The following is a 57450-nucleotide window of genomic DNA, read 5'->3' on the forward strand; positions in this document are numbered from 1 at the left end:
CGACGGTGTCTTCGCGGTCAAGGGGGTCCCCGGTTCGAGCGTTCAGCTCGGTGATGTCGCCATGACGGCGTACAAGCCTCATAAGCTGGCCGAGGGCAGCGAGGTCGGGCTGGAGTTCGTCAGCTACCACGAGCCCACGAACCTCTCCTACCCCAGCGGCGCCCACGGGTGCCTCGTGGAGATCGACCGCGCGACCGGAGAGGTCTCGATCCTCCGCTACGTCGCGGTCGACGACTGCGGGGTGGTGATCAACCCTCTGCTCGCGCGTGGACAGGTGCACGGCGGCGTGGTTCAGGGCATCGCACAGGCACTTCTCGAGGAGGTCACGTTCGGTGAGGGGGCGCAGCCGGTCACCTCGACCCTGGTCGACTACTCGGTCCCGTCCGCCGCCGACATGCCCGACCTCGAGACCTTCCATCTGGAAGTCCCGACCACCGGCAACTCTCTGGGAGCCAAGGGACTCGGCGAGGCCGGCGCCACCGCCGCGCCGCAGGCGGTCGTGAACGCCGTGGTCGATGCCGTCAGCCATCTCGGGATCCGCACGCTCGACATGCCCCTGACGCCGTTGAAGGTGTGGCGCGCGATCAACCCCGACCTGCAGGAGGAAGCATGAAACACGACGTCGAGCTGACGGTCAACGGGACGTCGGTCACCGCGACCGTCGAGGCACGGCAGCTGCTCGTGCACTTCCTGCGCGAAGACCTCGGGCTCACCGGGACCCACGTCGGCTGCGACTCGTCCAACTGCGGCGCCTGCACGGTGCTCGTAGACGGCGAGGCAGTGAAGTCGTGCACCATCCTCACCGTCGCGGCTGCAGACGCCTCGATCCTGACCATCGAGGGACTCGGCGGCGGCGGGGACTCCCTCACCCCCGTACAACAGGGCTTCCGCGAGTGCCACGGACTTCAGTGCGGCTACTGCACCCCGGGGATGGTGATGGCCGCGACCGGGCTCCTGCTCGACGACCCCGACCCTGCGCCCGACGAGATCCGCACCGGCCTGCAGGGCAACCTCTGTAGGTGCACCGGCTACCAGATGATCGTGGAGTCCGTGCGCTGGGCGGCCGAGAACGGCGGACCAGGCGCAGTCGCAACCGCTGAGCGAGAGGGCGCGTCCTCATGATCCCGAGCCCGTTCTCCTACCGCCGCGCATCGTCGGTCGACCACGCGCTCGATCTCCTCGTCGAGCACGGTGACGAGGCGAAGCTGCTCTGCGGTGGCCACTCCCTGCTGCCGCTGATGAAGCTCCGGCTAGCCAATCCGACGACGCTCGTCGACATCCGTACGCTGTCGGAGCTGCGCGGCATCCGGGCCGATGGGGACCGACTCCTCATCGGTGCCGCCACCCGGCACCGGGAGCTCGAGAACGACCCTGACGTCGCACGGATGGCGCCCCTGCTGGCGAAGGCTGCGGCGACGATCGGCGATCCTCAGGTCCGTGCCCGCGGGACGATCGGCGGGTCGGTCGTCCACGCCGACCCCGCTGCCGACCTCGCGGCGGCCCTGCTCGCGCTCGATGCCACGGTCACGCTGCGGGGTCCTCGTGGGACTCGCGAGGTCGCGATCTCGGACTTCTTCGTCGACTTCTGGCAGACCGCCATCGAACCCGACGAGGTCCTGACGATGATCACCGTGCCGAGCAGCGTCGACCTTCCGGTCAGCTTCGTAAAGTTCCATCAGCGTGCGCAGGACTGGGCGATCGTCGGCGTCGCGGCCGTCGGTGGCACTTCGCCGAGGGTGGCCCTGGTCAACATGGCCGCGACCCCGGTGCGGGCGCGCGCCGTCGAGGAAGCCCTCACGAACGGCGCAGGCATCGCCGACGCCGCTGCGCTGGCCGACGTGGGCACCGCACCCTCGAAGGACCTTCGGGCCGACGCGACGTACCGCCGTCACCTCGCACGGGTGATGACGGCTCGCGCCCTCGCGGAGGTGGTTTGAGCGCCACCCCTCAGGCAAGCGAGAGCGCGACCAGGTCGTCCTCGCTGAGCGCCAAGGACTGGGTGAGCGGGCACGCCGCCAGGAAGCGCACCTGCTCGGACGCGCGGACTTTGCGCTCGGGGATCGGTGTCGTGATGTCGATCCGCTTCCCTCGACTGATGACCTCGGCGAAGCGCGTCTTGTCCGCGAGCAGGCGAACGTCGCGCAGAGGGTCGCCGTCGAAGACGACGACATCGGCCAGCCACCCCTCTTGGAGAGTGCCGACCTCACCCTCGAGGCGCATCGCGAGCGCACCGTTGCCCGTCGCGGCCACGATCGCCTCCATCGGCGTCAGGCCGGCGTACTCGACGAGCATCTCGAGCTCGCGAGCGTGCCACTCCCCCACTGGAGTGACGGCGAATCCGGTCTCGGAGCCCGCCAGGACCTTCACGCCGGCCCGGTGCGCCTTGTGGACCATCTCACCCGTGGCGTCGATCTCGGCCCGGAAGAGGTCAAGCAGCTCAGGGGCGGTCCCGATCTTGGTGCCGTAGTCGGCGAGGTTGCCCAGCAGCGTGAACGTCGGGCAGATCGCCGAGCCGTTGTCGATCACGGCCTGCAACGCGTCGTCGTCCATATACGAGCAGTGGTAGATCAGGTCCATCCCGGCCTCGGCCGACTCCTTGGTGCTGAGCGAGTTGCGCGCGTGGCCGACGACCCGCGTGTTGAGGTCGTGCGCGGTGTCGCAGACGGTCTTGAGCTCGTCGAAGGTCCAGACCTTCATCTCGGGGCCCTTGTGGGAGGGGATCACCCCGGTCACGTGCACTTTGATCCAGTCGACTCCGTGCTTGATCTGGCGCCGGATCTCGCTCACCATCACGCTGCGGTCCTGCACCACCGTGGCGTACCCGGTCCGTCCCTCGTCCTTGATGAGGCGTCCGGCGGTGCCCCCGACCGACGTCATCAAGGCGTTCCCGCCGGAGGCGACCCGCGGCCCCTCGACGATGCCTGCCTCGATGGCGTCTCGGAGCTCGACCCCGATGTTCCACAGGCAGTCGGCATCGAGGACCCCTGTCACCCCGGCCCGCAGCACCTTGCGCGCGTTGTAGGCCGTGAGCATCGAGCTGTACGCCTCGGTGCGGTGGTAGAAGAGCTCGTCGTTGCCGGTCGGCTCCCCGAACGTCAGGTGGGTGTGCGCGTCGATCAGTCCCGGCATCACGGTCTTGCCGGTGGCGTCGATCCGCTCGACGTCGCTCCGCTCGCGGCACGCGTCGAAAGCGTGCTGCCCCATCGCGGTGATGCGGTCCCCCGAGACGAGGATCGCCACGTTCGGGACGGGCTCGGCTCCCGTCCCGTCGACGAGCGTCCCTCCCTCGATCAGCAGGTCAGTCATGCCACTCTCCCTCTCGGCTAGGCGTTCGTGACGCCGAGGACGAGGCCGCCGTCAGCAGTCAGGATGCTCCCGGTGGTCCACTCCGCGCGGACGAGGTACTCGACGGCCTCGGCCATCTCCTCGACCGTCCCGATCCGTCCGAGCGCGTGCGCCGGGGCGAGCCCGTTGAGCCGCGCAAGCGCGGAGGCGTCGTCGGACAGCCCGGCCCGCTGGTTGAGCTCGGTGAAGACCGCACCGGGCCGCAGGCAGTTCACACGGATCCCCTGCGGCCCCAGCTCCGCAGCGAGAACGCCCGTGAGCGTCTCGAGCGCCCCCTTGGTCGCGGCGTACGGCGATGCCCCGGGGAACGCGCGCTGCGTGTGCGCCGAGCCGAAGAACACGACCGACCCGTGGCTCGCCCGCAGGTGGCTCAGGCAGTCGCGGACCAGCTGCATGGGGCCGACGACGTTGGTGTGGAACAACGCGAGGGTCTCGTGCTCGTCGAGGTCGTCGAGCGGGCCGCGATACATGTTGCCCGCCGCGTTCACCAGCGCGTCGATCCCGCCGCCATGGCTCACCGCGACCTCGACGAGGCGGGCCCGGTCTGCTGTCGATGTCACGTCCGCCTGGACGGCCACGCACCGAGGACCCAGCGACGCGGCAACCTCCTCGACCTTCGCCTTGCGGCGCCCGGCGATCGTGACCCGCGCGCCGTGCTCGACGAGGTGCCGCGCGACTCCGGCACCGATCCCGGAGCCGCCTCCGGTGACGATCACCGAGGCTCCCTTGACCGGTCTCATCGCGGACCTCCGTCCACCGACCGTGGCCGCGCCAGGCCGGCAAGGACCGCCTTGGTGAGGCCACCGTCCACGACGAGGTTCTGACCCGTGATGTACGACGCCTTCTCCGAGGCCAGGAACATCACGGTGTCGGCGACGTCCTCGGCCGTCCCGAGGCGGCCGGTCGGCACGTGCGACGTCCGCTGCCGGCGCGCGTCGGGATCGGCGTAGATCGGCTCGGACATGCCCGCATCGATGAGACCGGGTGCGACCGTGTTGACCCGGATCCCACGACTCGCCCACTCCATGGCCATCTGCTCGGTGAGCCGGATGACCGCTCCCTTGCTCGCCGTGTAGGAGCCGGCGTTCGGAGCGGCAGCGACCCCGTTGATCGAGGCGAGGTTGATGATGCTGCCGCCGATGTCGCTCATCCGTCTCGCGGCGGCGCGCCCCACCAGGAACGTGCCGGTGAGGTTGAGCTGCAGCGCGGCGTTCCAGTCCTCGAGTGCGAGGTCGAGCAGCGGCCCGAAGCGGACCATACCCGCGTTGTTGACCACCAGCGCGGGCGGTTCGGGGAGAGCCGCCATCGCGTCGTTCACCGCGACCTCGTCGGTGACGTCGACGACGCACGGCGTCACCCCGTCCACGCGATCGGCCAGTCGGCGAACGGCATCGGCGTCGACGTCCCACGCAGAGACGAGATAGCCCGCCTTAACGGCGTGCTCGGAGATGACGGCGCCGATCCCTTTGGCTGCGCCGGTCACTACAGCCCAGTTCATCGCGTGCGTCTCCTGTCGCTGGGGTGTCGCGTGGGCCGGCTCATCGGCCGAAGACCACGGGGTACGCGCTGAAGTGGTCACGCGCCGAGTGCGGATCCTTGGTCGCAGGGCGGTCCGGGTCGGGACGGGCGCCGTGGTCGAGCAGTGCGCGCACCATCAGCGGCACGGTCCCGAGGACGTGGTCCGACGGGGCGTCGTCGCGCCACACCGTGCCGCCGTCGAGCTCCATGCCGATGCACGCGTGCATCCCGCCGCCGAAGGTGTGCCCCCAGGGCTGCACACCGACGGGGATCGGTCGGTCGGGGTCGAACGAGGCGGAGTCCGAACCGAAGACCTCGACGTCGCGGTTGGCCGCCCGCAGGTCCAGCTGGACCGAGGCACCCGCCGGGATCTGGCGACCGTCTCGCAGCGTGACCTCGGCGAGCGCGCGCCTCGAGGCGACCGGGCTGGCCGGGTGCAGCCTGAAGGTCTCGTGAACGCAGCGCTGGAGGAACACGTCGCTGCTCAGCCTGTCGGCATGCTCTGGGTTGCGCTCGAGCCAGCCGAAGATCTCGTCAGCCGAGTGTGCGAACGCGTCGGCGGTGCTGTGCGACCCGGCCTGCAGGTAGAACGCAACCTCGCGGCGTACGACGTCCGGCGTCAGCTCGAGCGCGTCGAGGTTGCGCAGGAGCGCTGTGAGCACGTCGGACGGCAGGTCCGCATCGGTGATCTCGCCAGCGGCATGGCGGGCGATGAGCTGGCGACGTCGCGCGATCGACGGCTGCAGGAACATCTCGTCGAAACGGTCCAGAGCGTCTGCGACCTCGGCCTCGACCTCACGGTGGTCTCGCGTCGAGTGCACGAGCACGGCGCCCTCGCTGAACCTCACCGCGAAGTCCTGCAGGGCGTCGGTCTCAGCCGGGGTGCCGAGGGGCCGGTCGATGCCCGCGACCTGGGCGGTCAGGTTGATGGTGGTGCGGTAACCGAGCTCGATGAGGTCAGCCCCGCCCGCGGCCACGTACGGAGCGATCGCACCGGCGATGATCGCGGGGACGAGCTCGGCTTCCCACCAGCGGAACGTTCCCCGACGGAAAAGTCGGTTCTCGAGTCTGCGCCGGGCCTGGTGGTCGGCGCCGTGCAGATCGAGCAGGCAGTCGGCCATGACCACCCCGCCCACGTCGTACAGGGCCTGGCGCAGGTCGCGTTGCCGAAGCGCGTCCCAGACCTCCTGGTAGCCCGTCAGATCGCAGGAGGTCACCGACCCGGGGCACCCGCCGATGTTCACTGAACCTCCCGTATCGTACGTGGTGGTAGCCCTAACGACTATAGGAACGGCGGCGCCGCCTGTCCAGCCTCTAGGGTGGACGTCGTGACGATACGCGCGACTACCGGAGGCCGAGATGAGTCCCGTTCCCCGTGGTGAGAACGACACCCTCCGCGTCATCGATGTCCACGCCCACGCGGTCCTCGCCGAGACGCTCGGAGCGGCCGGCGATGCAGGTCCCGAGCTCAGCGCCGACCCGGATCAACCGTGGTACCGCGTCGGTGGATACGTCTTGCACGGCGTCCGCTATCGCGACAGCCCGTTCATGGACCCGGACCTGCGGATCGCGCGGATGGACGAGGTCGGCATCGACCTGCAGATGCTGTCGCCCAACCCGCTGACCTACTTCGGCGACCTCGCCGTCCACGACGCGGTGACCTACTGCCGCAAGCACAACGACGCTCTCGCCACGGTCGTCGGCGACCACCGCGACCGCCTGTGCGGTGCGGCGCAGCTCCCTCTGCAAGACGTCGACGCCGCAGTGGCCGAGCTCCGGCGAGCGGTCAGCGACCTCGGACTGGTGTCAGCCGCCATCGACACCGATCCCCTCCGCGCCCTCGACGACCCCGCGATGGACCCGTTCTACGAGACCCTCGTCGAGCTCGATGTGCCACTGTTCCTGCACCCCAGCCCCCTCGGCCCCGAGGGCCCTCCGGCTGACCGTCGACTGCGCCGTTTCGACCTCGACCTCCTCGTGGGTTTCGCGTACGACGAGACGCTGGCGGTGTCCACCCTGATCCTGGGCGGTGTGCTCGATCGACATCCCGGCCTCGACGTCTGTGTCTCCCATGGCGGCGGCGCGACCGCGCTGCTGGCCGGCCGGCTGGCAAGCGCGGCGCGGCGGCGCCCCTGGGCCGCACCCGACCTCGCGGACGGCGGCTTCGAGCGCCAGCTGCGCAGGCTGTGGTTCGACACTCACGTCCACAGCGACCGTGCGCTCGCATGCCTCATCGATGCGGTCGGGACGGACCACCTCGTGTTCGGCACCAACTTCGCCGGATGGGACGGCGCCGAGGCCCCCGAGCCCGGCAAGCTCGCCGACGCCCTGTCCCGCAACGCCACGAGGCTCCTGCGCCTGTGACCACCTTGGGTCAGACGAGGACCTCGCGGTCGCCCTCGAGGAGACGGATCGCACCGGACGGGCAGTGGCGAGCGATCTCGACCAGCTTCTCGTCGGACACCTCACCCGGCTCGGCGCGGACCTCGGCGATCTCGTCCTCATCGAAAGCGAAGACCTGCGGCGTGTCCGCGACGCACTTGCCAGAACTCATGCAGAGGTCCTGGTCGACCTCGACCCTGTACGCCATCGTGCCCTCCGTCGTCTCTCGCCACATCATTAGTCGTTAGTTCTATAACGTCAAGAGGATGCTGGCCAGATCTCAGGAAGGACGCCGTCAGGCTCCTCGGCCGTGCTGCGAATGGCGGTAGGTCTGTCGCAGGACCTCGGCTGCGGCACCGTGGTCGGCGCGCAGGCGTTTGATCGCGTCGTCGTTCACCCAGAACTCCTCGAAGGCCGCGGGGTCGAGGAGACGGTCGACGACCAGATGCATTGCGATGTCATGCCTGACGAACTCGACGGCGACGAGAACCACGGCCGGGTCGTCGGTGTAGACACCCCACGCGCCGCGCTCTGTCAGGCCCCCGATCACGGCCTGGTTGCGATCGGCCGCCACCACCAGAAGCCGGCACCCCAGGTTCTCCAGGACGACGTCCGGCTCCGAGTAGCGGTGCTCGGTCGTGCTGCCGACCGGGTCCGAGTCGCGGCCGAAGCTGACCACCGAGACCTCGACACCGCGCCCGGCCGCCTCCTTCATCAGGTCCTTCAGGGTCTCGATCTCGGACGGCCAGCCGGAGACGAAGAGATCGTGACGAGCAGCGGCAACCACGTCCTGGGCACGGAGCACCAGTCCGGGCTGGCTGTCCAGACCGTGCAGCAACCGAACCTCGGGCGGGGCCGTGATCTCGGGGAGCTGCGCGCTGAGGACCTCGATCGAGCTCTCGAAGTCCCGGCGCAGCCTGTCGAGCAGCGAGGTGGGCGGCAACGAGAGGTAGCCGACGTTGTCGTCGCCCGTGCGCACCTCGTACGCGGCGCCGCGCGTGCAGAGCTTGTTGAGCGTCTCGTACACGGTGCTGCGCGGGACACCAGATCGCTTGGCCACCTCGTACCCGTTGAGCGGGGCGCCAGCCGCCACCAGCGCGATGTACGCCTTGGCCTCGTAGCCGGACATGCCTAGCCGCTGCAGCTCGGCGATGACGGTTTCCTGGGTCATCTAGGAGGAGCCTTTCGCCTTGACTGGAATGACGGTCCCGATTGTCGCACGCACGATCACGACCACGACCCGTCGCGAGCGCGAATGTCAGGTCGGGTGCTGCACGGCGGTCCGCTCGGCGAGGATCGGCCGGATCTTCTCCGTGACGACGCGCACGTGATGCTCGTTGGTCGCGTACGCCTCGTACGCCGCTGCGTCCGGGAAGTCCACCGTCACCGCGACGTCAGCGTTCCCCGGCGTCGACCCGGCATCACGACCGACCGTCAACCTGCCCAGGTCGGCGATCTGCTCACCCAGACGCACGAGGGCCGCGAGCGCGTCGTCCTGCTGCGCCGCCGTGGCGCCGTCGGCCCACCGGAAGAGGACGACGTGCCGAAAGCCCACGTCAGGCCCCCACCGGGAAGGTCGCCGGATAGACGCCCCAGTACGGGCGCGCGGTGTTCGCGTCCCGCTGCGGCGGGTTGTCCGGGTCGCTGGCGACACCTGCGTCGAACATCCGCTGGACCGCGGACGTCACGAGGCCGTACAGCTGCCCGTCGGACGCGTCCGGGTCGTTGCCCAGGACGCCGGCGGCAAGGTCTTGCCCGATGCACACGTGCATCCCGGCGGCGAACGAGAGCCCGAACGGCCCGACGCCCGGCGGGAGCACTCGGTGCGGGTTGAACACGGCAGCGTCCGGGCCGAACACCGAGACGTCTCGGTTGACCTGCATGAGGTCGATGACGACCGTGCCGCCCGCTGGCACCTCGTCGCCGGACTTGAACGACACGGGCGCGAGCGCACGACGCTTGCCGATAGGACTCGAGGGGTTGAGACGGATGGTCTCGTGGATGCACCGCTGGACGAAGGCCCTCGACGTCAGCAGCGCGCGATCCTCGGGATGTTCCTCGAGCCATCCGAGGATGTGGTCGATCGAACGTACGAAGGCCGTGGCACTGGTGTGGGCGCCGGCCAGCAGGAAGAACGCGACCTCCCGCCGGATGATCTCGTCGCTCAGCGCGAGCTCCTCGCGATCCTTCAGCAGGACCGACAGGACGTCGCGAGGCAGGTCGGACTCCGACGCCTGGCCCGCGGCGATCTGGTCGAGGATCGCGGCCCGCCTGCGCACCGACGGCTGGAGGAACTCCTCGTCCCACTGCACGAGGCCTTCGAACACGCATGCGCGCTGAGCGTCCTTGTCTCCCGTGGCATGGGCAAGGGTGGCTCCCTTCACGAAGAGCATCATGTGGTCGTAGAGCCGCTGCGTCTCCTCGGTCGTGCCCTCGGGCCGGTCGACGCCGGCCGTGAGCGCCGCGAGGTTCAGCATCAGCTCGTGACCGAGGTGGACCAGGTCCACCGCCCCCGCCTCGACGTACGGGGCGATCGTCTTCTCGATCACTTCAGGGAAGAGCTCACCCTCGTAGTAGTCGAACGTCTCACGACGAAACATCCGGTTCTCGGCGCGACGTCGGGTGCGGTGTTCGAGCCCGTGGAGGTTCACGAGGACATCGGCCATGACGACCTCGCCCTCGTCGTAGAGCGACTGCCGCAGATCCTTGCAACGGTAGGCTTCTTTGGCCATCTCGAAGGTGTCCACGACGAACGTCGTCTCCACGACACTCTCCTGCTCCGCCATCTGCCCGCTCCCTCCGCGAACCGCTCACGGCACGCGCCGAGGCCGTTCGGCTAGCATGCAGTCGTTAGTCTTCTGACGTCAAGTATCGGGAGCGGCCGATGAGCGTTCCGATGACGCGCAGCGCCGTCGTCTACTCGGGCGGTGTCACCCATGACTTCGTGACGACCAGCGGCGCTCTGACGGCGATCCTCGCGGCCGACGGCTGGAGCGTGACTGTCACCGAGAGTGCGTCCGAGCTCGTCGCCCGCCTCCCGGGAGCGTCGCTGGCCGTGTTCAACACCCTGCGCTGGACGATGCGACGACCCGAGCGGTACGCGGCTCAGGCCGCCGCGCACGGGTTCTGCACCCCGCTCGAGCTGAAAGACGCGCTATCCACGCACCTGGCCGCCGGGCGCGGCTTGCTCGCCATGCACACCGCCACCCTCTGCTTCGACGACTGGGACGAGTGGCCGCGAATGCTGGGGGCTTGCTGGGACTGGGACCGGTCGTACCACCCGCCGGTGGGCTCCATGACGGTCGAGGTCTCACGCTCCTCCCACGAGCTGGTCGCCGACCTCGACGACTTCTCCACAGACGACGAGGCGTACGCCGCGCTGGCGGTCGCCACCGACGTGGTCCCGCTGGCCAGCACGGTCGTCGGCGGCAGGCGCCAGCCGCTGGCCTGGATCCGCGAGATCGGCGGCGGACGCGTCGCGCACGACGCCCTCGGCCACCACGGGAGGTCGTACGAGGCGGCGACGCACCGTGAGCTCGTACGACGGCTCGCACGTTGGGCCACCCGCGCTCAGCACACCGGCACGCCCTCGCCGTAACCTGCCGGGGTGACCCAGCGCCGTACCGACTCCGCCGAAGGTCTCGCGTTCGGCGCTGGCGCCTATCTCCTGTGGGGCCTGTTTCCGCTCTACTGGCCGCTGCTGGAGCCCTCACCGCCCGTCGAGATCCTTGCCCACCGGGTGCTGTGGTCGCTGGTCACGGTGGCGGTCCTGCTGCTGGCCGCGCGGCGGTGGCGCCACGCGATGGTCGTCGTCCGCGACCGGCGGCGGCTGACTTACGTCGCGGTCGGCGGGTTCGTCGTCGCCCTCAACTGGGGGACGTACATCTACGCCGTCAACTCCGGCCAGGTCGTGGAGTCCTCGCTCGGCTACTTCATCAACCCGCTGATCACCATCGCGTTCGGCGTGCTCTTCCTCCGTGAGCGGCTGCGGCCTGTGCAGTGGGTCGCGCTGGGGATCGCCGCCGTCGCGGTCGCCGAGCTGACCTGGGAGTACGGCCGCGTCCCGTACATCGCGCTCGTCCTCGCCCTCACCTTCGGCGTCTACGGGCTGATGAAGAAGAAGGCCGGGATCGGGTCTGTCGAGGGGCTCGCGCTGGAGACCGCGACCGTCGCACCGATCGCGCTCGGCTACGTCGTGTTCCTGGCCGTGACCGGCGCCTCGACGTTCGGCACCGACGGCGTCGGCCACGCCCTGCTCCTCGCGTCGTCCGGGGTCGTGACCGCCGCCCCGTTGCTGCTCTTCGGCGCGGCAGCGACTCGCCTGTCGCTCACGTCGCTCGGCCTCCTGCAGTACCTCGCGCCGATCCTGCAGTTCGCCTTCGGTGTCCTGCTCTTCCACGAGGAGATGACCACCGGCCGCTGGATCGGGTTCGCGCTCGTCTGGCTGGCGCTGGTGATCATCACCGTCGAAGCCGCGCGTCACCGGCGCCGTACCCTCAGGGCCGCCGCCGCCAACGTCGTCTGACGGACGTCAGCTCACGGAGGCGTCCGCGCGAGGTCCGGCGACGACCTGGGCGCGGACGACCGATCCCTCGACGGTGCTGAGTGCCTGCACCTCTCGCGAGAGCCGCCGCACGATGTAGAGGCCCCGGCCACGCTCACGGCCATCGGGGGGCCGCGTCTTCCCGTGCTCGTTGAGAAGGGGATCGCCCCTGCCGTCGTCGGTGGCCTCGATGGTCAGGGTCCGGTCGGCGACCTCCACCGACAGGACCGCTCGGGTGCGCGCGGCGTCGAGGGCATTGGCCAGGAGCTCGTCGGCGACCAGGAGGGCATCCTCGCTGACGATCTCGTGCGCGGCCATCCACTCACGCATCTCCCGGCGTACGCGGCTGAGCAGATATGTCGCCTGCGGGCTGAGCTCCCAGCGCGCGAACGACGCCAGGGCGGGCTTGGAAGCGCGGCGCACCACCAGCGCGAGCGCGTCGTCGTGGCGCTCGGCGCCTTCGAGCGAGCGCTGGACGAGCGTGTCGGAGAGCTCCTGGGCCGGCAGGCCGGCGATCTCGCTGGCGATCTTCTCGAGCTGCTCCATCCCGGCGATGATGTCGCGCCGTGCCTCGACCAGACCGTCGGTGTAGAGGATGAGCGACTCCCCCTCCTCCAGGCGGGTAACCGCGATGCCGCTGCTCCCGACACCCGGCCACCCGATCGCGCCACCGCTGCCGGCCACCTGGCGTACGGAGCCGTCTGGTGCCACGATCACGGCCGGCGGGTGACCACCCGAAGCCACCCGGAGGTCACCGGTGCTCGGATTGAACCGTGCGACCACGACCGTCGCGACGAGCTCGGAGTCCTGCGCCCCGAGCAGCATGTCGGCACGCGCGACGACGTCTTCGAGCGGCGTCCCCTCGACGGCGACGTGCCTCAGGGTGTGAATCACGCTCAGCGCGTCGCGGGTCGCCGTGACGCCGTGGCCGAGTACGTCGACGACCGCCACGTGCAGCTCGCCCGTCGGCAGCTCGTGCCAGTCGAAGAGGTCGCCGCCGGTGGGTGCGGTCGGGTCGGACGCCACGTAGGCCACCGCGATGTCGACGCCCTCCATCCCGGGCGGCTCCGGAGCCACCGCCTGCTGGAGGTGGTCCACGACGAGGCGTTGAGCGGCCTGCATCTCGACGAGCTTCTTGAACTGCTCGCTCAGCTCGTGGAACTCCGTCGCCGGCGTGATGTCACGCGCGACGACGACCAGGCTACGGGTCCCGTCGCTGTTCTCGGCGCGCGTGAACGAGCACGCCAGCTGACGCTGCTCCCCGTTGGTCGCCGTGATGACCATCTCCCGCGGGAAGTCCGCGACCTCCCGCCAGTTGACGAGGTCGACGGGACGTCCCGATGCTGTGCGGGCGTGCAGGCGCGGGAGGGCATCGCGCCGCCCTCGGACCTCGGTGGCTGCCAGGCCGGTGATCTGCTCGCACGCAGGGTTCCACGTCGTGATCGCGCCCGCGGCGTCGATGGTGAAGATGCCGTCCGAGGTGCTCTGCAGGATCTCGGCGAGCGCACGCTCGTTCTGGACGACCTTCGAGACCGCCCAGCCCCGGCTGAGCGTGTGCACGGTCTGGCGCGCCAGCGTCTCGAGCACCGACACCTGGTAGCGCTCGGCGTACGGCGTGGGCCCCTGCAGGTCGTACAGGACGATGACGCCCACGATGCGCGTCCCCAGCTGCATCGGCGCCGAGACACACGACTGCCGACCGTCCTCACGCAGCAGACGCGCGAGCGCGGAGTTGTCGCTCGCTGCCACCCGAGTCAGCGCGCCGCGCTTGACGAGCCGCCGCTCGAGGGGGTTGACCGGCGCCTCGTCCTCGTACGAGCCGTCGGCAGACCACCGGAAGGCCGACGGACGGTTGTCCTCGCTCACCATGACCAGGGCGACCATGCGCGCCCCGAAGCGCTCGCGGATCTCTTCGAGGAACGGCCGGACGGCGGTCATCGGGTCGACCGGCTCGGAGAGGATCCGGCTCGCCTCGCTGAGGGTCTCGACACGGCCGCGATCGGCGTACGCGTCGGTGTAGAGGCGCGCGGTGAAGAAGACGAGCAGCAACGGGACCGGCACCAGCAGCACGCCGAGCGGACTCCCCGCCAGCGCGAAGACGAACAGCAGGCCGAACAGGGTGTTGATCACCCAGCTGGCAGCAGCCACCACGGTGAGGAAGAGCGGCTTGTGGACCGCGTACGGCCATGACACAGGATCGGTGAGGGCCGCCTCGGCGAGCACCCACCCGAGGTTGACCAGGGTGATGACCGCCAGGCTGACCACGGTCGCCACGACCACGGGGACGGTGAGCCGCGCATCGACACCGAGCAGATCGGCCACGATCGCGCCCACCGTCGCACCGAACGTCCACCGCGCCATGAGGGTGAGGCCACGAAGCCGGGGCTGCGACCGCGAGAACAGCCCCGGAAGATGGCCGAGAGCGACAGCGGCGGCGACCATCCCCACGTCGTACCCGTAGATCAGCGGTGCGATCGTCGACGTGACCAGCGTGAAGCGCGCCGGGCTGGTGGGGCCGCTGACCTCGACCTGGTAGGCCTCAGCGGCCGCAACCACCAGCACCAGGACCGGCAGGCAGGCCAGCGGGAGCATCGACGACGGACCCAGGTCGAGAGAGGCGGCGTACGCGGCCATCCCGGCGGCCGCGGCCAGCGTGAGGACGGAGAAGAGCGCCAGACCTGCGTTCGACCTGTGCCTGCTCACCTGCGACCTCCACGCCGTGTGATGCCAGTATGCGGCCCACCTCAGCCCACGCGCGTCACCACGCGGTCACAGAGCCCGGCGAGGGCTTCGCGGGCGGCGTTGGCCGGGAGCCGGTCGAGCAGCGCACGCGCAGCCTCCGCGTCGCGGTGGACCAACGCCCGGGCCGCGTCGAGCGCCGGGTTGGCGCGAAGCAGGGACAGCGCCTCGTCGACGGCGGCGTCCTCGGCGATCGGTCCGGAGAGCAGCTCCAGGAGCCGGGCATCCTCGGTGCGCGCGGCCTGCTGGACGAGCAGCGTGGGCAGGGTCGGAACACCCTCGCGCAGGTCCGTGCCCGGGGTTTTGCCCGAGTCGGCGGTGGCGCTAGCGATGTCAATGACGTCGTCGGCGAGCTGGAAGACCGAGCCGATCCGCTCACCGAACTCCGTCAGCACCTCGATCGTTTCGGCATCGGCCCCGCTGGTCATGGCGCCGAAGCGGGCGGCGGAGGCGATGAGGGAGCCTGTCTTGTCGGCGACCACACCGAGGTAGTGCGTGAGCGGGTCCTGGCCGTCGCGCGGGCCGATCGTCTCGTGGATCTGTCCGTGGACGAGCCGCTGGAACGTCTCGGCCTGGATGCGGACGGCGTCGGTGCCGAGCCCGGCCACAACCCGTGAAGCGACCGCGAAGAGGTAGTCACCGGTGAGGATCGCGATCGAGTTGTCCCAGCGGGCGTTGGCCGAGGCCGCGCCACGCCGCAGGGCCGCCTCGTCCATGACGTCGTCGTGGTAGAGCGTCGCGAGGTGCGTGAGCTCGATGACGACAGCGGCAGGCGGGACGTCGACGGAGCCCGGCTGCTCACCGAACTCGGCCGCCAGCAGGACGACGAGCGGGCGGAACCGCTTGCCTCCGGCATCCAGCAGATGGCTCGCCGCCTCGCCGACGAACCCGTCGTCGTCGTGCACGGCAGCACTGAGCTGCTTCTCGACCTCGTCCATCCGGTCGCTGACACGGGCAACGAGTGTGGGGTCGGACTCGGCGATGCCCCAGGCGTTTGACGCCACGGCTGCTGCTCCCTCGGTCGTGCGGCAGGTCAACGGACGAACGCCCCGACCTGCTGCACGAGCTCGAGCACCGGACCGGGAAGAACACCCAGGACGATTGTGACAGCCGCCGCGACGACGATGACCGACGAGGTCAGCGGGCTGGGCACGGCGACCGTCGGGCCATCGCCCTGCGGCGCCGCGAAGAAGAGCAGGACGACCACACGGACGTAGAAGAACAACGCGATCGCGGACGCCACCACGCCGACCACGACGAGCGGCCACGCGCCGCCCTCCCAGGCCGCCGCGAACACCGACCACTTGCTGATGAAGCCGCCGGTCAACGGGATCCCTGCGAAGGACAGGAGGAAGAGGGTGAAGGCGATCGCCACCAGCGGCGACTCCTTGCCGAGCCCTGCCCAGCGGCCGAGGTGGGTGGTCTCGCCGCCCGCGTCGCGCACCAGCATGACCACCGCGAAAGCACCGATCACTGCCACGCCGTACGCGAGGAGGTAGAAGAGGATCGCCGACACGCTCGTCAGGCCGGTGCCGGTCACGAGGCCGGCCAGTCCGACGAGGACGAAGCCGGCGTGCGCGATCGAGGAGTATGCGAGCATCCGCTTGACGTCGGTCTGGGCGATCGACACGATCGCGCCGAACAGCATCGTGATGATCGCGACGGCCCAGACCACAGGCGTCCAGTCCCAGCGTGCGCCGTCGAAGGCCACGTAGAAGATCCGGAGCATCGCGACGAACGCGGCAGCCTTCGTACCGGCTGCCATGAAGGCCGTGACCGGGGTCGGCGCGCCCTGGTAGACGTCGGGCGTCCACGCGTGGAACGGCACCGCCGCGACCTTGAACAGCAGGCCGACGAGGATCAGCGCCATGCCCGCCAGGAGGAGGTTCTCGCCGCCGATCCGGTTGCTGACCGCCGTCGAGATCTCGCCGAGGTCGAACGAGCCGGCGTAGCCGTAGGCGAACGCGACCCCGTACAGGAAGAACGCCGACGAGAAGGCACCGAGCAGGAAGTACTTCATGGCGGCTTCCTGGCTGAGCAGCCGGCGACGACGCGCCAGGCCACACATCAGGTAGAGCGGGAGGCTCAGCACCTCGAGCGCCACGAACATCGCGAGGAGGTCGTTGGCCGAGGCGAAGAACATCATGCCGCCGAGCGCGAACACCGCGAGGGGGAACACCTCGCTGTGCTCGATGCGCAGTTTGGTGGCCCGACGCTCGTCGGCACTCCCCGGCGCGGTCGACGCCTGGCTCGTGAACGCGCTCAGGCCCCCGTCGAGGCGCCGCTCGGCGAACAGCAGCATGCCGAGCACGCCGAACAGCAGCAGGGTGCCCCACGTGAACACGGCCGGGCCGTCGATGCTGAGCGCCCCCATTACGGACGGGCCGCCGCGCGCCGGGACGTCACCCTCGACCTCGGTGAGGTCGGTGGCGACCCACACGGTCGCCCCGAAGGCGGCGACCAGCCCGGCGACGGCCACGACGGCCTGGGTGACGAACCGGTACGCCCGGGGGACGAACGCCTCGACGAGCACGCCGGCGACCGCCACGCCGAGAACGATCAGCAACGGCGACAGCGTCGCGTAGTCGATGTCGGGCGCGTCGATCGGCGACGGCGCCATCGGCGCGAGGTGGGACACGGCGCTCACTTCGAGCTCCCCTCAGCGGTCGGGAAGGACGGTGTCTCAGGCTCGGGGTCGCCGACCTGGACGTGGTCGAGCGTCTCCGACACGGCCGGGTTGACTACGTCGAGGATCACCTGCGGGAAGAGGCCGAACCCGATGAGCAGGACGATGACGGGCGCGATCGCGATGATCTCGCGCGGCACCATGTCCGTGATCCCGCGGTTGTCCTCGCGCAGCGGGCCGGTCATTGTCCGCTGGTACATCAGGAGGATGTAGAGCGCCGCCAGGACGATGCCCAGCGTGGCGAACACCGCGGCCGTCGTCGACACCGTGAACGTGCCCGCGAGCACCAGGAACTCGCCGACGAACGTCGACAGGCCCGGGAGCGAGAGCGAGGCCAGGCCCGCGATGAGGAACAGGCCCGCCATGATCGGGGCGATCTTCTGGACGCCGCCGAAGTCGGAGATCCGCGCCGAGCCCCGACGTTGGATCAAGAACCCCGCGATGAGGAACAGCGCCGCCGTCGACAACCCGTGGTTGAACATGTAGAACGTCGAGCCGGACGCCGACTGCGACGTCAGCGCGAAGATGCCGAGCACGATGAACCCGAAGTGCGACACCGAGGTGAACGCGATCAGCCGCATCATGTCGTCCTGACCGATCGCGAGCAGCGCTCCGTACAGGATGCTGATGACGGCCAGGGTGATGACGACGGGGCTCGCCCACTGCGACGCCTCGGGGAACAACCCGAGGCAGAAGCGGATCATGCCGAACGTGCCGAGCTTGTCGAGGACGCTGACCAGCAGCACGGACGTACCGGGGGTGGCCGCCGACGCGGCGTCGGGGAGCCAGGTGTGCAGCGGGACCATCGGGGCCTTCACCGCGAACGCGAGGAAGAAGCCCATGAACAGCCACCGCCCCTCGACCGTGCCGACCGAGAGGTCCTTCATGTCGGCGAGCAGGAACGACGGGTCGCCCTGGCCGTTGGAGATCACCCACATGCCGATCACCGCGGCGAGCATGAGCAGGCCGCCGGCGAGGGAGAACATGAGGAACTTCAGGGCCGCGTACGAGCGCCGGGCGCCGCCGTAGCCGCCGATGAGGAAGTAGGCGGGGACGAGCGCCGCCTCGAAGAGGACATAGAAGAGGAACACGTCCGTCGCCATGAAGACGCCGAGGACGAGGCCCTCGAGCGCGAGCATCAGTGCGAAGAACGTACGGACGCTCCAGCGGGCGCCGTCGGCGTCGTTCCAGCCGGCCAGGATGACGATCGGGACCAGGATCGTCGTCATCAGCACGAGCGTGATCCCGATGCCGTCGAGACCGAGGGAGTAGAAGACGCCGAGCGGTTCGATCCAGGCGTGCTGCTCGCCGAGCTGGTAGCCGGAGGCGCCGAGGTCGTACTGCGCCAGCACCGCCAACGAGAGAGCCAGCGTCACGAGGGAGACGCCGAGCGCCGTCCACTTCGCCAGCTCGGGACGGCTGCGCGGCAGGAAGGCGACGACTGCGCCGCCGACGAGGGGGACGACCAAGAGGACCGTCAGCCAGGGGAAGGACATGTCACTCACGCGAGGTTCACCGCCAGGAGGGCCAGGACGAGGACGAGGGCTCCGCCGAAGATCTCGGCGGCGTACGTCCGGACGAATCCGGTCTGCAGCCGGCGCAGGCCACGTGCACCGTCACCGACAAGCTCGGCGGTGCCGTTGACGGCGCCGTCGATCCCGCTGCCGTCGACGTAGACCAGCGACCGGGTGAGGTATTGGCCTGGTCGCATGAACAGCGCCTCGTTGACGGCGTCGCCGTAGAGGTCGGCGCGGCCGGCGCGAGTGAAGACCGAGACGTTCTGTGGAGCGGTGTCGGGCACCGGGCGCGTCGCGAACAGCACGTACGCGAGCGCGACACCTGCGGCGACCACGAGGACGATGATCGCCGTGATCACGATCGCCGGGACCGGGAGGTCGTGGTGCTCCTCCCCCGTCACCGGGGCCAGCCAGTCGCTGATCCAGCTCGAGAACGTGAGCGCACCTCCGGCGACCGACAGCGCCGCGAGCACGATCAGCGGGATCGTCATGATCTTGGGCGACTCGTGCGGGTGGACGTCGTCGCGCCAGCGCTTCTCGCCGAAGAACGTCAAGATCATCACGCGTGTCATGTAGAACGCGGTGACGCCTGCGCCGATCAGCGCGGCCAGACCGGCCCAGAAGTTCGTCGCGAAGGCCGACTCGATGATCTTGTCCTTGGAGAAGAAGCCCGAGAACCCTGGGAAGCCGATGATCGCGAGGTAGCCCATCGCGAACGTCGCGAACGTCAGCGGCATCAGCTTGCGCAGCGCGCCGTAGTGGCGCATGTCCACGTCGTCGTTCATGCCGTGCATCACCGAGCCGGCGCCGAGGAACATGTTGGCCTTGAAGAAGCCGTGCGTGATCAGGTGGAAGATCGCGAACGCGTAGCCGGCCGGACCGAGCCCGGCCGCGAGCATCATGTAGCCGATCTGGCTCATCGTCGAACCGGCGAGCGCCTTCTTGATGTCGTCCTTGGCGCAGCCGATCCAGGCGCCGACCAGCAGCGTGACCGTACCGACGATCATCACCGCCGTACGGGCGACCTCGGACAGGTCGTAGATCGCCGCCGAACGGACCACCAGGTAGACGCCGGCAGTGACCATCGTCGCCGCGTGGATGAGGGCCGAGACCGGGGTCGGGCCCTCCATCGCGTCGAGCAGCCAGCTCTGGAGGGGGACCTGGGCGGACTTGCCGCAGGCACCCAGCAGGAGCAGCAGGCCCAGCGCGGTCGCGACGCCCTGGGTGGCGTTCTGGACGTTCAGGCCGACGTCGTGGATGTTCGTCGTCCCGAACTGCGCGAACATCAGCATGATGCCGAGGGCGAGGCCGAGGTCGCCGACGCGGTTGACGACGAAGGCCTTCTTGGCCGCCACCGCCGCGGAGCGCTTCTCCTGCCAGAACCCGATGAGCAGGTAGGAGGCCAGGCCGACGCCCTCCCAGCCGAGGAACAGCACGAGGTAGTCGCCGGCCAGGACCAGGACGAGCATCGCGGCGATGAAGAGGTTGAGGAACCCGAAGAAGCGGCGCTTGCGTGGGTCGTCCGCCATGTAGCCGATCGAGTACACGTGGATCAGGGACCCGACGCCGGTGATCAGCAGGACGAACAGTGCGGCGAGCTGATCGTAGTAGACGCTCATCGTCACGTCGAACCCGCCGACCTGGATCCAGGTCCACAGGTCCTGCGTGATCGCCCGCTCGGCGGCGTCGCGTCCGAGGAGCGCGACGAAGGCGACCACACCGACGACGAAGGAGGCGATCGAGGCCGCGGTGCCGAGGAGGTGACCGAAGCGGTCGAGCGGACCGCGATCACCCGCGCCGTCGCCGATCAGGAGGATCGCGGCGCTGACCGCGGGGATCGCGATCACCAACCACACCCACGAGAACACGCCGTCGGCGGCGACCGGCACGACCTCGGCGTGCTCGCTCGCGGCCAGCACGACGCTGGAGAGACTCGTCATTCCCGCCCCCTCAGAGCTTCAGCAGACTGGCGTCGTCGACCGAGGCCGAGCGACGGGTACGGAAGATCGACACGATGATCGCGAGGCCCACGACCACCTCGGCCGCGGCGACCACCATCACGAAGAAGGCCGCGATCTGGCCGTCGAGGTTGCCGTGAGCCCGCGCGAACGTGACGAACGCGAGGTTGCAGGCGTTGAGCATCAGCTCGACGCACATGAACACGACGATCGCGTTGCGCCGCACGAGGACGCCGACGGCGCCGATCGTGAACAGCAGGGCGGACAACCCGATGAAGGGCTCGACGCTCACAGGTCCTCCTCGCCTTCGGCCGGTCGAGCCGACTCGATCACACCGCGCTCGCGCGGCGACCCGTCGGCCTCGAGCTTGCGCAAGGTCAGCGCCACGTCTCCGTCGAACGCCCCCTCGCGAACGACGCCGCGCTCGCGCAGCGTCTTGGACGTCGACTGCTCGACGGGCGAGCCGTCCGGCAGCAGCGCCGGCACGTCGACCGCGTTGTGCCGTGCGAAGACGCCCGGAGTCGGGAGGTTGCCGGGGTGCTCGCCGTGCTCGGCGTAGCGCTGCATGCGCTCGAGCGCCAGGTCGCGCTGCGAGCGCTTCGGCTCGAGGCGCTCGCGGTGCGCGAGCACCATCGCCCCGAGCACAGCGGTGATGAGCAGCGCGCTGGTCGCCTCGAAGGCGAACACGTAACGGTTGAAGAGGAGCCGTGCGAGCCCGTGAACGTTCCCGTCCGCGTTGGCCTCGCCGAGACCGATCACCGGACCGACGGTCGTCTGCGCGACCACGGTCACGAGGAGGAAGCCGAAGAGCACACCCACGACGACGGCGACGAGGCGCTGTCCGCGGATCGTCTCCACCAGCGAGTCGGTCTTGTCGACGCCGACGAGCATCAGCACGAAGAGGAACAGCATCATGATCGCGCCGGTGTAGACGATGATCTGCACGGCGAACAGGAAGGGCGCGTCCTGCATCGCGTACATCATCGCCAGGCAGATCATCACGACCGCGAGCAGCAGCGCCGAGTGCACCGCTTTGCGGGCGAGCACGACACCGAGCGCCGCCAGCACCATGATCGGCGCCAGCAACCAGAACGCGGTCACTGCTCGTCTCCCGCCGCGACACTCCCGTGAGCGACCGCCCGCGCCGCGGCGTCACCGCGGTAGTAGTCGCGTTCGGTGTCACCGAGCCGCATCTCGTGGGGCGGCGCCTCCATGCCCGGCAGCAGCGGTGCGAGCAGGTCGGACTTCTCGTAGATCAGGGACTCGCGGCTGGTGTCGGCGAGCTCGTACTCGTTGGTCATCGTCAGCGCGCGGGTCGGGCACGCCTCGATGCACAGTCCGCAGAGGATGCAGCGCAGGTAGTTGATCTGGTAGACGCGGCCGTAGCGCTCACCCGGGGAGAAGCGCTCGTCCTCGGTGTTGGACGCGCCCTCGACGAGGATCGCGTCCGCAGGGCACGCCCACGCGCACAGCTCGCACCCGATGCACTTCTCGAGTCCGTCCGGCCACCGGTTGAGCTGGTGCCGACCATGGAAACGCGGCGCGGTAGGCCGCTTCTCGAACGGGTACTGCACGGTGACCGGCTTCTTGAACATCGTCCGGAACGTCACGCCGAAGCCGGCGATCGGGTCCCAGAGCTGCTCCTTCAGCGTCGCCATCGCGATCAGTCCTCCTTCTCGCCGCGCGTGCCAGCCGGCACGGCGGTCGTGACGGGCGGCTCACCCGGCATGGGGGGTACGGGGTATCCGCCGGCGAACGCGTCGCGCGACGGCTCCGGCTCCTCGGGCGAGCGCCGCTCGGGCAGGAACTGGACGACCAGCAGGGCCGCGACGACCACACCGGCGATGACGAGGATCATCGTCGGATCGAGGTCGCCGTCGGTGATCAGGCGGCGCATCACGCAGACCACGACGATCCATGCGAGCGAGACCGGGATCAGGACCTTCCAGCCGAACTTCATGAACTGGTCGTAGCGCATCCGCGGCAGCGAGCCCCGCAGCCAGATGAACACGAAGATGAACAGCAGCGTCTTGCCGAGGAACCACAGCACCGGCCAGTAGCCCTCGTTGGCGCCGTCGATCTGCGAGATGCCCCAGGGAGCCCTCCAGCCGCCGAGGAACATCGTCGTCGCGAGCGCCGAGACGGTCGCCATGTTGATGTACTCGGCGAGGAAGAACAGCGCGAACTTCAACGACGAGTATTCGGTGTGGAAGCCGCCGACGAGCTCGCCCTCGGCCTCCGGGAGGTCGAACGGCGCGCGGTTGGTCTCACCGACCATGGCGATCATGTAGATGAGGAACGACGGCAGCAGCGGGAGCGCGAACCACCCGTCTGCCGCCTGCGCGGCCACGATCTCCGACGTGGACATCGAGCCGGCGTAGATGAAGACGGTGACCAGGGACAGACCCATCGCGACCTCGTACGAGATCATCTGGGCCGAGGAGCGGATGCCGCCGAGCAGCGCATAGGTCGAGCCGGAGGACCAGCCGCCGAGCACGATGCCGTACACGCCGATCGAGGTGACGGCGAGGATGTAGAGCACCGCCACCGGCATGTCGGTGAGCTGGAGCGGTGTCTGGGTGTCGGTGAACGGGATCGTCACCTCGGGACCGAGCGGGATCACCGCCCAGGCGAGGAACGCCGGCACGGTCGCGATCACCGGGGCGATGAAGTAGACGACCTTGTGCGCGTTCTTCGGGAAGATCTCTTCCTTGAGCGCGAGCTTGACGCCGTCCGCGAGGCTCTGGAGGAGCCCGAACGGACCCCACACGTTGGGGCCGACGCGGTGCTGCATGCGCGCCACGACCCGCCGCTCGAACCAGATGTTGAACAGCGTGAAGACGACCAGCAGCACGAAGATGCAGAGGGCCTTGATCAGGACGACCCACCAGGCTTCGTTGCCGAAGAACTCGCTCACAGCTCGGACTCCTTGCTCTCGAACGCCGGGGCCGTCGACGGGTCGGCCGACTCGAGGGGTTCGAGCACCTCGGCGGGCTCGGCCGCCGTCCGGTCGTCCGGTCGGGCGTGCGGGGACCGTTCGAGCGTCACGACGTCTCCGTACGCGGCGCCGAGGATGCGTGGCAGCGACAAGCCGTTGGAGTTGGTCGGGGTCCAGACGACCCCGTCGGCGATGTCGGCCACCGCCACGGGGACCGCGACGGCACCCCGCTCCGTGCCGAGGACGACCTCGTCGCCGTCGTGCACGCCGATCGCGCGGGCCGTCGCGGCCGACACCAGCGCCACCGAGGGACGGGCCGTCGCCTGGTAGTGGCGGTCGCCGTCCTGGCCGCGGCCGTCGTCGATCAGCCGGCGCCAGGTGTCGAGGACGACCTCGCTCGGATCGGTGCGGGCGGCGCGTCCGGGGACGACCTCCGGCCGTGGCGCGCGGGCGCCGTCCCAGGCACCCAGCTCGTCGAGCTCGGCACCGGCGGCTCCCGTCGTACGGAATCCGAGGTCGCGGCCGGCGGCTTCGGCGATCCCGGCGAGGACACGGGTGTCCGACAGCGTGTTCGGCAGCGAGAAGACCTCGTCGAACGGCCGGCGACGACCCTCCCACGAGATGAACGATCCCGCCTTCTCGGAGGTCGAGGCGACCGGCAGCACCACGTCGGCGCGCTCGGTGACCGCGCTGGCGCGTACTTCGAGGCTGACCACGAAGCCCGCGGCGTCGAGCGCTTCGATCGCGCCCTGCGGGTCGGCGAGGTCGTCGACCTCAACACCGGCGACGAGGAGCGCACCGAGCTGCCCCGAGCGTGCGGCGGCCAAGATCTCGTCGGTGCTGCGACCTGGGGACGAGGGCACGGACGCGACACCCCAGGCGGCGGCCAGGTCGGCGCGTGCCTCGGCGTCGGCGACCGGGCGACCGCCCGGCAGGAGGTGAGGCAGACAGCCGGCGTCGACCGCACCGCGGTCACCGGCGCGGCGCGGGACCCACGCCAGGCGGGCGCCGGCGCGGCGGGCGGCGACGAGCGCGGTGGAGAACGCGCCCTCGACGCTCGCGAGCCGCTCGCCGAGGAGCACGATCGTGCCGGTCTCGAGACCGGCCTCGCCGAGCGCCTTGGCCTCGTCGCCCGGCACCGTACGGACCAGGCGTCCGCCCGTCTTCTCGAGCGCCCGCGTCGCGTGGCTGGCCAGCGCGACGACCTCGGTGCCGTTCTTGCGCCACGCCTTGCGCAGCCGCAGGAAGATCGTGGCTGCCTCGTCCTCGGGCTCCAGACCGACGAGCACGACCTTGCGGGCCGCCTCCAGGTCGGAGTAGGTGACCCCGAGCCCGGTGCCGGCCACCGCATGGGCCAGGAACGCCGCCTCCTCCTCGGAGTGCGGGCGGGCACGGAAGTCGATGTCGTTGGTGCCGAGCACCGTGCGTGCGAGCTTGGAGTATGCGTACGCGTCCTCGAGCGGGAGCCTCCCGCCGGTGAGGACGCCGACCCCGCCCGCAGCCCTCAGCAGCCCACGGGCGGCGGCGGCGAACGCGGCCGGCCACGACGCGGGCTCCAACGCACCCGTCTCGGGATCGCGGACGAGCGGCCGGGTCAGGCGGTCGGGCTGGCGGTCGTACGCGAACGCGAAGCGGTCCTTGTCGCTGATCCACTCCTCGTTGACCTCGGGGGCGTCGCCGGCGAGACGGCGCAGCACCTTCCCGCGCCGGTGGTCCACCCGGATCGCGGCACCGCAGGCGTCGTGCTCGGCCACCGACGGCGTCGACACGAGGTCGAACGGCCGCGAGCGGAACCGGTAGGCGGTGCTCGTCAGCGCACCGACCGGACAGATCTGGATCGTGTTGCCGGAGAAGTACGACGAGAAGGGCTCGTTCTCGTAGATCGCGACCTGCTGGAGCGCGCCGCGCTCGGCCATCGCGATGAACGGGTCACCGGCGATCTGCTCGGAGAAGCGCGTGCAGCGGGCGCAGAGGATGCAGCGCTCGCGGTCGAGAAGGATCTGCTGCGAGATGCTCAGCGGCTTGGGATAGGTGCGCTTGGTCTCTTCGAAGCGCGTCTCGCCCTGCCCGTGGCTGAGCGCCTGGTTCTGGAGGGGGCACTCGCCGCCCTTGTCGCACATCGGGCAGTCGAGCGGGTGGTTGATCAGGAGGAACTCCATGATCCCGGTCTGCGCCTTGTCGGCCACCGGCGACGTCACCTGCGTCTTGACGACCATGCCCGGCGACACCGGGAGCGTGCACGACGCCTGCGGCTTGGGGAAGCCGCGCCCGTTGCCGGCGTCGGGGACGTCGACCAGGCACTGGCGGCACGCGCCGACCGGAGCCAGCAGCGGGTGGTCGCAGAAGCGCGGGATCTCGACGCCGATCAGCTCGGCCGCACGGATCACGAGCGTGCCCTCGGGGACGCTCACCTCGACGTCGTCGATCGTCAGCGAGACGAGGTTCTGGTCAACGAGCTCTGCTCCGGAGTCGTTGTCCTGGGTGACGGTCATGCCGAGACTCCCTTCCAGGCGGTGGACGCCACGTACGGGAACAGGTCCCATGCCGGCGTGTGCATCCCGGCCTCGAACTCGTCGCGGAAGTGCTCGATGGCCGAGGTGATCGGGCTGGTCGCTCCGTCTCCCAGCGCACAGAACGCCCGCCCGAGGATGTTGTCGCACTGGTCGAGGAGGAGCTCGATGTCACCCTCCGTGCCCTTGCCGGCCTCGAGCCGCTCGAGGGTCTGCACCAGCCACCACGTGCCTTCGCGGCAGGGCGTGCACTTGCCGCAGGACTCGTGCTTGTAGAACTCGGTCCACCGCAGCACGCAGCGGACCACCGAGGTCGTCTGATCGAACAGCTGCAGCGCCTTCGTGCCCAGCATCGACCCGGCTCCGGCGACTCCCTCGTAGTCGAGGGGCACGTCGAGGTGGGCGGCGGTGAGCAGCGGGGTCGAGGAGCCTCCCGGCGTCCAGAACTTCAGCTCGGATCCCTCACGCATGCCGCCCGACATGTCGAGGAGCTCGCGCAGGGTGATACCGAGCGGCGCCTCGTACTGGCCGGGGTTCTTCACGTGGCCCGAGAGCGAGTAGATCGTCATGCCCTTGGACTTCTCGGTGCCCATGGACCCGAACCAGTCGGCACCACGCTCGACGATGCACGGCACCGATGCGATCGATTCGACGTTGTTGATCACGGTCGGCGCGGCGTACAGGCCTGCGACGGCGGGGAACGGCGGGCGCAGCCGCGGTTGGCCGCGACGCCCCTCGAGGGAGTCGAGGAGCGCGGTCTCCTCACCGCAGATGTAGGCCCCGGCGCCGGCGTGGACCACCACGTCGATGTCGATCCCCGAGCCGAAGACGTCCTTGCCGAGCACCCCGGCCGCGTACGCCTCCGCGACCGCGGCCTGCAGCCTGCGGATGACGTGCAGGACCTCGCCGCGCACGTAGATGAACGCGTTCTTGGCGCGGATCGCATGGCACGTGATCGCCACCCCCTCGATCAGGGTGTGCGGCGTGGCCATCATCAGCGGGATGTCCTTGCACGTGCCCGGCTCGGACTCGTCGGCGTTGACCACGAGGTAGTGCGGCTTGACGGTGCCGTCGGGCTCGGGCCCCTGCGGGATAAAGCCCCACTTCATGCCGGTGGGGAAGCCCGCCCCGCCGCGGCCGCGCAGGCCGGAGTCCTTGACGAGGGCGATCACCTCGTCGGGATCCATGCGCAGGGCCGCGCGCAGCCCGGCGTAGTCGCCGTACGAGTCGAGAGTCCAGGAGCGCTCGTGGTCCCAGTCCTTGGTGAGGACGGGAGTGAGAGGTGCGACGGTCATTCGGTGTCCTCCGCTTCCTCGCGCTGCGCGGGCGGGGTCGTGCTGTCGTCGACCAACGTCTCGGACTCGGCCCGGCGGGTGTCGGCCTGCGCGACGGCGGCCTCGGCATCCTCCGCCGGTCGAGCCTGTCGAGATCCGTCCTCTCCCGGCGCGACCCACCCTCGCTCGTGCGCCAGCCGCAGCCCGGCCAGCGACGGGTCACCGGCGGACGGTCCCTCGTCGGCACGCCCGTCGGGGAAGCCCGCGAGCACCCGCTCGGCCTCGCGCCACGTCGTGATGCGGGCGCCGCGGGTCGCCGTACGGGGCGTGCCGGCGCGCAGGTCGTCGACGAGCTCGACGGCGGAGTCGGGCGTCTGGTTGTCGAAGAACTCCCAGTTGACCGTCATCACCGGCGCGTAGTCGCAGGCGGCGTTGCACTCGATGTGCTCGAGCGTCACCTTGCCGTCGGCCGTGCGCTCGTCGTTGCCGACACCGAGGTGCTCGCGCAGGCGGGAGAAGATCGCGTCGCCGCCCATCACCGCGCACAGCGTGTTGGTGCAGACGCCGACGTGGTAGTCGCCGACCTCGCGCCGCTTGTACATCGTGTAGAAGGTCGCGACCCCGTTCACCTCGGCGGTCGAGATGTCGAGCAGCTCAGCGCAGAGCTCGATCGCCTCCGGGGTCACCCGGCCCTCGACCGACTGTGTGAGGTGCAGCATCGGCAGCAGGGCCGAACGCTTCTGCGGGTAGCGGGCGATGATCGCCTGCAGGTCGTCGCGTACGTGGGCGGAGTCCAGGCTGCTCATCGGTCCACGCCTCCCATCACCGGGTCGAGGCTGGCGATCGCGACGATGACGTCCGCGAGCATGCCGCCCTCGGACATCGCGGCGGTCGCCTGCAGGTTGCTGAAGGACGGGTCGCGGAAGTGCGCCCGGTAGGGCCGTGTCCCGCCGTCGGAGACGAGGTGGCACGCGAGCTCGCCGCGGGGCGACTCGACGCTCGTGTAGACCTGCCCGGCCGGAACGCGGAAGCCCTCTGTGACCAGCTTGAAGTGGTGGATCAGCGCCTCCATGGACTCGCCCATGATGTGGCGGATGTGCTCCAGGGAGTTGCCCTGACCGTCAGGGCCGACCGACAGCTGCGCGGGCCAGGCGATCTTCTTGTCGGCGACCATGACCGGGGCGCCCTCGAGCGTACGGAGCCGCGCCACGCACTGCTCGACGATGCGCAGCGACTGGTCCATCTCGTCCAGGCGGATGCGGAAGCGTCCGTACGCGTCGGGCTCGTCGCGGGTGATGACGTCGAAGTCGTACGTCTCGTAACCGCTGTAGGGCTGCTTCTTGCGCAGGTCCCAGTCGTAGCCGGTCGAGCGCAGCGCCGGTCCGGTGACGCCGAGCGCGAGGCAGCCGGCGAGGTCGAGGTAGCCGACCTCCTTGAGGCGGCCCTTGAAAATCGGGTTCTGGTTGCACAGCGCGGCGAGCTCGGGGAGCCGCTTGCGCATGAGCGCCACGAACCGGTCGACTGCGTCGAGTCCGCCGTCGGGGACGTCCTGCGAGACGCCGCCGGGGCGGAGGTAGGCCGAGTTCATCCGCAGCCCCGAGAACAGCTCGAACAGGTCGAGGCACAGCTCGCGCTCACGGAAGCCGACCGTCATCACGGTGAGGGCGCCGATCTCCATGCCACCGGTGGCGAGCGCGACGAGGTGCGAGGAGATCCGGTTGACCTCCATCATCATCACGCGCAGGACGGAGGCCTTCTCGGGGACCTGGTCGGTGATGCCGAGGAGCTTCTCGACCCCGAGGACGAAGGCGGCCTCGTTGTACATCGGCGACAGGTAGTCCATGCGGGTGCAGAACGTCACGCCCTGCGTCCAGCTGCGGTACTCCATGTTCTTCTCGATGCCGGTGTGCAGGTAGCCGATGCCGCAACGGGCCTCGGTCACCGACTCGCCCTCGATCTCGAGGATCAGCCGGAGCACGCCGTGCGTCGACGGGTGCTGCGGGCCCATGTTGACGACGATGCGCTCGGACGCGTCGGGGTCGACGCCCGCGACCACGTCGTCCCAGTCCTGACCGGTGACGGTGAAGACCGGGCCGGCCGTCGTGTCCTGGCTCTGTGCGTACGGGTCGGCGCTGGCGCCGGTGTCTGTGGTGCTCACGAGTACGACCTCCGCTCGTCCGGCGGTGGGATGGTTGCGCCCTTGTACTCGACGGGGATTCCGCCGAGCGGGTAGTCCTTGCGCTGGGGGTGCCCCGGCCAGTCGTCTGGCATGAGGATCCGGGTCAGGGCCGGGTGGCCGTCGAAGATGATCCCGAAGAAGTCGTAGGTCTCGCGCTCGTGCCAGTCGGCGGTCGGGTAGACGGCGACGACGGACTCGATGTGCGGATCGGACTCCGGGGCGGCGACCTCCAGGCGGATGCGCCTGTTGTGGGTCATTGACAGCAGGTGGTAGACGGCGTGCAGCTCGCGGCCGATCTCATGCGGGTAGTGCACGCCGGAGATGCCGCTGCACAGCTCGTAGCGCAGGAGGGCGTCGTCGCGCAGGTGCTGGCACACCTCGCGGACGCGCGTGCGGTGGAGGTGCAGCGTGACCTCGTCGCGGTCGACGACCACGGACTCGATCGCACCCTCACCGATCGTCTCGCCGAGGAGAGCCTCGAGCCGGTCGGCGAGGTCGTCGTACCAGCCGCCGAACGGACGACGCGAGGCCGCCGGCATCGCGACGGGGCGCTGCAGACCGCCGTAGCCGGACGTGTCGCCGGTGCCGTCGACGCCGAACATACCCTCGCGGACCTCGACGACCTCGAGGATCCGCGCCTGCGACGGGACGACCTCCTCGCCGCCCCCGCTGGTTGAGCCGCCCCCGCTGGTTGAGCCTGTCGAAACCCCGCTCATCGCAGCAGCCCCTTCATCGCCGACGTCGGGACGGCCTCGAGGGCGATCTTCTCGTCGGAGGCGATCTCGGCCACACGGTGCGCACCGAGCTTGGTGTGCTGGATCTTGTCGTGGAGCTTCATGATCGCGTCGATGAGCATCTCCGGGCGCGGCGGACAACCGGGCAGGTACATGTCGACCGGGACGACGTGGTCGACGCCCTGGACGATCGCGTAGTTGTTGAACATCCCGCCCGAGCTCGCGCAGACGCCCATCGCGAGGACGTACTTGGGGCCGGCCATCTGGTCGTAGATCTGCCGCAGAACCGGCGCCATCTTCTGGCTGACGCGGCCCGCGACGATCATCAGGTCGGCCTGGCGCGGCGAGGCGCGGAAGACCTCCATGCCGAAGCGCGACGAGTCGTACTTCGGCGCGCCGAACTCCATCATCTCGATCGCGCAGCAGGCGAGGCCGAACGTGGCCGGCCAGAACGACGCCTTGCGGAAGTAGCCCGCGAGTCCCTCGACTGTCGTCAGCAGGACTCCACTCGGGAGCTTCTCCTCCAGACCCATGTCAGTCCCACTCCAGTCCGCCGCGGCGCCAGACGTAGACGTACGCGACGAAGACCGTCGCGATGAACAGCAGCATCTCGACGATGCCGAACCAGCCGAGAAGGTCGAACTCCACCGCGAAGGGGTAGAGGAAGATGATCTCCACGTCGAAGACGATGAAGAGCATCGCGGTGATGAAGTACTTCACCGGGACGCGTCCACCGCCCGCCGCCTGGGGCGACGGCTCGATGCCGCACTCGTACGAGTCGACCTTGGCGCGGTTGTAGCGCTTCGGCCCCGTGATCGGAGCGATCAGCACGGAGAAAACCGCGAATGCTCCCGAGATGGCGGCGAGCACCAGAATCGGGGTGTACTCGGTCACCGCATCCTCCCTTCGTGAAAACCTTCACGAGCCTGTCCACAGGCTCTCACGGTCGGTGAGATCCTGTGTTTCCCGTCACTATGCCACGGGCGCAGGACACTCACGACAGGGGGTGGTGAAGGTCGCAGGACTCCCCTGCGAACGCCGTCCGACCTGCGATTTCGCGCGGAATACATTGCGTAATTCAGCACGCGTACGGGGGCGCGGAAACACCCTCCGTACGACGTCGGAGGGTGGCATGCGGCGCGGAGGTCAGCCATTGGTCGCGGTGTGGAGCGCGACGATGCCGCCGGAGAGGTTCTCCCAGCGCACGGGCCCCCACCCGGACTCGGCGATGACCTTGGCGAGCCCGAGCTGGTCGGGCCACGACATGATCGACTCGGCGAGATAGACGTACGAGTCGGGGTTCGACGACACCGCACGGGCGGCCGGCGGGAGCGCGCGCATCAGGTACTCGAGGTAGACCTTGCGGAACGGCGCGAACGTCGGGTGGCTGAACTCGCAGACCACCAGACGCCCACCCGGCCTGGTCACGCGCAGCATCTCCTCGAGGGCCACCGCGGGCTCGTGGACGTTGCGCAGACCGAACGAGATCGTCACGGCGTCGAACGTCTCGTCGGCGAACGGCAGACGCATCCCGTCGCCCGCGGTGAACGGCAGGGCGGAGTGGTGACGCTTGCCCTCGCGGAGCATCCCGAGGCTGAAGTCGCACGGGACGACGTACGCCCCGTCGTCGGCGAACGGCACCGACGAGGTGCCGGTGCCTGCCGCGAGGTCGAGCACCTTCTCCCCCGTACGGGCGCCCACGAGCGCGCGGACGCGGCGGCGCCACGCCCGGTCCTGCCCCAGCGACAACACGTCGTTGGTCAGGTCGTAGCGACGTGCGACGGCGTCGAACATCGACGCGACCTCGTGGGGCTGCTTGTCCAGGCTCGCTCGGCTCACGTGCCCAACTGTGTCACGCACCGCGACGCTCGCGATGCCACGGGTCGTACCCTGGCAGACGTGACCGACACCGTCGTGCCCCTCCAGGGACCGCTCCGTCTCGTGGCGCAGACGGTCCCGCTCGCCCCCTCCACGCTGGACGGCGTCCCGCTCGTGAACCTGCTCCCCTCCGACGGCGCGCTGGCCTGGGTGCGCGACGGCGACGGGCTCGTCGCGTGGGGCGAGGCCGCCCGGGTCGAGACCACCGGGGCGCAGCGTTTCGCCGACGCGAGCGCGTGGTGGCGCGAGATCTCCGCCCACGCCGTCGTCCGCGACAAGGTCCAGGTCGCCGGGAGCGGCCTCGTGGCGTTCGGGTCCTTCGCCTTCGCCGACGCCTCGGGTGCCACCCGCGGGCGCGCGGACGGGAGCTCGGTCCTCGTGGTGCCGAGCGTCGTCGTCGGACGCCGTGGCGGCACGGCCTGGGTCACGACGATCCGCGAGTCCGCGCTGGCGACCGCTCCGCAGCTGCGGGCCACCGAGGATCCCGTCGCCCCCGAGGACGTCGCGTTCGCCGACGGCTCGACCTCGGGCGCGCAGTGGGAGTCGATCGTGTCCGAGGCCGTCCGCCGCATCGAGGCCGGCGACCTCGACAAGGTGGTCCTCGCACGCGACCTCGTGGCCGAGCTCGCCGCTCCCCTAGACGTCCGCGCTCCGCTGCGACGGCTCGCCGCGTCGTACCCGAACTGCTGGACGTTCCACGTCGACCGCCTCTTCGGCGCCACGCCGGAGATGCTCGTACGGCGCGAACGCGGCCTCGTCACCTCGCGGGTGCTGGCCGGCACGATCCGGCGCACCGGCGACGACTCCCGTGACCTCGCGCTCGCGGGCTCGCTGGCGCGCTCGAGCAAGGACCTCGAGGAGCACGAGTACGCGGTGCGCTCGGTCGCCGACGCCCTCGAGCCGTACTGCTCGTCGATGAACGTGCCCGAGGCACCGTTCGTCCTCCACCTCCCCAACGTCATGCACCTGGCGACCGACGTCGCGGGCGTCGTGGACGCCGAGCGCGAGACGGCGACCGCGCTCGACCTCGCGGCCGCCCTCCACCCGTCGGCGGCGGTCGGCGGCACCCCGCGCGCCGACGCGCTCGCGCTCATCGACGAGATCGAGAAGCTCGACCGCGGCCGCTACGCCGCACCGGTCGGATGGATCGATGCCGACGGTGACGGCGAGTGGGGCATCGCCCTGCGCTCGGCGGAGTACGACGGAGCACGGGTCCGGCTGTTCGCGGGGTGCGGGATCGTCGCCGACTCCGACCCGGAGGCCGAGCTCGCGGAGTCGCAGGCCAAGCTCGTCCCGGTCCGCGACGCCCTCGCAGGGACCGAGGGCTCCTAGCCGAAGAGCCCGGCGAGGTCGTCGGCGGTCAGGCCCCCGGAGGACGCGCCACCGTCGAGGACGCTCGCGACGAGCTCGGCTTTGCGCGCCTTGAGCTCGACGACCTTCTCCTCGATCGTGCCGGTGGCGACGAGCCGGTAGACCATGACCGGCGACTCCTGCCCGATCCGGTGGGCGCGGTCGACGGCCTGCGCCTCGACCGCGGGGTTCCACCAGGGATCGAGGACGAAGACGTAGTCGGCCTCGGTGAGGGTGAGACCGACGCCTCCCGCCTTGAGGCTGATGAGGAACACCGGCTGGTCGCCGGCCTTGAACCCGTCGATGGCGGCAGCCCGGTCACGGGTGCTGCCGTCGAGGTAGGACGTCGTGAGGCCCTCACGCTCCAGCCGATCCTGGACACGCCTCAGGAACGACGTGAACTGGCTGAAGACCAGGGCCCGGTGCCCCTCGGCGGCAAGCTCGCGCACGTGCTCGACGAGCAGGTCGAGCTTGGCGGACCCGACGGAGTCGTACGCGGCGTCGACCAGGCCGGGGTCGAGGCTGAGCTGCCGCAGGCGGGTCAGGGCCGCGAAGATCGTGATCCGGTGACGCCGCAGTGCGACCTCGTCGTCGCCGGCCTCCTCGAGAAGCCCGAGGATGCGCTGACGCTCACGCTGCAGGTGGGTGTCGTAGATCTTGCGGTGGCGCGCCGACAGGGCGACCTCGAGAACCTGCTCCTGCTTGGGCGGGAGGTCGGACGCGACAAGGTCCTTGGTGCGGCGCAGGAGGACCGGACGGATCCGCCGCTGCAGCATCGCCAGCAGGTCGGCGTCGCCGCCCTTCTCGATCGGATGGGCGACGGTCTTGGCGAACTGCAGCGGGTAGGGGAAGAGCCCGGGCGCGGTCAGCGAGAGGAGCGACCACAGCTCCATCAGGTCGTTCTCGACCGGTGTGCCGGTGATCGCCAGCGAGAACGGCGCCTCGACCCGGCGTACGGCCTGATAGGTCTTGCCGCGGTGGTTCTTGACCGCCTGCGCCTCGTCGAGGATGCGGCCGGACCACGCGAGGCGGGTGTACGCGTCGACCTCGAGCCGCAGCAGCGTGTAGGACGTGACGACGAGGTCGGCTCCGGCCGCCACGTCGCTCAGCGGCTGGGAGCGCCGCGCGGCGGACTCGGTGACCGTACGGACCTCGAGGTCGGGCGCGAACGTCGCGGCCTCGCTCGCCCACGTGCCGACGACGCTGGTCGGCGCGACCACCAGGAACGGCGGCGCGTCGGGCTCGCGCTCACGGGCGTGGGCGATCAGCGCGAGGGTCTGCAGCGTCTTGCCGAGGCCCATGTCGTCGGCGAGGATGCCGCCGAGGCCGTGCTCGGCGAGGAATGCGAGCCACGAGAAGCCCTCGCGCTGGTAGGGGCGCAGCGTCGCCTTGAGACCGACCGGCGGCGCGACGTCCGGGACGCCGTCCTGGCCGACGAGCGTGCGGGCGAGCGCGACCCAGCGTGCCGCCTCGACGTCGACGACGCCGAGCTCACCGAGCTCGTCCCAGAGGTCGAAGGCCTGCGTGGCGAGGCTCATGGTCGCGACGTCACGGGGTCGGTCGTCGAGGGCGCGGGCGTCGGCGAGCATCCGCGCGAGCGCGTCGAGCTCGGGATGGTCGACGCTCACGTAGAGGTAGGTGCCCTTGGGCTCGGTCTTGTGCAGCAGCACCTTGTCCTGGCCGGTCGCGATCGCCTCGATGATCGTCGCGAGCCCGACCTGGCGGCCGCCGATCGTGACCACGACCTCGAGGTCGAGCCAGTCCGTACGGCCGGAGGGCGCGGGCGCCGACGTGAACTGGATCTCGGGCTTGCCGACGACCTCGCGGAACTGCGGCTGGCCGTCGGTGTGGACCTCGAAGGCGGGGTGGTCGCGGAGACCGGGGAGGACGTCCTCGGCGAAGCGGACCGCGTCCATCTCGCGCAGGACGAGCTCGGGGTACGGACGGGGGCCCACCGTGGTCGTACGGAGGAGCAGGACGGCGGCGTCGTCCTCGAGCGCGAGGCGGTCGAGGGAGATGCGCTCGAGGTCGGCGTCGCGCATGCCGTAAGGGGCGGGCTCCTCGTCGAGAGCGAACACGCGCACGGTCTGGCCCGTCGCGAGGGAGCGGTAGTGCCACGCCCACGACAGGCGCACCTCGTGGCCGTCCACCCAGGTCAGCGCGAGGACGAGGTGGGGAGCGGGTGGCTCGGGCACCTGGACGGAGTCGTCGCGCGAGGTCACCTCGACGAGCCTGCGGACGCGAGGGAGATAGGTGTGGAGGAGGTCGGCCATGCCCTCACGCGGCACGGCGACCGTGCGGCCGGTCAGGAACAGCTCACGCACCGCGGCCGTCGGCGCACGGTCGAGCGGGGCGAGCGTGACCACGGCGTCGTCGCCTTCGCCCTCCCACAGCGCGACTCCGTGCTCGGGCGACCCGAGCAACGTCGCGTCCTCCGCGGGGACCCACGAGCCGCCGACCCCGGCACCGGCGAGGAGGACCGCTCCCCCACCACCGTCGGCACGGGCATCCATCGACAGCCGCGCCGGCTGCGACGCGACACGCAGCTCGGCGAACCCTGACGCGACGAGCGGCAACCCCACCTCGTGGGCCTCGCGCAGGAGCCGCCACAGGGAGGCGCCGAGCTTGGCGAGCGGGAGGTTGTCCTCGGACCCGAACCCGTACGACATCCGAGCTCGATGGGTGCCGTGGATGGCGCGGAGCACGTCGACGTGCTCGGGGACGTACCGGCCGTCGCGCGGGTCGGCGACGACGAGGTCGCGCCACTCGACGCCCTTCTTGATCCACTCGCCGCGTCGCCCGCGCGTGACCGGGCGCAGGTGCAGGGGCGAGCGCGCGGACGACGGGGCGCCGCGGCCGAACCGTCGCTCGTCGTGGCGGCGCGGGGCCACCTCGAAACGGAGCGCGAGCTCGCCGCTGGCACGGCGGCCGTCAGGCCCGGGCGAGGACGGGCCCTCGTCGACGTCGGCGACGAGCTCGTCGAGGATCCGCTCCCAGCTCGACCCCGGTGCTGCCGGGGCGGACGTCGGCGCGACCTCGCGTGCATGGGCCACCAGCACGGTCGCGACCGCGTGCTTGCAGAAGTGGCTGACCGGGCAGGAGCACGCCGTGTAGAGCTCGATCGGCGTGTCGTGGTCGCGCCGCGCGGAGACGACGGTCTGGTAGGTCGCGACGCCGCTGCCCGCCACGCTGCTCTGCAGGACGTAGCCGTCGCGGTTGCGGGCGACGTCGAGATCGATCACGTATCCCCCGCGGGCGTACGCCTTGCCGCGGTCGATGGTGCCCTCGTCCATGTGCCGACGCAGCAGTGCCAGGTCGGCGAGGTCGGCGAGGGTCAGCACCTGTCAAGACTAGGTCGCGCCCCTGACTACCGGGCCGGTCGTCCACAGGCGAGGCCCGGTGTGTCGACCCGGACACACACCCGTTCCGAAGGGCGAGTCGGCGCGGCGATGTCAGAGTTGACGGGAGGCGACGCACGCCGCGCCCGCCGTCGGCCCGATCCCGGACGAGGAGGAACCGTGCCCGCTGCACCGATCTCCCCGCCGCCGCGGCTGCTGATGGGCGCGGGACCGGTCAACGCCGACCCGCGGGTGCTGCGAGCGATGTCGGCGCAGCTCGTCGGCCAGTACGACCCGTGGATGCTCGCCACCATGGACGAGACGAGGGCGCTCTACCGCGAGGTCTTCCGTACGACGAATGCCGCGACGCTGCTCGTCGACGGCACCTCGCGGGCCGGGATCGAGGCGGCGCTGGTCTCGCTGCTGGAGCCTGGCGACCGGGTGCTGGTGCCGATCCTCGGGAGGTTCGGCCACCTCCTGCGCGAGATCGCCGAGCGGTGCGGCGCCGAGGTGCACGTGGTCGAGACGCCGTGGGGCACGGTGTTCGACGAGGAGGAGCTCGTCGACGCCGTACGCCGGATCCGTCCGAAGGTGCTGGCGACCGTCCAGGGAGACACGTCGACCTCGATGTGCCAGCCGCTGTCCTCGCTCGGGCCGACCTGCCGCGAGCTCGGCGTGCTGACGTACGTCGACGTGACCGCGTCGCTCGCGGGCAACGAGTTCGCGATGGACGGGTGGGAGCTCGACGTCGCGACCGCAGGCCTGCAGAAGTGCCTCGGCGGGCCGTCGGGGAGCGCCCCGATCACCCTGTCGGACGCCGCCGTCGCGGTCGTCGAGGGGCGGCGGCACGTGGAGGCGGGACTGCGCGAGGCCGGCGACGTGGACCGTGGGACGCGGATCGGCTCGAACTACCTCGACCTCGCGATGATCCTCGACTACTGGGGTCCGCGGCGGCTCAACCACCACACCGAGGCGACGACGATGCTGTACGGGGCGCGCGAGTGCGCCCGCCTGCTCGTCGAGGAAGGGATGCCCGAGGCCGTCGAGCGTCACCGGCTGCACGGCTCGGCGATGACGGCGGGCGTGCAGGCGCTCGGGCTCGCGGTCTTCGGGGACGAGCGGCACAAGATGCACAACGTGGTCGCGGTCGAGATCCCCGACGGTGTCGACGGCGACGCGGGGCGGACGGCGATGCTCGAGGACTTCGGCATCGAGATCGGGACGTCGTTCGGACCGCTCCACGGCAAGGTCTGGCGGATCGGCACGATGGGCTGGAACGCCCGCCACGACGCCGTACTCACCACGCTGGCGGCACTCGAGCAGGTGCTGCGAGCTGCGGGCACCTCGCCGACGCCGGGATCGGGTGTGGCCGCGGCCAGAGAGGTGTACGCGACGTGAGGCCGTCCGAGACTGCGCTCGCCGACGCCCGTACGGCACTGGCACGCTGCGACGCTCTCGCCGCGCTGAGTGCCCGGTCGGGCCGGATCGACCGGTTCGCGCTGACGCGTTCACATGCGGAGGCGAACGCCCTCGTCGCGTCGTGGATGGCGCAGACGGAGATGGCGACGTGGGTCGATGCCGTCGGCAACGTGTGCGGACGGTTGGAGGGGCTGACCTCCGACCTGCCCGCACTCCTCCTCGGGTCACACCTCGACACGGTGCCCGACGCAGGCCGGTACGACGGGCCGCTCGGCGTCGCCATCGCGCTCGCGGTGGCCGTGCGGCTGCACGCACGCGTCGCCTCGCTGCCGTTCGCGCTGGAGGTCGTCGGCTTCTCCGACGAGGAAGGGACCCGCTTCGGCGCCGCGCTGACGGGGAGCCGCGGCCTCGCGGGGACCTGGGACGAGGCGTGGTGGGCGCAGGTCGATGCCGGTGGGGTGAGGCTGCGCGAGGCGTTCGTGGAGTTCGGGCTCGACCCGGCGCGCGTCGGTGAGGCCGCCCGGCCGCCGGAGTCGCTGGTCGGCTATCTGGAGTCGCACATCGAGCAGGGCCCGTCCCTGGAGGACGCCGACCGCCCGCTCGGCGTCGTCAGCGCGATCGCGGGCGCTCGGCGCTTCGCGCTGCGCGTGGTCGGCGAGGCGCGCCACGCCGGCGGCACCTCGTACGAGCGCCGCCGCGATGCCCTGGTTGGCGCGAGCCACGCCGTGATCGAGGTCGAGCGGATCGCCCGTACGGAGGGCGTGGTCGCCACCGTCGGTGCGCTGGAGGTGCACCCGGGCGCGGCGAATGTGGTCCCCGGGCACGTCGACCTCACGCTCGACCTGCGGGCCGAGCACGACGCCGACCGCGACCGGGCCTGGGACCTGATCGCGAGCGCCGTCGAGAAACGCTGCACCGAAGGGGGACTGGTCTTCGAGGCGGTCGAGACGCATCGCGCCCAGGCAGTCGCGATGGATCCGGCACTGCGGGACGCCGTCGCGGCAGGCATCCGCGCGACGACCGGCGAAGAGTCGGTGACGGTGCTGTTCAGCGGCGCCGGGCACGACGCGATGGCGATGGCGGCGGTGACGCCGGTGGCGATGCAGCTCGTCCGCTGTCGCGACGGCATCTCGCACCACCCGGACGAGGCGGTGCGACTGGACGATGTGGCGCTCGCGATCGACGCGTTCGAGGCCGCCGTCCTGGCGGTGGCGGCGGAGTTCTGAGAAGCCGACTCTCCCTACAGGGGCTTCGCCCTATCCACCCCCGGCCGCAATCGTCACCTGCAGACGGCGGAGCCCCTGCTCGAAGTCGTCGAGGTTGTCACTGACCGTCTGGCGGACTGCGAGGTGGTCGACAAACCTGTAGTTGTGCGCGAGCGCATTGCGTGTCGCGCGAATACCGCGCCACCGCGCGCCGAACTCAGCAATCACGAGCTCCTCCGGCAACGCCATGACTTCTTCGATGCTGGCAGCGAGTCGCTGGCACACTGCATCGAAGATCAGGAGGTCGTCGATCGGGCCCCGTTCAAGGTGCTGACGCAGGATCGCGACATGCGAGAGCGCGTTCCGGATCCGCTCCGACGGCGCGCGAGTCACAGCGTTGCCGCCTCATTCAACGCGGTCGAGCGAATCTTCCCCTTCAGACCTCGAGTGGGGACCACATCAACAGGAACCCCGAGAATGTCTCCGACACGCACCGTCAGATCGCCGAGATCGAACAGTGTGAAGTCATCAGGGATGTCGACCAGGATGTCCACGTCGCTCTGCTCGTCGTCCTCGCCGCGTGCCACCGATCCGAAGACTCGTGCGTTGCTCGCACCCGCCTCCCGGACTGCACGGCGGATCGCCGTGCGGTGCTCGCGCACGAGCCGGCCGAGCCGCGTCGTTCCACGGAACTCCTCTCGTGCAAGCTTCGCCAGGCGTGAAACCTCTGGCTGTGAGCGCCCTAGCCGCTCGGCGATCTGCCGCTGTGAGGCGCCGGCCTCGACCGCGTCGTGCACGGCATCGATGAGCAGCGCGTGGGCCGTGTCCCGAAGCAGGTCAGCACGCGCGCCGGCCTCGATCAGCCGGGCGAACCGTTCCTCGAGCGATGACCTCACGAAACAACGATAGCACTTGCTATCACCGTCGAGCGAGTCCAACACGGGATGCGCCACGGCACGAGAGGGCCATGCTCGTGGGCATGGACCTCGTCGCTCTCAACGACGCTCCGCGCGACATCCTCGCCGCGTCGCTGACGTCCTGCGCCGACGTCCCCCGGTGGGTCGACGCGCTCGTCGACGATCGCCCGTACGAGTCGGTCGACGCGCTGCTCTCGTACGCCGACTCGCTTGCCGCCACGTGGACGGACGACGAGGTGACGCACGCGCTCGCCCAGCACCCGCGCATCGGAGAACGCTCCCGTCGTCCCGCGGCCGAGGCGGCGATGTCGGCGCACGAGCAGTCCGGGGTCCGGGCGGGCGGCGACGTCGCCGCTCGGCTGCGCGAGGCGAATGCGGCGTACGAGGAACAGTTCGACCGCGTGTTCCTCGTACGGGCGGCCGGCCGCGACGCCGACGAGGTCCTCGCGCTGCTCGAGGAGCGGCTCAGCAACGACGACGCCACCGAGCGCGAGGTCGTGAAGGGACAGCTCCGCGAGATCGCGCTGCTGCGCCTGCGCGACGCCGTGACAACGACGACCCTCACCACCGACGCCGCGCGGGAGGATGGCTCATGACCAGCCACGTCACCACCCACGTCCTCGACACCGCGCTCGGCCGCCCGGCCACGGGGGTCGCCGTGACGCTCAGCCTCGTCGACGAGCGCGTCGTCGAGATCATGGCCGTCGGGACCACCGACGACGACGGCCGCCTCACCGACCTCGGCCCGGAGCACCTCGCGGCGGGCACCTATCGCCTCACCTTCGATACCGGCGCCTACTTCGCCCGCGACGACCGTCCGGCGTACTTCCCCGTCGTCGAGGTGACGTTCGTCGTCGACTCCCCCGAGCACCACCACGTGCCGCTGCTGCTCAGCCCGTTCGCCTACTCCACCTACCGAGGGAGCTGAGATGGGCCCGCCTCCCCCGTACGCGCTCGGCGCCAACCGGTACGGCAAGGCCGAGGTCCGGGTGCTGCGCGTGGACCGCGCGACGCCGCGCCACGCGCTCGCCGACCTGTCGGTCACCAGCCAGCTGACCGGCGACTTCGAGGCGGCACACGTGGCGGGCGATAACGCGCACGTGGTGGCGACGGACACGCAGAAGAACACCGTGTATGCGTTCGCCCGCGACGGCATCGGGGCTCCCGAGGAGTTCCTGCTGCGCCTCGCGGACCATTTCACGGGGTCGTTCGCGTGGGTCACGGGCGGTCGGTGGACGGCCGAGCAGTACGCGTGGTCGCGGATCGCGGTGGGCGACACCGGGCACGACCACGCCTTCACGCGCGACGGCGGCGAGGTCCGTACGGCCGCCGTGGTCCGTGACGGCGACGCGACGACGGTCCTGGCGGGGTTGAAGGACCTCGTCGTGCTCGCGTCGACGGGGTCGGAGTTCGTCGGCTTCCCGCGCGACCGCTTCACGACGCTGCCCGAGGCGACCGACCGGATCCTCTCGACGTCGGTGACCGCGCGATGGCGGTACGGCGGAGCGGTCGCGTACGACGAGGCGTACGCCGCCGCGCGGACCGCGATGCTCGAGGCGTTCGCCGACACGCACTCCCTCTCCCTGCAGCAGACCGCGTACGCGATGGGGAGCGCGGTGCTCGACGCCGTGCCGGAAGCGGTGGAGATCCGCTTCTCGATGCCCAACAAGCACCACTTCCTCGTCGACCTGGCGCCCTTCGGCCTCGACAACCCCGGCGAGGTCTTCTCTGCGGCCGACCAGCCGTACGGGCTGATCGAGGCGAGCGTGCTGCGCGAGGGCGCCGAGCCTGCGGGTGCGGTGTGGGCCTCGGCCGCCGGGTTCTGCTGAGGCCATGGCCATCCATGTCGTCCGAGCGGAGCGGGCGCTCGTCGACGGGGTGCTGCAGCCCGCGCAGATCACCGTGCGGGACGGGGTGGTGGTGGGGGTCTCGACAGGCTCGACCGGCGATGGGGGTGGCTCGACCGACGGTGGGGGCGGGGGCGGCGCGTACCTCCTCCCCGGCGTCGTCGACACCCACGTCCACATCAACGAGCCCGGGCGCACGGCGTGGGAGGGCTTCGCGACCGCGACCGAGGCCGCCGCGCGGGGAGGCGTCACGACCCTCGTGGACATGCCGCTCAACAGCATCCCGCCGACGACGACCCCGGCGGCGCTCGCGCTCAAGCGGGAGTGCGCGGCCGGTCAGCTGCGGGTCGACACCGGCTTCTGGGGTGGCGCGGTGCCCGACAGCCTGGGGTCGCTGGAGGCGCTATGGGACGAGGGCGTGTACGGGTTCAAGTGCTTCCTGGTCGACTCCGGGGTCCCCGAGTTCGCGCCGCTCGACGGCGACCAGCTCCAGGCGGCGATGCGCGAGATCGGCGGCTTCGGCGGGCTGCTGCTCGTCCACGCAGAGGACCCGGGCGTGATCGCGTCGGCGTCGGCGCGGCCAAGCAGGGCGTACGCGGACTTCGTCGCCTCGCGACCTGACGGCGCCGAGGTCGCCGCGATCGCGAGTGTCGTCGACGCCGTACGCGAGACCGGCACGCGCACCCACCTCGTCCACCTGTCGTCGGCGCGTGCGCTCGACCTGATCGCGGAGGCGCGGGCCGAGGGCCTGCCGTTGACGGTCGAGACGTGCCCGCACTATCTCGTGCTGGACGCCGCATCCGTGCCGGACGGCGCCGCCGCGTACAAGTGCTGCCCGCCGATCCGCGACCGCGGCAACCAGGACGCGCTCTGGGACGCCCTCGTCGACGGGATCATCGACTGCATCGTCTCGGACCACTCCCCCACGACGCTCGCCGAGAAGGCCCGCGGCGACGGCGACCTCCAGCAGGCCTGGGGCGGGATCGCGGGGCTGCAGGTCGGGTTCGCGGCCGTCGCGGACGCGGCGTCGCGGCGCGGGATCGGCCTCGCGCAGGTCAGCGCGTGGATGTCGGCGGGCCCGGCGCGGATCGCCGGCATCAAGGGCAAGGGCGCGATCGCGGTCGGCAACGACGCGGACCTCGTCTGGTGGTCACCCGGCGGCTCGTACGAGGTCCGCGCCGATGCGCTCGCGCACAAGAACAAGCTGTCGGCATACGACGGGCTCACCCTGCGCGGCCGCGTCCTCCGTACGGACCTACGCGGCGAGCCGGTAGGCCCCGTCCCCGATTCGGGCAGTTTTCCACCGTTGCGCGACCGCGATGAGGTGGAGAAGCGCCCGAATCGGGGACGGCTCCTGCGGCGCTGACTACCGCCGCTGCGGGCGCACCACGAGGCCCGTGCCACCGCCGCGTCGTACGGGCTCGGCTGCTGCGGTCATCGCACCGCGCTTGCCGACCTCGATCGTCGCGGCCGCCCCGATCTGCGCGGCCGACGTGAACGCGTCGCCGGACGGGACGAGCCGCTGCCCGTACGGAGCGAGCGCCGCCCCGTACGCGTCGATGAACTCCGGCTCGGCTGGTGTCGTGGCCGCGTTGCGGCTCGACGCGCGCGGTGCCGCGACCGCCTCCGGCAACGTCATGCCGAGGTCGATGCGGTTCACGAGGATCTGCAGCACGGTCGTGATGATCGTGGCACCGCCGGGCGAGCCGAGGACGTACTTCACCTTGCCGTCGTCGAGCACGATCGTCGGCGCCATCGAGGAGCGCGGGCGCTTGCCGGGCTGGATGCGGTTGGGATCAGCCGCGTCGTACACCGCGGTGAAGTCGGTCAGCTCGTTGTTCAGCAGGAACCCGCGTCCCGGCACCGTGATGCCCGAGCCACCGGTCTGCTCGATGGTGAGCGTGTAGGCGACGGCGTTGCCCCACTTGTCGACGACCGAGAGGTGGGTCGTCGAGACGTTCTCGGTGTCGGGCTTCTCCGTACGGTCAGCCGTGCCGCAGCCGGTGCCGCTGAGCGCGCCGGGCGCCACGGGCCGGATCGCGGCCTTCGTCGGATCGATGACGCACGCGCGCGAGTCGGCGAACCGCTGGCTGAGCAGCGTCTTCGTCGGCACGTCCACGAAAGCCGGGTCGCCGACGTACGCGTTGCGGTCGGCGAACGCGTGGGCGCTGGCCTCGAGGAACAGGTGCAGGCTCTGTGCCGTGTCCGCGCCGCCGCCCAGGCGATAGTTCTCGAGGATGTTCAGCGCCTCGCCGACCGTCGTCCCGCCCGAGCTCGACGGCGCCATCGAATAGACGTCGTGCCCGCGATAGCTCACCTTGCTCGGCGCCTGGTGACGGACGCGGTACGCGGCGAGGTCCTCGGTCGTCATCGAGCCCGCCGGTGCGGGCAGCGCGGAGGCCGGGTCCTTCGGCGGCGCCTGGACGGTCTTGGCGATCTCCTCGGCGAGCGCGCCGCCGTAGAAGGCCTTCGGCCCGCGCTTCGCGATCGCGGCGTACGTGCGGGCGAGGTCGGGGTTGCGGAACGTCGTGCCGACCTGCGGGGCGTCGCCACCGGGCAGGAACAGAGCGGCGGTGTCCGGGAAAGCAGCGAACCGCGCCTTGTTGTCGAGCGTCTGGCTGCGGAACGTCTGGTCGACCGGGAAGCCCTTTGCCGCGACCTCCGTCGCCGGTGCGAGGGCTCGGGCGAGGCTGCGGGTGCCGAAGCGCGCCAGCGCCGCGTCCCACGTCGCGACCGTGCCCGGCACGCCGACCGCGACGCCGGACGAGACGAGCTCCGGGGTGAACCGGTACGGCTGCCCGGTCGCGGGGTCGAGGAACGCATCTTCGGGCGAGATGCCGGCCGGCGCGGTCTCGCGTCCGTCGATCGTGGAGACCTTGCGCTTCTTCGCGTCGTAGAAGACGAAGTAGCCGCCGCCCCCGATCCCCGCGCTGTACGGCTCGGTGACGCCGAGCGTGGCCGCCATCGCGACCGCGGCGTCCGCGGCGTTGCCCCCACGGGCCAGCACGTCACGTCCGACCCGGCTCGCGGTGGCGTCGACCGACGAGACCGCGCCGCCCGTGCCGTACGAGGTGGGGGTCGGTACGGGGGGCGGTGGCTCCGGAGCGGGCCGGTGGGCCTGGGCGGGAGGCGTCCCGACGAGCGCGACGAGGGTGAGTGCGGCGGCGACGGTGAGGATGCGGGGGCTCATCATCCGACCGTGGCAGGGGTCACGGAGGCCCGCAACCCCTCAGCGCGGTGCCTCGCGGCGGTCAGATCCGCTCGAGCGTGGGGCGCTTCGGCTTGACCGTGTCGCCCGAGGACGTCCCGTTGATCCGCCGCTGGACCCACGGCACCGCGAACTCCTTGGCCCACTGGAGGTCGGCGTCGCGCCGCTGCTTCTTGGTGGGCGGCGCCGCCTTCGGCAGACGGGGCTTTTTGAGCTCGTGGCTGACCCCGAGCGTGTCGAGCACGTGGAACGCCATCTGCTTGTGGCCGTAGCTCGACAGGTGGAGACGGTCGGTGTCCCAGTAGCGGTCGTCGCGGTACTCGCGGAACCGCCAGAAGTCCACCAGCGTCGCGCCGTGCCTGTCGGCGATCTCGCGGACGATCTCGTTGTAGATCGCGACGCGGCCCCGAAGCTTGCCGAACACCGGCGCGTAGCCCAGGTCGTACCCGGTGAACATCACCACGCGCCCCCCGCAGACGGCGAGCCGCCCGATGGCCGCGTCGTACAGCTCACCGAGGAGGTCGAGGTCGACCTTCGGGCGCAGGATGTCGTTGCCGCCGGCATAGATCGTCACGAGGTCCGGCGACAGCTTGAGCGCCGCCTCGAGCTGCTCGGCGATCACGGGCTTGAGCAGGCGACCTCGTACGGCGAGGTTGGCGTACCCGAAGTCGTCGGACTTGGTCGCCAGCACCTCGGCCACCCGGTCGGCCCAACCACGCAGCCCGTTGGGGCGGCGCTTGTCGGGGTCCCCGACTCCTTCGGTGAACGAGTCGCCGAGCGCGACGTAGCGGTGGTACACGGGTTCGCTGACCATGTGCTCGATTCTCGCACCGGCCCACCCGCGGACCGTGGAGGTGGCGTTCGACGGTGGTTTCCGGATGCGATGATGGTCATATCATGCGCCTCGTCGACCACCTCCCCGCCGCCGAGGAGTCCGACGACGCCGACGTCGTCTTCGACGCGTTCAGCACGTGGGCCGAGGGTGAGGGCCTGACCCTCTACCCCGCCCAGGAGGACGCGCTCATCGAGATCGTGTCCGGCTCGAACGTCATCCTCGCGACGCCCACCGGGTCCGGCAAGAGCCTCGTCGCCGCCGGCGCGCAGTTTGCCGCGATGGCGAAGGGCAAGCGCAGCTTCTACACCGCCCCGATCAAGGCGCTGGTGTCGGAGAAGTTCTTCGCGCTGGTCGAGATGTTCGGCGCCGACAACGTCGGGATGATGACCGGCGACGCCTCGGTCAACGCCGACGCGCCGATCATCGCGGCGACCGCAGAGATCCTGGCCAACAAGGCGCTGCGCGAGGGCGCGGCGGCCGAGGTCGGGCTCGTCGTGATGGACGAGTTCCACTTCTACTCCGAGCCGGACCGTGGCTGGGCGTGGGAGGTCCCGCTGCTCGAGCTGCCCCATGCGCAGTTCCTCCTGATGTCGGCCACGCTGGGAGACACCGCCCGCTTCGAAGAGGACCTCACCCGCCGTACGGGCCGAGAGACGACCCTCGTCGCCGGCACCGAGCGGCCGGTCCCGCTCGTCCACGAGTACGTCACCTCCCCCGTGCATGAGACGGTCGAGGAGCTGCTCGCGACCGGGCAGTCGCCGATCTACATCGTGCACTTCACGCAGGCCTCGGCCATCGAGCGCGCACAGGCGCTGTCGAGCATCAATGTGACGACCCGTGCGGAGAAGGACACGATCGCCGCCGCGCTCGGTGACTTCCGGTTCCAGACGGGGTTCGGCAAGACGTTGTCGCGACTGGTCCGGATGGGCATCGGCGTGCACCACGCAGGGATGCTTCCGCGCTACCGGCGCCTCGTCGAGCGGCTCACCCAGAAGGGCCTGCTCAAGGTCGTCTGCGGCACGGACACGCTCGGCGTCGGCATCAACGTGCCGATCCGTACGGTCTTGTTCTCGGGGCTGTCGAAGTACGACGGCATCCGCCAGCGGCACCTGCACGTGCGCGAGTTCCAGCAGATCGCGGGGCGGGCCGGCCGCGCCGGGTACGACACGATCGGCCGTGTCGTCGTCCAGGCACCCGAGCACGAGGTCGAGAACGCCAAGATGGTCCGCAAGGCAGGCGACGACGTCAAGAAGCTGCGTCGGATCCAGCGCAAGAAGCCGCCCGAGGGCTTCGTCAACTGGTCCGACCGGACGTTCGACAAGCTCTCCACCGGCCAGCCGGAGCCGCTCGCGTCGCGGATGCGGATGACGCACGCGATGGTGCTGAACCTCGTCGCGCGTCCCGGCGACGCCCGCGCCGCCGTGAAGTCGCTGGTCATGGACAGCCACGCGAGCGAGGCAGACCAGGAGCGGATGCTCGCCGAGGCGGAGTCGATCTTCGAGACGCTGATCGAGGGCGGTGTCGTTGAGGAGCTGGCCGAGCCCGACGCCGAGGGCCGCACCGTACGGCTGACGGTCGACCTGCAGGCGGACTTCGCGCTCAACCAGCCGCTCGCCCCGTTCGCCGTCGCCGCGCTCGAGATCCTCGACCCCGAGTCACCGACGTACGCGCTCGAGGTCGTCTCGGTCTTCGAGGCGATCCTGGAGGACCCGCGCCCGATCATCAGCGCCCAGCGCAACCGTGCCAAGGGCGAGGCCGTGGCCGAGATGAAGGCCGAGGGGCTGGAGTACGAGGAGCGCATGGAGCTCCTCGAGGAGGTCGAGCACCCCCAGCCGCTGCGCGACGAGTTGGAAGTCGCGTACGAGGCCTACCGCACCGGACACCCCTGGGTCTCCGACTACGAGCTCAAGCCGAAGTCCGTCGCCCGCGAGATGTGGGAGCGGTCGATGACGTTCGCCGAGTACGTGAGCATGTACCAGCTCGCGCGCTCCGAGGGGCTCGTGCTGCGCTACCTGTCGGACATCTACCGGACGCTGCGCCACACGGTCCCCGACAGCTATGTGACCGACGAGATCGACGACATCACGTACTGGCTCGGCGAGGTCGTCCGCCAGACCGACTCGAGCCTCCTCGACGAGTGGGAGGCGCTCGCGTCGGGCGAGGGCGGCTCGGTCGACGTGGTGATCGCCCAGCACGAAGCCCTCGACGCCGGCCCGCCTCCGGTCACGGCCAACGAGCGGGCGTTCCGGGTGCTGGTCCGCAACGCACTGTTCCGCCGGGTCGAGCTGATGGCGCTGCGTCGCTGGATCGACCTCGGCGCGATGGACGGTGCCGCCGGGTGGAACGCCGACGTGTGGCAGGAGGCGATCCAGGACTACTTCGCCGAGTACGACACGCTCGGCACCGGCCCCGACGCGCGCGGCCCCGCGATGCTCGTCGTCGACACCGACCCCTCGCTGGTCGACACCGACCCCTCGCCGGTCGACACCGACCCCTCGCTGGTCGAGCCTGTCGAGACCCCCCGCGTCTGGCACGTGCGCCAGATCCTCGACGACCCCGAGGGCGACCGCGACTGGGCCATCTTCGCCACAGTGCACCTCGACGCGTCCGACGAAGCGGGCGAGGCAGTCGTGCAGATCACGGATGTGGGCCCCCAGACGGACACAGGCGTCTGACGCCGGACGGCACCTCGTACCGTGTCTCCGTGGCTCTCTTCTTCGTCGCCGATCCGACCGTCACGCGACCGGTACGGGCGGGTCTGCTCAAGACCTGGACCGACGCCTCGAACGCCGGTGGTGCGATCGGGTTCGTCCCGCCGGTCTCCCCGCTCGACGTCGAGCCGATCCTCGACGAGCAGCTGGCGGCAGTCGCCGACGGCCGCATCCGGATGGTTGTCGGCCTCGACGGCGACCAGGTGCGGGCCGCCGGGTTCCTGGAGTCGAACTCCCATCGCCTGATGCAGCACTGGGTCTGGGCGACGACCATCATGGTGCACCCCACGGCCCAGGGGCGCGGCGCCGGTTTCGCGCTGATGCTCGCGCTCGGCTCGCTGGCGCGCAGCATGCCCGGCATCGAGGCCGTACGCCTCAGCTGCCGTGGCGGGCTCGGGCTCGAGCACTTCTACGCGCGCTGCGGCTACAAGGAGGTCGGCCGCGTTCCGGGGGCGATCCGCGTCGGCCATGGTGACGACCGAGACGACATCACGATGCTGCTCACGCTCGAATCCCGCTCCCACCCGGAGCGGTGAATCAGGTCCCACGCGCGTCGCCGCGGTGGGACCTGGCTCACCTCCGCAGGGGTGGTCGCGGGACCGGACGGGCACGCCGCACCGCACCGCCCTAGGCTCGGGCGGGTGGGAAGCAGCGTCTACATCGCGTCCGTCGAGGGGTTCACCGGCAAGTCCACCGTGGCGCTCGGCGTCGTCGAACAGCTGTCACGGCGGGTACGCCGCGTGGGTGTCTTCCGTCCGATCGTGCGCGGAGACGTCGCGGCCACAGGCGGCAGGGACTACGTCCTCGACATGCTGGTGGCGCACGACGCGGTGACGACCTCGTACGAGGAGGCCGTCGGCACGACGTACGAGGAGATCCACGCCGATCCCGTCGCGGCGATGGAGCAGATCATCGACCGCCACGCGGCGGTCGCCGCGGCGTGCGACGTGGTCGTGGTGGTCGGCACGGACTACACGGACGTGGCCGCGCCCACCGAGTTCGCGTACAACGCACGGGTCGCGGCCAACCTCGCGTCGCCGGTGCTGCTCGTGCTCAACGGCGCCGACCGTACGCGCGCGGAGGTCGCGGGCATCTCCGACGTGGCGGTGGCCGAGCTCGAGGCGAACCACGCCGAGCTGTTCGCCGTCGTCATCAACCGCGTGACCGACCCCGAGGTCGCCGCCGACCCGGCGACGCTCGTCGATCGCGACGTGCTCGTGTACTCCGTTCCGGACGAGCCCGTGCTGTCCGCACCGACGGTCGCCGACCTCATGGCCGCGTGCGACGGCACGCTCGTACGGGGCGACGAGCGGCTGCTCGGACGCGAGGCCAGCGGCTTCGTCGTGGCCGCGATGACCCTGCCGAACGTGCTCGACCGGCTCTTCGAGAGCGCCGTCGTGATCGTGCCGGGAGACCGCCCCGAGATCGTGCTCGGCGTGCTGTCGGCGCATGCGTCGACCGAGTTCCCCCAGATCGCCGGCGTCGTGCTCAACGGCGGTATCGCGCTGCCTGAGCAGGTCGAGCGGCTGCTGCGCGGGGTCGGCTCCACGATGCCGATCGTCGCCACCGACCTCGGCACGCACGCGACGTCTCAGGCACTGACGGGGCGGCGCGGGCTGCTGACCCGGGAGTCGCCGCGCAAGATCGCGACCGCGCTCGCGGTGTTTGCCGAGCACATCGACGGCGACGCGCTCCTCGACCGGCTGGAGGTGTCCCGGACGACGGTCGTCACTCCGCTGATGTTCGAGCACACGATCCTGGACCGGGCGACCGCCGACCGGCGCCACATCGTGCTGCCGGAGGGCGAGGACGAGCGCATCCTGCGGGCCGCGGACATCCTGCTGCGCCGCGGCGTCGCTGAGCTGACGCTGCTCGGTGACCCGATCGCGGTGACCGGACGCGCCGCGAGCCTCGGTGTCGACCTGTCCGCCGCCCGGATCGTGGACCCGCGGACGTCGGACGACCGCGAGCACTTCGCGCAGGAGTACTACCGACGCCGCAAGCACCGCGGCGTCGACCTCGAGGACGCGCGGACGACGGTCACCGACGTGTCGTACTTCGGCACGATGATGGTCGAGCTCGGGTACGCCGACGGCATGGTGTCGGGGGCGGTCCACACCACCGCGCACACGATCCGCCCCGCGCTCGAGGTCGTGAAGACGGTGCCGGGAGTCTCGACGGTGTCGTCGGTGTTCTTCATGTGCCTCGAGAACCAGGTGCTGGTCTATGGCGACTGCGCCGTCGTCGTCGACCCCGACGCGACCCAGCTCGCCGACATCGCGATCTCGTCGGCGCATACGGCGTCGGCGTTCGGCATCGAGCCGCGGGTCGCGATGCTGTCGTACTCAACCGGCAGCTCCGGCAGCGGCGCCGACGTCGAGAAGGTCCTCAACGCGACCGGTCTCGCCCAGGAGCGGGCGCCCGAGCTGATGATCGAAGGGCCGATCCAGTACGACGCCGCGATCGACCTCGCCGTCGCGCGCACGAAACTGCCCGAGTCGGAGGTCGCGGGGCGCGCGACGGTGTTCGTGTTCCCTGATCTCAACACGGGCAACAACACCTACAAGGCGGTCCAGCGCTCGGCCCGTGCGGTCGCGGTCGGGCCGGTGCTGCAGGGCCTGCGCAAGCCGGTCAACGACCTCTCGCGCGGCGCCACGGTGCGCGACATCGTCAACACCGTGGCCATCACCGCGATCCAGGCCCAGCAGCTGCCCACCGGCTGACCGCGCCCTCCCACTTTCCGTTGGGCCCGACGCAAAGTCGCCGCCCCACCGGAATGTTGCGGTGGGGCCCGCACTCTCCGTGGGCCCCACGGAAAGTGCGGCGCTCAGTCCTTGAGCTGCTTGCCGCCGTGCAGCATGGTCAGCAGGCTCGTGAGCTTCTTGTCCTGCGCCTCGGTCCGCTTGAAGCTCGTGAGCACCATCATCGGCTTGAACCGCGGCACGGTCACCGCGTGGGAGTAGGTGAACTCCTTGAGCCCGTCCTCGCCGTGGATGCGCCCGAACCCGGACTCGCCCACCCCGCCGAACGGCAGCGACGGCACACCCGCGAACGCCGTGACCGCGTTGACCGAGGTCATGCCCGAGCGGATCCGGTGCGCGATCTCGGCGCCACGCTTCTTGCCGAAGACGGCGCCGCCCAGCCCGTACGAGGTGGCGTTGGTGCGGCGGATCGCATCCTCCATCGAGGGGACGCTGTTGACGACGAGCGTCGGGCCGAAGGTCTCCTCGGTCACGGCGACCGAGTCCTCGGGGACCTCGACGAGCACGGTCGGCTGCACGTACCGCTCCCCCACCGCGTCCGCGCCGCCGACCACGGCCCGGCCGCCACGCGCGAGCGCGTCGTCGATGTGGCGCTTGATGATCGGGAGCTGGCCGGGCATCGTGATCGGGCCGAACTTCGCCTCGGGGTCGCTGCCTGCGCGCACCTCCGCCGCCTGCGCGGTCAACTCGGCCACGAAGGCGTCGAACACCTTCTGGTGGACGTATACGCGCTCCATGCCGATGCAGGTCTGGCCCGCGTTGGACATGCCAGCCCACAGTGCGGCATCGGCGGCCGCGGCGAGGTCGGCGTCCTCGTCAACGATCATGGCGTCCTTGCCGCCGGCCTCGATGACGACAGGCGTGAGGTTCTTGGCGGCGGCCTCCATGACCTTGCGACCCGTGCCCGGCGATCCGGTGAAGGCGACCTTGTCGACCTTGGACGACGCCAGCGCGGCGCCGGTCTCGCCGAGGCCGGTGACGAGCTGGAGCACCGGGTGGTCGCCCGCGACCTCCGCGAAGGAGTCGACGAGCCACTGGCCGACGCCCGGCGTGTACTCGCTGGGCTTGAAGACGACCGCGTTGCCCGCCGCCAGCGCGTACGCGATGGAGCCCATCGGCGTGAAGACCGGGTAGTTCCACGGGCCGATGACCCCGACAACGCCGAGCGGCTTGTACTCGATGGTCGCCTTCTGGTTCACCATGAGCAGGCCGGGGTTGACCGTACGGCGGCCGAGCAGCTTCTTGGCGTGGCCCGCGGCCCACGCGAGGTGGTCGATCGCGAGGGCGATCTCGAGGACGGCGTCGCTGTGCGGCTTGCCCGTCTCGGCGTGGACGACGTCGGCGAGCTGGTGGATGCGGCGCGTGATCACGCCCTTCCAGCGGTTGAGGATCTCCTTGCGGTCCGCGAACTCGAGCGAACCCCACCACTGCGCGGCGGGACGGGCCCGCTCCACAGCCGCGTCGACCTCCTCGCGCGACCTCACCGGGTAGGTGCCGACGACGTCACCGGTGATCGGGCTGAGCGAGTCGAAGGTCGTGGGCGCGGGCTGGTCCCCGGCGTTCTCTTGGGCCTTCGTATGCTGTGAGCTCGCGTTCGTGGTCGCCATCTCGTCCTCCAGGGGTCTGCGATGCAGGACACAACCTCGTCATCGCGAAGACTACTGCTCGGTGGACCGGGCCACTGCAGAGCTGTTCATCAGGCGGACTCGGCGATCTCGATGGCGACGATTGCGGGCTGGCTGGACATCATGACTGGGAGGCCGTGTCGTGTTGAGTAGGCGGGGCCTCCCTGCGCCTGGAGATGGCATTGACGCGAGGCCCTGCCAAATGGCCGACCAGGAGCGCCGAGAGGTAAACAGCGGAAAGGATTGGCCCTCCGACGATGAGTATAGACAACACGAGCACACCGACGGTCTGACGCCTCCAGCCAGATTTTCTCCTCAAACGACTGCCACAAGTAGCCAACGCAGTTCCCCATACCGCCAATAGGAAACACGTTATGAGACCGACGGCAAGCATGTCGGCCAAAGCGAAGTTCCTCACACACACCTCATAACGGGTTAATACGCCCGTAGTCGGTGAAGGTATTGGCGTACTCGCCCAACCAGACCGGGTATTTTCTTCGGAAGTACTTCCCTACAAAAACCCGCGCCCAAGCGTACGCAATATACTTCACAACCGGCTTCCCTGCGTCATCCCTCACCCGCACCGGACCCGAGGCAACTTCCTCTGTCCATGTGCCATCAGGGTTCGCGAAGAGTTGCGCCGACTCCGTGCGCGCCGACAGATCCTCAACCTTCTTGTCCGCGAGCCGTGCAGCCAGTGATGCCGAGACGGCATCGGGGCGATCCTGGACGCCGTCGCCGTCCGAATCTGTCACTCCAGCGGAGGGATTCGATCTTTCCGACTGATCAATTGCCGCCGTTGCTGGCGTGGCCGCAAGAAGACCGGCGACCATTGCCGAGGAAACGCTCAGCACGATGCCCACAAGAGCGCGTGAAATGGGACCGTTGGTCATAGTTCGCCCAGCCTGTCTATATCAGCTGCCTCATTGGCTGCCATACCGGCGATCCACTCATGCACAGCCATCGGAACGCTATTCCAGATCCAGCGTTGTAACCGTTTCGTGATCAGAAACCATGACACAAGGGATACAACCGGACTTCCATCTCGCGATGAGTTCGGCGGGCACCGCAGGTCGTACGGGCATGAGCGCACCTCCGACGACGCGCACCCGCGTCCTGTCCGCCGACGGCACCGCGATCGGGGTCACCCAGCGCGGCAGCGGGCCAGCGGTGGTGCTGGTCGACGGCGCCCTCACGTCGAGCCGCACCGATCCCGGCCGGCCGCTCGCCATGGCGCTCGAGGCGCGCTTCACCGTGTACGACTACGACCGCCGCGGACGCGGGACCAGCGGCGACACTCCCCCGTACGCACCCGCCCGCGAGGTTGAGGACCTGGCTGCCGTGATCGCCCAGGCGGGCCCGGACGCCTGCCTCTTCGGGATGTCGTCCGGTGCCGCGCTCGCGCTGGAAGCGGTCGCCGCAGGCCTCCCAGTACGACGCCTGGCCGTGTACGAACCCCCGTACACCGGTGAGGTCACCGGCCCCGCCGACGTCCGCCGCACACGCAACGAGCTCGAGGCGATCCTGGCCGACGAGGACCGCGGGCCTTCCCGGTACGGCGACGCGGTGGCCACGCTCATGTCACTGACCGGGATGCCGAAGGAGATGGTGACGCTCGTACGGCACACCCCCGTGTGGCGGGAGTACGAGGCGTTGGCGCCGACCCTCGCGTACGACCTGGCACTGCTCGGCGACGGGATCGTGCCACGCCGCCGGTTCGAGCACGTCGACGTCCCGACGCTCGTCCTCGACGGCGCCGCGAGCCCGGAGCTGCTGCGCCGTCCGTCACGGATCGTGGCGTGCCTCGTGAGCGCCGCCGCGTACCAGTCGCTCCCGGACCAGACCCACGACGTCGATCCGACGGTCCTCGCGCCCATCCTCGCGGACTTCTTCGCCTGACCCCGCACGCGTTGGTGACTCCGTGGTCACCGCGCCGGCGCGGGTGACCACTCACGCACCGACGCGCGCGCCGCCCACCCGCGCCGGCGGCAGGACGCGCCCCCGCAGCAGGTCAGCAGCCTTCTCGCCGACCATGATCGTCGGCGCGTTGGTGTTGCCGCGCGGCACGACCGGCATGACCGACGCATCCACCACCCGCAGTCCCACGACTCCCCGCACCCGCAGCTCCGGATCGACGACCGCGGCCTCCCCGTCGCCCATGGCGCAGGTGCCGACGGGATGGAACAGCGTCTGGGTCTGCGCCCGGGCGTGCGCGACGAGCTCGGCCTCGGTCGGCACCGCGCGCCGCGCCGAGGGCAGCCACAGATCCTTGAGGAAGCGCGCGAGCGGCCCCGACGCCACGGTCTCGAGGAGCCGCTGCGTCCCGGCGACCATCGCATCGAGGTCGGACTGGTCGTCGTAGTAGGCGGCGTCGATCTCCGGGTGCCAGGTCGGGTCGGCCGACCGCAGCCGGAGCGACCCGCGGCTCGCGACGCTGACCAGCGTCGGCGCGATCGTCATCGACCGGACCTGAGGCTCGTGCATGCCGTTGTCGTAGAACGCGCTCGGCGCCACGTGCGCCTGGAGATCGGGCGCCGCGAGCCCGTCGCGGGTGGCGAAGAAGGCCCCCGCCTCGCCGACGTTCGAGGCGAGCGGCCCCTTGCCGGTCGCTTTCCAGCGCAGGAGGTTGCCGAGGGTCGAGGCCTCCGCGAGGTCGGTCGAGTCCCTGGTCGCCCAGACGAGCGGCAGCGCCGGGTGGTCGTGGAGGTTGGCGCCGACACCGGGCAGGTCGGCGACGACGTCGATGCCGTGCTCGCGCAGGTGGGCCGCCGGGCCGATGCCGGAGAGCATGAGGACCTGCGGGCTGTTGACCGCGCCGCCGGACAGCACGACCTCGCGCTCGGCGCGGGCGATCTGCTCGCCGCCGGCCACGCGGTACGCGACGCCGGTGGCCCGCCCGCCCTCGATCACGATCCGCGTGACCAGCGCCCCGGTCAGCACGGTGAGGTTCGGGCGAATGAGCGCCGGGCGCAGATAGGCGTCGACCACGGACCAGCGCCGGCCCTTGCGGCACGTGACCTGATAGAGCCCCGCGCCCTCCTGCGACTCGCCGTTGAAGTCGTCGGTCGCCTTCAGGCCCGAGGCCACCGCCGACTCGACCCACGCCTCGCTCAGCGGGTGGGTGTAGACGCGGTCCTCGACACGCACCGGGCCGTGCTGCCCGTGGTACGGGCCCGCGAGGCGGGTGTTGCCCTCGGAACGCAGGAAGTACGGAAGGACGTCCTCGTACCCCCATCCGGTCGCGCCGTGCGCATCGCGCCACGTGTCGTAGTCGACCCGGTTGCCGCGGATGTAGATCATCGCGTTCATCGACGAGCAGCCGCCGAGCGCCTTCATGCGTGGCCAGTACGCCCTGCGGCCGCCGAGCTGCTTCTGAGCGACCGTGCTGTAGCCCCAGTCCCAGCGGGTCTTGATGAGGTTCGCGAAGGCGGCCGGGATCGCGATCTCGTCGGCGTCGTCGACCGGCCCGGCCTCCAGCAGGAGGACGGACACGGACGGGTCCTCCGTGAGCCTCGTCGCGACCACCGCTCCGGCACTGCCGGCACCCACCACCACGTAGTCGTACGACGTCATGGCGGAAGTGTGGCATGTGTCACATGTCCCTGGAAAACATGAGGCTTGCCTCACGAAAATGTTGAGGTTTCCCTCATGTTTGGGTCATCATGAGACCTTCCGGCATCTACCTGAGGAAGTTCGAGGGACACGTGACGATCATCGACACCCCGACCACCCGGACGACGCACGTCGACCACCGTTCGCGGCTGATCGACGCTCTGAACGGCGGTACGCCCTACGCCGTCGCCTTCGGCGGCCAGGGCAGCCCCTGGCTCGAACCCCTGAGCGAGCTGCTCCGTACGTTCGCCCTCGGCTCCTCGATGCACGCCCTCTGCGCGGACGCCGAGTCCCGGCTCGAGCCCGTATGGGGTGAGCTCGCACGGCTCCCGTACGCCTTCACCCCGCTGGCCTGGGCCGACGCCCTCGCCGTCGCCGAGTCCGCCGCGTCCGACGACGCGCCCGCGACCCCCGACGCCG

Annotated in this window: 51 protein-coding genes (2 of these 51 running past the window's edge); 18 read left to right on the forward strand and 33 right to left on the reverse strand. The window is 70.3% G+C overall.

All coding sequences use genetic code 11. The annotated features are described in order from the left end of the window. The 3 genes in view from HCT63_RS13850 to HCT63_RS13860 are tightly spaced (each overlapping or abutting the next) and all read left to right on the forward strand, a layout consistent with a single transcriptional unit that may run on beyond the window. On the forward strand, positions 1 to 613 hold the 3' end of the coding sequence (locus HCT63_RS13850) for a xanthine dehydrogenase family protein molybdopterin-binding subunit (RefSeq protein ID WP_167005839.1). It extends 1715 nt beyond the left edge of the window; 613 of the gene's 2328 nt are visible here — the last part of the coding sequence; its start codon lies beyond the left edge, outside the window; it ends in the stop codon at positions 611 to 613. Beyond that, positions 610 to 1122 carry a (2Fe-2S)-binding protein gene (locus HCT63_RS13855; RefSeq protein ID WP_167005842.1) on the forward strand — a complete coding sequence of 171 codons (513 nt, stop codon included), beginning with the start codon at positions 610 to 612 and terminating at the stop codon, positions 1120 to 1122. Before HCT63_RS13850 ends, HCT63_RS13855 begins: the two co-directional genes overlap by 4 nt. Further along, on the forward strand, positions 1119 to 1937 hold the full coding sequence (locus tag HCT63_RS13860) for a xanthine dehydrogenase family protein subunit M (RefSeq protein WP_167005844.1): 819 nt from the start codon (positions 1119 to 1121) through the stop codon (positions 1935 to 1937). Before HCT63_RS13855 ends, HCT63_RS13860 begins: the two co-directional genes overlap by 4 nt. A 10-nt stretch (positions 1938 to 1947) precedes the next feature. Here the strand turns inward: HCT63_RS13860 and HCT63_RS13865 are convergent, their stop codons facing one another. The 4 genes from HCT63_RS13865 to HCT63_RS13880 are packed head-to-tail and all read right to left on the reverse strand — an operon-like array spanning position 1948 to position 6080. Continuing rightward, entirely contained in the window at positions 1948 to 3306 is a 1359-nt protein-coding gene (locus HCT63_RS13865; RefSeq protein WP_167005846.1) for an amidohydrolase family protein, read from the reverse strand. A 17-nt stretch (positions 3307 to 3323) separates the two neighbouring features. Then, on the reverse strand, positions 3324 to 4085 hold the full coding sequence (locus HCT63_RS13870) for an SDR family oxidoreductase (protein WP_167005848.1): 762 nt from the start codon (positions 4083 to 4085) through the stop codon (positions 3324 to 3326). Beyond that, positions 4082 to 4843 (reverse strand): SDR family NAD(P)-dependent oxidoreductase, encoded by a 762-nt coding sequence (locus HCT63_RS13875; RefSeq protein ID WP_167005850.1) that lies wholly within the window; start codon positions 4841 to 4843, stop codon positions 4082 to 4084. Before HCT63_RS13875 ends, HCT63_RS13870 begins: the two co-directional genes overlap by 4 nt. A gap of 40 nt (positions 4844 to 4883) precedes the next feature. Further along, positions 4884 to 6080: a cytochrome P450 gene (locus tag HCT63_RS13880; RefSeq protein ID WP_167005853.1), complete on the reverse strand. Its 1197-nt coding sequence runs from the start codon at positions 6078 to 6080 to the stop codon at positions 4884 to 4886. A 142-nt stretch (positions 6081 to 6222) separates the two neighbouring features. Here HCT63_RS13880 and HCT63_RS13885 point away from each other — a divergent pair, with 142 nt between their 5' ends. Further along, entirely contained in the window at positions 6223 to 7227 is a 1005-nt protein-coding gene (locus HCT63_RS13885) for an amidohydrolase family protein (RefSeq protein ID WP_167005856.1), read from the forward strand. Between the two features lie 10 nt (positions 7228 to 7237). Here the strand turns inward: HCT63_RS13885 and HCT63_RS13890 are convergent, their stop codons facing one another. From HCT63_RS13890 to HCT63_RS13905, 4 genes are all read right to left on the reverse strand, one after another. Further along, complete coding sequence (locus HCT63_RS13890) at positions 7238 to 7453, reverse strand: (4Fe-4S)-binding protein (RefSeq protein ID WP_167005859.1); 216 nt, start codon at positions 7451 to 7453, stop codon at positions 7238 to 7240. 87 nt (positions 7454 to 7540) lie between these two features. Beyond that, positions 7541 to 8416: a TrmB family transcriptional regulator gene (locus tag HCT63_RS13895; RefSeq protein WP_167005862.1), complete on the reverse strand. Its 876-nt coding sequence runs from the start codon at positions 8414 to 8416 to the stop codon at positions 7541 to 7543. An 87-nt stretch (positions 8417 to 8503) separates the two neighbouring features. Then, the gene (locus HCT63_RS13900) at positions 8504 to 8800 is read right to left on the reverse strand and encodes a Dabb family protein (RefSeq protein WP_167005865.1); all 297 of its coding nucleotides are present in this window, start codon (positions 8798 to 8800) and stop codon (positions 8504 to 8506) included. Between the two features lies 1 nt (position 8801). Beyond that, positions 8802 to 10031, reverse strand: a complete 1230-nt coding sequence (locus tag HCT63_RS13905) for a cytochrome P450 (RefSeq protein ID WP_167005868.1) — start codon at positions 10029 to 10031, stop codon at positions 8802 to 8804. A 98-nt stretch (positions 10032 to 10129) separates the two neighbouring features. On the opposite strand from HCT63_RS13905, the gene HCT63_RS13910 reads away from it, so the two are divergent. Then, a complete protein-coding gene (locus HCT63_RS13910; protein WP_208322440.1) occupies positions 10130 to 10843 on the forward strand; it encodes a ThuA domain-containing protein in 714 nt (237 codons plus the stop codon). Between the two features lie 9 nt (positions 10844 to 10852). Continuing rightward, the gene (gene rarD, locus HCT63_RS13915; protein WP_167005871.1) at positions 10853 to 11770 is read left to right on the forward strand and encodes an EamA family transporter RarD; all 918 of its coding nucleotides are present in this window, start codon (positions 10853 to 10855) and stop codon (positions 11768 to 11770) included. 6 nt (positions 11771 to 11776) lie between these two features. On the opposite strand, the gene HCT63_RS13920 is transcribed toward rarD, so the two are convergent. The 17 genes from HCT63_RS13920 to HCT63_RS14000 all read right to left on the reverse strand — a co-directional run bounded on the left by HCT63_RS13920 (position 11777) and on the right by HCT63_RS14000 (position 32162). Then, positions 11777 to 14491 (reverse strand): SpoIIE family protein phosphatase, encoded by a 2715-nt coding sequence (locus HCT63_RS13920; protein ID WP_167005874.1) that lies wholly within the window; start codon positions 14489 to 14491, stop codon positions 11777 to 11779. A gap of 41 nt (positions 14492 to 14532) precedes the next feature. After that, positions 14533 to 15531, reverse strand: coding sequence for a polyprenyl synthetase family protein (locus HCT63_RS13925; RefSeq protein ID WP_347877942.1), 999 nt, complete (start codon positions 15529 to 15531; stop codon positions 14533 to 14535). A 29-nt stretch (positions 15532 to 15560) separates the two neighbouring features. Next, positions 15561 to 17147 carry an NADH-quinone oxidoreductase subunit NuoN gene (nuoN, locus tag HCT63_RS13930; protein WP_167007136.1) on the reverse strand — a complete coding sequence of 529 codons (1587 nt, stop codon included), beginning with the start codon at positions 17145 to 17147 and terminating at the stop codon, positions 15561 to 15563. A gap of 23 nt (positions 17148 to 17170) precedes the next feature. Then, entirely contained in the window at positions 17171 to 18709 is a 1539-nt protein-coding gene (locus HCT63_RS13935) for an NADH-quinone oxidoreductase subunit M (protein WP_182397110.1), read from the reverse strand. A gap of 5 nt (positions 18710 to 18714) precedes the next feature. Then, entirely contained in the window at positions 18715 to 20670 is a 1956-nt protein-coding gene (gene nuoL, locus HCT63_RS13940) for an NADH-quinone oxidoreductase subunit L (RefSeq protein WP_167005880.1), read from the reverse strand. 10 nt (positions 20671 to 20680) lie between these two features. Next, the gene (gene nuoK, locus HCT63_RS13945) at positions 20681 to 20980 is read right to left on the reverse strand and encodes an NADH-quinone oxidoreductase subunit NuoK (protein ID WP_167005883.1); all 300 of its coding nucleotides are present in this window, start codon (positions 20978 to 20980) and stop codon (positions 20681 to 20683) included. Next, positions 20977 to 21759: an NADH-quinone oxidoreductase subunit J gene (locus HCT63_RS13950; RefSeq protein ID WP_243843069.1), complete on the reverse strand. Its 783-nt coding sequence runs from the start codon at positions 21757 to 21759 to the stop codon at positions 20977 to 20979. The genes nuoK and HCT63_RS13950 overlap by 4 nt, the downstream gene beginning before the upstream one ends. Before the next feature lie 26 nt (positions 21760 to 21785). Then, positions 21786 to 22346 carry an NADH-quinone oxidoreductase subunit NuoI gene (gene nuoI / locus HCT63_RS13955; RefSeq protein ID WP_167005889.1) on the reverse strand — a complete coding sequence of 187 codons (561 nt, stop codon included), beginning with the start codon at positions 22344 to 22346 and terminating at the stop codon, positions 21786 to 21788. A 5-nt stretch (positions 22347 to 22351) separates the two neighbouring features. Continuing rightward, positions 22352 to 23605: an NADH-quinone oxidoreductase subunit NuoH gene (gene nuoH / locus HCT63_RS13960; RefSeq protein ID WP_167005892.1), complete on the reverse strand. Its 1254-nt coding sequence runs from the start codon at positions 23603 to 23605 to the stop codon at positions 22352 to 22354. Next, on the reverse strand, positions 23602 to 26118 hold the full coding sequence (locus tag HCT63_RS13965; protein ID WP_167005895.1) for an NADH-quinone oxidoreductase subunit G: 2517 nt from the start codon (positions 26116 to 26118) through the stop codon (positions 23602 to 23604). The genes nuoH and HCT63_RS13965 overlap by 4 nt, the downstream gene beginning before the upstream one ends. Next, complete coding sequence (gene nuoF, locus HCT63_RS13970) at positions 26115 to 27431, reverse strand: NADH-quinone oxidoreductase subunit NuoF (protein ID WP_167005898.1); 1317 nt, start codon at positions 27429 to 27431, stop codon at positions 26115 to 26117. Before nuoF ends, HCT63_RS13965 begins: the two co-directional genes overlap by 4 nt. After that, complete coding sequence (gene nuoE / locus HCT63_RS13975; RefSeq protein WP_167005901.1) at positions 27428 to 28216, reverse strand: NADH-quinone oxidoreductase subunit NuoE; 789 nt, start codon at positions 28214 to 28216, stop codon at positions 27428 to 27430. The genes nuoF and nuoE overlap by 4 nt, the downstream gene beginning before the upstream one ends. Next, positions 28213 to 29568, reverse strand: coding sequence for an NADH-quinone oxidoreductase subunit D (locus tag HCT63_RS13980; protein ID WP_167005904.1), 1356 nt, complete (start codon positions 29566 to 29568; stop codon positions 28213 to 28215). The genes nuoE and HCT63_RS13980 overlap by 4 nt, the downstream gene beginning before the upstream one ends. Further along, entirely contained in the window at positions 29565 to 30191 is a 627-nt protein-coding gene (locus HCT63_RS13985) for an NADH-quinone oxidoreductase subunit C (protein ID WP_243843070.1), read from the reverse strand. The genes HCT63_RS13980 and HCT63_RS13985 overlap by 4 nt, the downstream gene beginning before the upstream one ends. Before the next feature lie 110 nt (positions 30192 to 30301). Beyond that, complete coding sequence (locus HCT63_RS13990; protein ID WP_167005910.1) at positions 30302 to 30856, reverse strand: NADH-quinone oxidoreductase subunit B; 555 nt, start codon at positions 30854 to 30856, stop codon at positions 30302 to 30304. 1 nt (position 30857) lies between these two features. After that, entirely contained in the window at positions 30858 to 31217 is a 360-nt protein-coding gene (locus tag HCT63_RS13995; protein ID WP_167005913.1) for an NADH-quinone oxidoreductase subunit A, read from the reverse strand. Between the two features lie 252 nt (positions 31218 to 31469). Further along, positions 31470 to 32162, reverse strand: coding sequence for a demethylmenaquinone methyltransferase (locus HCT63_RS14000; RefSeq protein WP_167005915.1), 693 nt, complete (start codon positions 32160 to 32162; stop codon positions 31470 to 31472). A 102-nt stretch (positions 32163 to 32264) separates the two neighbouring features. Between HCT63_RS14000 and HCT63_RS14005 the strand changes: the two genes are divergently transcribed. Continuing rightward, positions 32265 to 33533, forward strand: a complete 1269-nt coding sequence (locus tag HCT63_RS14005) for an isochorismate synthase (RefSeq protein ID WP_167007139.1) — start codon at positions 32265 to 32267, stop codon at positions 33531 to 33533. Here the strand turns inward: HCT63_RS14005 and HCT63_RS14010 are convergent. Next, positions 33530 to 36892: a DEAD/DEAH box helicase gene (locus tag HCT63_RS14010; RefSeq protein ID WP_167005918.1), complete on the reverse strand. Its 3363-nt coding sequence runs from the start codon at positions 36890 to 36892 to the stop codon at positions 33530 to 33532. The two genes, HCT63_RS14005 and HCT63_RS14010, sit on opposite strands and share 4 nt — an antisense overlap. A gap of 177 nt (positions 36893 to 37069) precedes the next feature. On the opposite strand from HCT63_RS14010, the gene HCT63_RS14015 reads away from it, so the two are divergent. Both HCT63_RS14015 and HCT63_RS14020 read left to right on the forward strand, forming a co-directional pair. Continuing rightward, positions 37070 to 38287, forward strand: coding sequence for an alanine--glyoxylate aminotransferase family protein (locus HCT63_RS14015; RefSeq protein WP_243843034.1), 1218 nt, complete (start codon positions 37070 to 37072; stop codon positions 38285 to 38287). After that, the gene (locus tag HCT63_RS14020; RefSeq protein WP_167005921.1) at positions 38284 to 39534 is read left to right on the forward strand and encodes an allantoate amidohydrolase; all 1251 of its coding nucleotides are present in this window, start codon (positions 38284 to 38286) and stop codon (positions 39532 to 39534) included. The genes HCT63_RS14015 and HCT63_RS14020 overlap by 4 nt, the downstream gene beginning before the upstream one ends. A 30-nt stretch (positions 39535 to 39564) precedes the next feature. Here the strand turns inward: HCT63_RS14020 and HCT63_RS14025 are convergent, their stop codons facing one another. Together HCT63_RS14025 and HCT63_RS14030 are read right to left on the reverse strand one after the other, a co-directional pair. Beyond that, complete coding sequence (locus HCT63_RS14025) at positions 39565 to 39906, reverse strand: HepT-like ribonuclease domain-containing protein (RefSeq protein ID WP_167005924.1); 342 nt, start codon at positions 39904 to 39906, stop codon at positions 39565 to 39567. Then, complete coding sequence (locus HCT63_RS14030; RefSeq protein ID WP_208322441.1) at positions 39903 to 40409, reverse strand: nucleotidyltransferase domain-containing protein; 507 nt, start codon at positions 40407 to 40409, stop codon at positions 39903 to 39905. The genes HCT63_RS14025 and HCT63_RS14030 overlap by 4 nt, the downstream gene beginning before the upstream one ends. Positions 40410 to 40492: 83 nt before the next feature. Between HCT63_RS14030 and uraD the strand changes: the two genes are divergently transcribed. The 4 genes from uraD to allB are packed head-to-tail and all read left to right on the forward strand — an operon-like array spanning position 40493 to position 43643. Next, positions 40493 to 41026, forward strand: a complete 534-nt coding sequence (uraD, locus tag HCT63_RS14035; RefSeq protein WP_167005927.1) for a 2-oxo-4-hydroxy-4-carboxy-5-ureidoimidazoline decarboxylase — start codon at positions 40493 to 40495, stop codon at positions 41024 to 41026. Then, complete coding sequence (gene uraH, locus HCT63_RS14040) at positions 41023 to 41358, forward strand: hydroxyisourate hydrolase (RefSeq protein WP_167005930.1); 336 nt, start codon at positions 41023 to 41025, stop codon at positions 41356 to 41358. The genes uraD and uraH overlap by 4 nt, the downstream gene beginning before the upstream one ends. Position 41359: 1 nt before the next feature. Next, positions 41360 to 42259, forward strand: a complete 900-nt coding sequence (pucL, locus tag HCT63_RS14045; protein WP_167005933.1) for a factor-independent urate hydroxylase — start codon at positions 41360 to 41362, stop codon at positions 42257 to 42259. Positions 42260 to 42263: 4 nt separating this feature from the next. Continuing rightward, complete coding sequence (allB, locus tag HCT63_RS14050; RefSeq protein WP_167005936.1) at positions 42264 to 43643, forward strand: allantoinase AllB; 1380 nt, start codon at positions 42264 to 42266, stop codon at positions 43641 to 43643. On the opposite strand, the gene ggt is transcribed toward allB, so the two are convergent. Both ggt and HCT63_RS14060 read right to left on the reverse strand, forming a co-directional pair. Further along, positions 43644 to 45467: a gamma-glutamyltransferase gene (gene ggt / locus HCT63_RS14055; RefSeq protein ID WP_167005939.1), complete on the reverse strand. Its 1824-nt coding sequence runs from the start codon at positions 45465 to 45467 to the stop codon at positions 43644 to 43646. Between the two features lie 61 nt (positions 45468 to 45528). Then, positions 45529 to 46299, reverse strand: coding sequence for an SGNH/GDSL hydrolase family protein (locus HCT63_RS14060; protein ID WP_167005942.1), 771 nt, complete (start codon positions 46297 to 46299; stop codon positions 45529 to 45531). Between the two features lie 83 nt (positions 46300 to 46382). Between HCT63_RS14060 and HCT63_RS14065 the strand changes: the two genes are divergently transcribed. The 3 genes from HCT63_RS14065 to pta all read left to right on the forward strand — a co-directional run bounded on the left by HCT63_RS14065 (position 46383) and on the right by pta (position 51754). Beyond that, positions 46383 to 48995, forward strand: coding sequence for a DEAD/DEAH box helicase (locus HCT63_RS14065; RefSeq protein WP_167005945.1), 2613 nt, complete (start codon positions 46383 to 46385; stop codon positions 48993 to 48995). A 29-nt stretch (positions 48996 to 49024) separates the two neighbouring features. Then, entirely contained in the window at positions 49025 to 49567 is a 543-nt protein-coding gene (locus HCT63_RS14070; RefSeq protein WP_167005948.1) for a GNAT family N-acetyltransferase, read from the forward strand. A 105-nt stretch (positions 49568 to 49672) separates the two neighbouring features. After that, positions 49673 to 51754: a phosphate acetyltransferase gene (gene pta / locus HCT63_RS14075; protein ID WP_167005951.1), complete on the forward strand. Its 2082-nt coding sequence runs from the start codon at positions 49673 to 49675 to the stop codon at positions 51752 to 51754. Between the two features lie 104 nt (positions 51755 to 51858). Here pta and HCT63_RS14080 read toward each other — a convergent pair whose 3' ends face one another. Both HCT63_RS14080 and HCT63_RS14085 read right to left on the reverse strand, forming a co-directional pair. Continuing rightward, positions 51859 to 53400 (reverse strand): aldehyde dehydrogenase family protein, encoded by a 1542-nt coding sequence (locus tag HCT63_RS14080; RefSeq protein WP_167005954.1) that lies wholly within the window; start codon positions 53398 to 53400, stop codon positions 51859 to 51861. Between the two features lie 443 nt (positions 53401 to 53843). Beyond that, the gene (locus HCT63_RS14085; RefSeq protein ID WP_167005957.1) at positions 53844 to 54311 is read right to left on the reverse strand and encodes a hypothetical protein; all 468 of its coding nucleotides are present in this window, start codon (positions 54309 to 54311) and stop codon (positions 53844 to 53846) included. 157 nt (positions 54312 to 54468) lie between these two features. On the opposite strand from HCT63_RS14085, the gene HCT63_RS14090 reads away from it, so the two are divergent. After that, positions 54469 to 55317 (forward strand): alpha/beta hydrolase, encoded by an 849-nt coding sequence (locus HCT63_RS14090; RefSeq protein ID WP_208322442.1) that lies wholly within the window; start codon positions 54469 to 54471, stop codon positions 55315 to 55317. Between the two features lie 51 nt (positions 55318 to 55368). Here HCT63_RS14090 and HCT63_RS14095 read toward each other — a convergent pair whose 3' ends face one another. Further along, positions 55369 to 56991 carry a GMC family oxidoreductase N-terminal domain-containing protein gene (locus tag HCT63_RS14095; protein WP_167005960.1) on the reverse strand — a complete coding sequence of 541 codons (1623 nt, stop codon included), beginning with the start codon at positions 56989 to 56991 and terminating at the stop codon, positions 55369 to 55371. Between the two features lie 89 nt (positions 56992 to 57080). Between HCT63_RS14095 and HCT63_RS14100 the strand changes: the two genes are divergently transcribed. After that, positions 57081 to 57450, forward strand: the 5' end (the start) of a protein-coding gene (locus HCT63_RS14100; protein ID WP_167005963.1) for a type I polyketide synthase. 8774 nt of this gene lie beyond the right edge of the window; only the first 370 of its 9144 coding nucleotides appear in the window; the start codon lies at positions 57081 to 57083; the stop codon falls past the right edge of the window.

It is taken from the genome of Mumia sp. ZJ430, assembly GCF_011751845.1.
Classification (GTDB): Bacteria; Actinomycetota; Actinomycetes; order Propionibacteriales; family Nocardioidaceae; genus Mumia.

Bases quoted from the DNA above. Each gene is read 5' to 3' on its own strand.
- HCT63_RS13990 (WP_167005910.1), bottom strand. From the start codon at position 30,856: ATGGGTCTGGAGGAGAAGCTCCCGAGTGGAGTCCTGCTGACGACAGTC.
- HCT63_RS13865 (WP_167005846.1), bottom strand. From the start codon at position 3,306: ATGACTGACCTGCTGATCGAGGGAGGGACGCTCGTCGACGGGACGGGA.
- HCT63_RS13935 (WP_182397110.1), bottom strand. From the start codon at position 18,709: ATGTCCTTCCCCTGGCTGACGGTCCTCTTGGTCGTCCCCCTCGTCGGC.
- ggt (WP_167005939.1), bottom strand. From the start codon at position 45,467: ATGAGCCCCCGCATCCTCACCGTCGCCGCCGCACTCACCCTCGTCGCG.
- HCT63_RS13860 (WP_167005844.1), top strand. From the start codon at position 1,119: ATGATCCCGAGCCCGTTCTCCTACCGCCGCGCATCGTCGGTCGACCAC.
- HCT63_RS13910 (WP_208322440.1), top strand. From the start codon at position 10,130: ATGAGCGTTCCGATGACGCGCAGCGCCGTCGTCTACTCGGGCGGTGTC.
- HCT63_RS14090 (WP_208322442.1), top strand. From the start codon at position 54,469: ATGAGTTCGGCGGGCACCGCAGGTCGTACGGGCATGAGCGCACCTCCG.
- pucL (WP_167005933.1), top strand. From the start codon at position 41,360: ATGGGCCCGCCTCCCCCGTACGCGCTCGGCGCCAACCGGTACGGCAAG.
- nuoE (WP_167005901.1), bottom strand. From the start codon at position 28,216: ATGAGCAGCCTGGACTCCGCCCACGTACGCGACGACCTGCAGGCGATC.
- HCT63_RS14085 (WP_167005957.1), bottom strand. From the start codon at position 54,311: ATGACCAACGGTCCCATTTCACGCGCTCTTGTGGGCATCGTGCTGAGC.
- allB (WP_167005936.1), top strand. From the start codon at position 42,264: ATGGCCATCCATGTCGTCCGAGCGGAGCGGGCGCTCGTCGACGGGGTG.
- nuoI (WP_167005889.1), bottom strand. From the start codon at position 22,346: ATGGCGACGCTGAAGGAGCAGCTCTGGGACCCGATCGCCGGCTTCGGC.
- HCT63_RS13895 (WP_167005862.1), bottom strand. From the start codon at position 8,416: ATGACCCAGGAAACCGTCATCGCCGAGCTGCAGCGGCTAGGCATGTCC.
- HCT63_RS13890 (WP_167005859.1), bottom strand. From the start codon at position 7,453: ATGGCGTACAGGGTCGAGGTCGACCAGGACCTCTGCATGAGTTCTGGC.
- HCT63_RS13905 (WP_167005868.1), bottom strand. From the start codon at position 10,031: ATGGCGGAGCAGGAGAGTGTCGTGGAGACGACGTTCGTCGTGGACACC.
- HCT63_RS14095 (WP_167005960.1), bottom strand. From the start codon at position 56,991: ATGACGTCGTACGACTACGTGGTGGTGGGTGCCGGCAGTGCCGGAGCG.
- nuoN (WP_167007136.1), bottom strand. From the start codon at position 17,147: ATGGCGCCGTCGCCGATCGACGCGCCCGACATCGACTACGCGACGCTG.
- HCT63_RS13950 (WP_243843069.1), bottom strand. From the start codon at position 21,759: ATGGTGCTGGCGGCGCTCGGTGTCGTGCTCGCCCGCAAAGCGGTGCAC.
- HCT63_RS13875 (WP_167005850.1), bottom strand. From the start codon at position 4,843: ATGAACTGGGCTGTAGTGACCGGCGCAGCCAAAGGGATCGGCGCCGTC.
- HCT63_RS13885 (WP_167005856.1), top strand. From the start codon at position 6,223: ATGAGTCCCGTTCCCCGTGGTGAGAACGACACCCTCCGCGTCATCGAT.
- uraH (WP_167005930.1), top strand. From the start codon at position 41,023: ATGACCAGCCACGTCACCACCCACGTCCTCGACACCGCGCTCGGCCGC.
- HCT63_RS13855 (WP_167005842.1), top strand. From the start codon at position 610: ATGAAACACGACGTCGAGCTGACGGTCAACGGGACGTCGGTCACCGCG.
- HCT63_RS13965 (WP_167005895.1), bottom strand. From the start codon at position 26,118: ATGACCGTCACCCAGGACAACGACTCCGGAGCAGAGCTCGTTGACCAG.
- HCT63_RS14080 (WP_167005954.1), bottom strand. From the start codon at position 53,400: ATGGCGACCACGAACGCGAGCTCACAGCATACGAAGGCCCAAGAGAAC.
- HCT63_RS13985 (WP_243843070.1), bottom strand. From the start codon at position 30,191: ATGTTCGGCGTCGACGGCACCGGCGACACGTCCGGCTACGGCGGTCTG.
- HCT63_RS14065 (WP_167005945.1), top strand. From the start codon at position 46,383: ATGCGCCTCGTCGACCACCTCCCCGCCGCCGAGGAGTCCGACGACGCC.
- HCT63_RS13870 (WP_167005848.1), bottom strand. From the start codon at position 4,085: ATGAGACCGGTCAAGGGAGCCTCGGTGATCGTCACCGGAGGCGGCTCC.
- nuoF (WP_167005898.1), bottom strand. From the start codon at position 27,431: ATGACCGTCGCACCTCTCACTCCCGTCCTCACCAAGGACTGGGACCAC.
- HCT63_RS14060 (WP_167005942.1), bottom strand. From the start codon at position 46,299: ATGGTCAGCGAACCCGTGTACCACCGCTACGTCGCGCTCGGCGACTCG.
- nuoL (WP_167005880.1), bottom strand. From the start codon at position 20,670: ATGACGAGTCTCTCCAGCGTCGTGCTGGCCGCGAGCGAGCACGCCGAG.
- uraD (WP_167005927.1), top strand. From the start codon at position 40,493: ATGGACCTCGTCGCTCTCAACGACGCTCCGCGCGACATCCTCGCCGCG.